Raw genomic sequence first — 55,587 nt, forward strand, 5'->3', positions numbered from 1 at the left:
CCAGTTTCGTCGCGCGCAGTTCCTCCGCCGTGATCGGCGGCACCGGCTCCTCGTGAACGCCCAGCGTCCCCTCGATCCGGACGATCAGCGCGTCGACCTCACTGGCGAAGTAACCGCGCAGCGCGCGGGGGAACCTGGCCACCGGGGCACTCCTTCTGACGTCTGCGCCGACCGGCCTGCCGGTCAGCCCTTCGTCGCCGCGGCGAGCTGGCCGCAGGCGCCGTCGATCTCCCGGCCCCGGGTGTCGCGGACGGTGACGGCGACGCCGTGCGCCTCCAGGCGGCGGACGAACTCGCGCTCGTCCTCCGGCCGGGAAGCCGTCCACTTCGACCCCGGTGTCGGGTTCAACGGGATCAGATTGACGTGAACGAGCTTGCCTTTCAAGAGCTTGCCGAGGAGATCGGCCCGCCACGCGTGGTCGTTGATGTCCTTGATCAGAGCGTATTCGATCGACACCCTGCGGCCGGACTTGCGGGCGTATCCGAACGCCGCGTCCAGGACCTCGCGCACCTTGAACCGGGTGTTGATCGGCACGAGGGTGTCGCGCAGCTCGTCGTCGGGGGCGTGCAGCGAGACCGCCAGCCGCACGGACAGACCCTCTTCGGTCAGCTTGTGGATCGCGGGCACCAGGCCGACCGTCGAGACCGTCACGCCGCGCTGGGAGATCCCCAGGCCCGACGGGGACGGCTCGGTGATCCGCCGGACCGCGCCCAGCACCGCCTTGTAGTTCGCCAGCGGCTCGCCCATGCCCATGAACACGATGTTGCTCACGCGTCCGGGACCGCCCGCGATCTCCCCGCGGTTCAGCGCGCGCTGGCCCGCCGCGACCTGCTCGACGATCTCGCCGGTCGACAGGTTGCGGGTCAGCCCGGCCTGGCCGGTGGCGCAGAACGGGCAGTTCATGCCGCACCCGGCCTGTGAGGAGACGCACATGGTGACCCGCTCGGGGTAGCGCATGAGCACCGACTCGAACAGCACCCCGTCGAAGGCCTTCCAGACCGTCTTGTGGGTCTTGCCGCCGTCGCAGGCGAGCGCCCGCACCGAGGTGAGGAGCTGCGGCAGCAGCTCGGGACCGAGCTTGTCGCGCAGCTTCTGCGACAGGTCGGGCATGTCGGCCGGGTCGCTGATCAGCCTGTCGAAGTAGTGCCGGGACAGCTGATCGGCCCGGAAGGGCTTCTCGCCCAGCGCGGCGACGGCCTCGCGCCGCTCGGCCACCGTGAGGTCGGCCAGGTGGCGCGGCGGCTTGGCCCGGCGCGGCCCGGCGAAGATCAGCTGGCCCGGCCGGCGCGGCGCCACGGCCTGGCGCTGCGCCTCCGGGTCGAGGTTCTCCGGCTGCTCGGGCTGCTGCTCGGCCTGCTGTTCGGGCGCTACCTGGGACGACATGCTTCCAGTGTCGCTCATTTCAGGAACGACTCGAACAGGATCCAGGCGACCGGGACGGTGACCAGCAGCGAGTCCAGCCGGTCCATCACCCCGCCGTGGCCCGGCAGCAGCGTGCCGAGGTCCTTGATCCCGAGATCGCGCTTGATCATGGACTCGACGAGATCGCCCAGCGTCGCGGTGAACACCACGCACGCGCCGAGGATCACGCCCTGCCACCACTGGCCGTCGAGCCGCCAGGTCAGCAGCCACGCGCCCACGGCCATGCAGGTGAGGGCCGAGCCCGCGAAGCCCTCCCAGGTCTTCTTCGGGCTGATCTTCGGCGCGATCTTGTGCTTGCCGAGATAGGCGCCCACGAAGAAGCCGCCGATGTCACTGGCCACGGTCACCGCGATGAAGACGGTGATCCGGTCGGCGCCGTCGGGATGGGCCAGCATGAGCATGGCGAACCCGACGAGGAACGGCAGGTACACGACGGTGAACACCGCGGCCGTGACGTCGCGCACGTACCCGTCCGCGCCGTCCTTCATCCGCCAGATCAGCGTGACGAGCACGGTCATCGCCAGGGTGACGGCCATGCCGCCGGAACCCCAGTAGAACGCGACGGGCAGCATGGCCGCGCTGCCGAGGGCCACGGGGAACATCGGCACGGCGATGTCGCGCACGCGGAAGGCGCCCGTGAGCTCGCGCAGCGCGACCGCGCCGAACACGAGCAGGACGACGATGAAGGATTCACGCACGGTGTAGAGCGAGACCAGCACGAGCGCGCCGAGCCCCGCCCCCACACCTACGGCCACCGGGACGTTGCGCCCGGGGTTGCGCTTGGTCGAGGGCTCCACTGCCTGCGTCATCAGACTTCGAGGAGTTCGGCCTTCTTGTGCTCGAGCAGAGCGTCGATCGAGGCCACGTACCGCTTCGTCGCCTCGTCCAGCTCCTTCTCCGCACGCCGGACCTCGTCCTCACCCGCCTCGCCGTCCTTGACGAGCTTGTTGAGCGAGTCGTTCGCCTTGCGCCGGATGTTGCGAATCGCGATCTTGGCGTCCTCGGCCTTGTTCCCGGCGACCTTGATGAACTCCCGGCGGCGCTCCTCCGACAGCTCGGGGAAGACCACGCGGATGATCGAGCCGTCGTTGCCCGGGTTCACCCCGAGATCGCTGTTGCGGATCGCCTTCTCGATCGCCGACATCGAGCCCTTGTCGAACGGCTGGATGACGACCATGCGGGGCTCCGGCAGGTGGAACGAGGCGAGCTGGTTCACCGGGGTGAGCGCGCCGTAGTACTCCACGAGGATCTTGTTGAACATCGCGGGGGTGACCCGGCCCGTGCGGATGCCGGCGAAGTCGTCCTTGGCGACCGACACCGCCTTCTCCATCTTCTCCTCGGCTTCGAAGAGGATCTCGTCGATCACTGCGTTGGCTCCCGTCTTAGTTCTGTGCCGGGCTGACGAGGGTGCCGATCTTCTCGCCCCGGACCGCCCGCACGATGTTGCCCTTGCCCATCAGGTCGAAGACCACGATGGGAAGGCCATTGTCCATGCACAGGCTGATCGCCGTCGCGTCCATCACCTTCAGACCTCGCTGGAGGACCTCACCGTAGTCGAGGCTGTCGAAGCGGACGGCGTCCGGGTTGGTCCTGGGGTCGTCATCGTAGACGCCGTCCACCTGGGTGCCCTTGAGCACGGCGTCGGCGCCGATCTCCAGCGCGCGCTGGGCGGCGGTGGTGTCGGTGGAGAAGAAGGGCTGGCCGAGCCCCGCACCGAAGATGACCACGCGGCCCTTCTCCAGGTGGCGGACGGCCCGGCGGGGGATGTAGGCCTCGGCGACCTGCGCCATGGTGATCGCCGTCTGGACCCGGGTCTCGACCTCGAGCCGCTCCAGGAAGTCCTGAAGGGCCAGGCAGTTGATCACCGTGGAGAGCATGCCCATGTAGTCGCCGCGGTTGCGGTCCATCCCGCGCGCGGACAGCTCCGCGCCGCGGAACATGTTGCCGCCGCCGCAGACGACGGCGACCTCGATGCCCTCGTCGACGGTGGTCTTGATCGACTCGGCGATCGTCTGCACGACCGTGGCGTCGATGCCGAGCGGCTGACCGCCGGCGAACGCCTCGCCGGACAGCTTCAGCAGCACCCTGCGGGTGCGGACATGCGGAGAGGCCGTCGCTGCGTCGGTCTCAGGGTTCTCGGGCACGGCGACGGCCTCCTAGGTGTTGCTCACGTACTGTGTTCAGTTTCTCCCCTTGACGGCCCGCACCCACCGTCGGGGGGGGGTGCGGACCGTCATGGGGGCGGTACCGCGGGTGGCGGCGAAGGTCAGGCCTGGCCGACCTTGAACCGCACGAAACGCTCGACCGTCACGCCGGCCTCGTCGAGAAGCTTGGCGATGGTCTTCTTGTTGTCCTTGACGAACGCCTGCTTGAGCAGGACGAAGTCCGCCAGGTACGAGTTGACGCGGCCCTCGACGATCTTGGCGATCGCGGCTTCGGGCTTGCCCTCCTCGCGGGTCTTGGTCTCGGCCAGGGCCCGCTCCTTCTCGATCACGTCGGCCGGGATCTCGTCGAAGGTGAGGTACTTCGGCGCCATGGCGGCGATCTGCTGCGCGATGTCCTTGGCCAGGTCGGCGTTGGGGGCCGAGAGCTGGACCAGCACGCCGGTGGTCGGCGGGAGCTGCGGGTCGGACTTGTGCAGGTAGCTCGCCACGTAGGTGCCGGTGAAGTGCGCGAAGCGGCGCAGCTCGAGCTTCTCCCCGATGGTGGCGGAGTTCTCCTCGATCAGGGCCTGGACGGTCTTGCCCGGCTCGATCTCCGCACCCAGCAGCGCCGGGACGTCGGTGGCGCCGGACTCGGCCGCGAACTTCGTGATCTTGTTGGCCAGGGCCACGAAGGACTCCAGCTTGGCCACGAAGTCGGTCTCGCAGTTGAGCTCCAGGAGGGTGCCGTCGCCGTCGCCCTTGAAGTACTCGGCCACGAGGCCGTTGCCCGCGGTGCGCTCGGCACGCTTGCCCACGTCCTTGGCGCCCTTGAGGCGCAGGATCTCGACGGCCTTCTCGAAGTCGCCTTCGGCATCCGCGAGCGCGTTCTTGCAGTCCATCATGCCGGAGCCGGTGAGCTCACGAAGCCGCTTGACGTCGGCGGTGGTGAAGTTCGCCATTGTGTGCGTTCTTTCTGCGTCGTCGGGGAAGAAGGACTTACTCGGCGGCCGGAGCCTCGGGGGCGGCCTCGGCCTCGGCGGCGGGGGCCTCGACGACCTCGGCGGCGGGAGCCTCAGCGGCCTCGGCGGCGGGGGTCTCGGGGGCCTCAGCGGCCTCCGGAGCGGCCTCGGCGGCCGGAGCGGCGGCGGCGGACTCGTCGTCCTTCTTGCCCTCGAGGAGCTCGCGCTCCCACTCGGCCAGCGGCTCGACGGCCTCGACGGCCTTGTCCGAGCCACCGCCGGAGCGGGCCAGCAGACCGTCGGCGGCGGCGTCGGCGACGACGCGGGTCAGAATGCTGACGGCGCGGATGGCGTCGTCGTTACCCGGGATCGGGTAGTCGACCTCGTCCGGGTCGCAGTTGGTGTCGAGGATCGCGACGACGGGGATGTTGAGCTTCTTCGCCTCGTTGATCGCGATGTGCTCCTTCTTGGTGTCCACGATCCACACGGCGGAGGGGACCTTCGCCATGTCGCGGATACCGCCAAGGGTCTTCTCGAGCTTCTCCTTCTCGCGCTTGAGGCCGAGCAGCTCCTTCTTCGTCATGCCGGAGCCGGCGACGTCGTCGAAGTCGAGGAGCTCGAGCTCCTTGAGGCGCTGCAGGCGCTTGTGCACGGTGGAGAAGTTGGTGAGCATGCCGCCCAGCCAGCGCTGGTTCACGTAGGGCATGCCGACGCGGGTGGCCTGCTCGGCGATGGCCTCCTGGGCCTGCTTCTTGGTGCCGACGAACAGGATGGTGCCGCCGTGCGCGACCGTGGCCTTGATGAACTCGTAGGCGCGGTCGATGTGGGCCAGCGACTGCTGGAGGTCGATGATGTAGATGCCGTTGCGCTCGGTGAGGATGAAGCGCTTCATCTTCGGGTTCCAGCGGCGAGTCTGGTGACCGAAGTGGACGCCGCTCTCCAGCAGCTGTCGCATCGTGACGACGGGAGCCATAGCCCGTACTCCTTCTTCGTTTCGGTTGCCTGTCACGCCCGGACGCGTCCCACTACGACCCGATGCCGGGCTGTAGACCTGGGAGACGCGCCCCGCCATAGGCGGCGAGCGGACGCTGAGAATTCGGCCGGGATCACACATGCGCAGGGCAGAGTTCACCCGTCCGTTCCCCCAGTTTAGGGGAACCCGCGCCCCTACTCGAATCGGAACCCGGGAAGGCCCCCGGATCCGTTGTCCACAGAACGCCGTTCGGGACCCCTGACGGGGGCGGATCGGGCGCAGAGTGGTGCCATGATCACGCCGCCCGCCGTCCTCGCCGCGCTCCTCGGCGCCGCACCGCCGCTGCCCGCCCCGGCCGTCTGGCCGCTGGAGCCGCCCTTCGGCGTCGCACGGGGCTTCGCGCCCCCTTCGGAGGACTGGCTGCCGGGGCACCGGGGGGTGGATCTGCGGGCCTCGGCGGCCGGAGTCCCCGTCCTCGCGGCCGCCGACGGGGTCGTCACCCATGCGGGGCCCGTCTTCACCCGCACTGTGATGACCATCACCCACGGCGCCTACCGGACCACCTACGAACCCGTCCTCCCCCTCGTGCCCTCGGGTTCCCGGGTCGTCACCGGGCAGACGCTGGGCACCTTGGCCGCCTCCCCGTCGCACTGCGCCCCCGCGTCCTGCCTCCACTGGGGTCTCAAACTCGGCCCCTCCTACGAAGACCCCCGCACCCTCCCGACCCCGCCCCCGATCGTCCTGCTGCCCCCCTCCCCCTGACCGCCTCGCCTCTGGACCCCTCTGTGGAAACCGCTCGCCAAGGTGCCTGACGACCCCGCCGAAAAGATCTCGAAAAATCCTCGGGAGAACTGTCTGTCCGGCCCGCGGTCCTTCGTAGCACTGGTGAACGGCCGGAGAGGTCGGCCGGGAATCGGAGGAACAGCCATGGACATCACCCTCGACAGGGCCTGCACCGCCGAGAGCCGCGTCACCCGGTCCCTCCTGGGATACGGGATCGTCGCCGGTCCCTTCTACGTCGCGGTCTCGGTGGCGCAGGGGCTGACGAAGGAGGGCTTCGACTTCGGACGGCACGCGTGGAGCATGCTCGCGAACGGGCCGTTCGGCTGGATCCAGTCGGCCAACCTGGTCGTCACCGGGCTCATGGCGGCGGCCTTCGCCGTCGGGCTCGCGCGCGGCGGCGCGGGCCGGAACGCCGCGGTGCTCGTCGGCCTGTTCGGGGCGGGCATGGTCGGCGCCGGCCTGTTCCCCGCCGACCCCGGCTTCGGCTTCCCCGACGGCGCCCCCGACGGCGCGGGCGCCGCGACCGTGAGCGGCGCCCTGCACCTGGCGCTGTCCGGCGTCGGGCTCCTGTGCCTCGCGGGAGCCGCGGCGTTCCCGCTCGCCCGGCGCTTCTCGCCCCTCGTGAGCCGCGTCGCCGGCGGCGCCATGGCGGCCGGATTCGGCTGCGTCGCGGCGGGCGGCGGGGCCGTCTGGGCGAACCTCGCCTTCACCGCGGCGGTGATCGGCATCATGGGGTGGATGAGCGCGCTGGCCCTCCACGAGTACCGGCGCTGACCCCCTTCAAGACAGGAGATCCCGATGCGTTATCTCGTCACCCTGAAGAGCGCGCCCATGGACGCGCCCCCGCCGGAGGCCCTGCTGGACGCCATCCTCGCGCTCGGCGCGGAAGCGACGGCCTCCGGCGCCCTCCTCGACACCGCGGGCCTCGCCCCCAGCGCGATGGGCGGCGCCCGGGTCGCCCTCGCCGACGGCGAGATCACCGTCACCGACGGCCCGTTCGCCGAGTCCAAGGAGATGGTCAGCTACGCCCTCTACCAGGTGCGCGACCGCGCCGAGGCGGTCGAGTGGGCGGCCCGCTTCCTCCGCCTGCACCGCGACCTGTGGCCCGAGTGGCAAGGCGAGGCCGACGTCCTGCGCGTCTTCACCGCCCCGTGACCCCAGAACCCGGCGAGCCCGCCCCGGCGACTCCCACACAGCCTGCGGACATCATGAAGAGCCGAGGAGCCGGAGAGGCCGGGCAGACCGCACAGGCTGCACAGGTTGTGGAGGCCGTGTGGCGGCTTGAGGCGGGCCGGATCATCGCCGGGCTCGTCCGGCTGACCGGCGACGTCGGACTCGCCGAGGACCTCGGCCAGGAGGCCCTGATCGCCGCGCTGGAGCGCTGGCCCCGCGACGGGATCCCGCCCAACCCCGGGGCCTGGCTCGCGCTCACCGCGCGGAACCGGGCCCTGGACGTCCTGCGGCGCCGAGGCGTCCACGACCGCAAGATCGCCGAACTCGGCAGGGGCCTGCCGGGCTCCGCGGAGCCCGACCTCGACGCAGCACTCGACGACCCCGTCGGCGACGACCTCCTGCGCCTGATCTTCATCTCCTGCCACCCCGCCCTGCGGCCCGAAGGCAGGGCCGCGCTCACGCTCCGGCTCCTCGGCGGGCTCACCACCGAGGAGATCGCGCGGGCGTTCCTCATCACCGAGGCCGCCGCGTCCCAGCGGATCGTCCGGGCCAAGCGGACCCTCGCCGAACGCAAGGTGCCCTACGAACTCCCGACCGCCGCGGACCTCCCCGCACGTCTCGGCTCCGTCCTCGGCGTGGTGTACCTGATCTTCAACGAGGGCTACGCGGCGACGTCCGGCGACGACTGGATCCGCCCGTCGCTGTGCGAGGAGGCGATGCGCCTGGCGCGCCTGCTGTCCGCGCTGCTGCCCGACGAGCCCGAGACGCACGGCCTGCAGGCCCTCACCGAACTGCACGGCTCCCGCCTGCCCGCCCGCACCGCCCCGGACGGCTCCCCGATCCTGCTCGCCGACCAGGACCGCCGCCGCTGGGACCACCTCCTCGTCCGCCGCGGCCTGGCCGCCCTGGAGCGCGCCGCCGCCTCCGGGCCGCCCGGCCACTACACCCTCCAGGCCGCCATCGCCGCCTGCCACGCCACGGCCCCTTTCTTCCCCGGAACCGACTGGCCCCGCATCACCGCCCTCTACGCCCTCCTCTCCGCCCGCTGGCCCTCCCCCATGGTCACCCTCAACCACGCCCTGGCCGTGGCCATGTCCGGCTCCCCCGAAGAAGCCCTGGCCATGCTCACCCCCCTGACCGCCTCCCTCCCCCGCACCCCCCTCCTCCCCGCCACCCGCGCCCACATCCTCGCCCTCCTGAACCGCCCCGCCGAGTCCCGATCCGCCTACCTCCAAGCCGCCTCCCTGACCCCCAACCCCCACCAGAAATCCCTCTACCTCCAAAAAGCCCATTCCCCCCAGACCAGCCCACCCACCAACAGCACCCCCTAACGCCCCCACGCCCTTACCCACCGGACTCGGTCTACGGACTACTCACCGGGCTCGGTCTACGTGGCCGGGAGACCGGGTGGGGCGGGTCAGGAGGTGCGTAGCGGCGGGCGCGTCAGGGGGTGCCTAGGGGCGGCGCGCCAGAGGGCGGGTAGGGGCGGGCGGGTAAAGGGGTGGGGTGGTCGGGGCGGGTGGTGGGGGTGGGGTGGGCAGGAGGTCAGTGGGGGTGGGGGCGGTGGGGGGATTGGAGGCGCCAGCCCGAGGGGGTGCGTTCTATGAAGCCGGTGGCGGCCAGGAGGGCCAGGCGGCTGCGGGTGGTGGCGAGGTCGAGGGACGCGGCGGCGGCCACGGCGTGGGACGGGGCGCCTCGGGGGCCTGCCGGGACGGCCTCCAGGACCGCGCGGGAGTCGGGGTCCAGGTGGTCGCGGGGCAGGACGGGGCGACGGTCCGGACGGTCCAGGCCCTCACCGATCGGACCGACCTCCTCCAGCACGTCGTCCACGCAGGTGACGAGCCGCGTGTGCGGCGGAGACGCCCGCAGCAGCTCGTGGCAGCCCCGCGACATCAGCGACGTCACCGGCCCCGGATACGCCATCAGGTGCCGACGCAGAGCGCGGGCGTGATGGGCGGTGTTGAGCGCACCGCTGCGCAGGTCCGCCTCGACGACCACGGTGCCTTTGGTGAGCGCGGCGATGACCCGGTTGCGGACGAGGAACCTCGGCCGCGTCGGATGGGCCGCCGGCGGCCACTCGCTGACCAGCAGCCCCGTCGCGGCGATCTCGCCGAACATCGCCTCGTGCCGCGGCGGGTAGGCGACGTCGACCCCGCTGGCGAGGACCGCGACCGTGGTGCCGTCGGCCGCGAGGACGCCCCGGTGCGCGGCGCCGTCGACGCCGAGGGCGCCCCCGCTGACGACGGTCCAGCCTCGGTCGGCGAGTTCCGCCCCGAGGTCGGTGGCGACCCGGAGCCCGTAGGGCGTGGCCGCCCGCGCCCCGACGACCGCGACGGACCTCAGGCACACCGCCCGCAGGTCGACGCCGCCGCGCACCCACAGCAACAGCGGCGCGGACTCGCCGAGTTGGTCGAGGGTCGTGGGCCACTCCGCGTCCCCCGGGCACACGACCCGCCCGCCGAACTGGGCGCAGATGAACAGCGCCCCTTCCAGGTCGAACGCCCCCGCCCGCATCCCCCACCCGACGAGTCTCTTCTCCGTGACCCCTGTCCCGTCCGGCACCCGCCCCCGCTGGATCGCCGCCACGGCCTCCACCGCCCCGACGTCCCGCACCAACCGCCACACACTCGCGTCCCCCGGCTCGCACACCCCACTGAGCCACACCCGGGCAACCCTCTCGTCCTCCATCACCTTTCTCCCTCCCAATCCAGCCCAGAACTCACCAAACTCCCCCACCACGCACCTCTCCCCTCCCCACCGCCCCGCCTTCCCCGCACCCCACGAAGCACCCACCCATGCCGCAGTACCTCGCGCAGGGCACCTGCCAGACCATCGAGGCCCCTTCTCGCTGCCCGAACACCTCCCCGAGGCAGAGCCGCCCAAGGCGCTGGAGGCCCAAAACCGCCCGCGCGCCCCCCGACACCACTCACGTGGCACCACCACCCACCCCCGAGATCACCCCCACGCGCCGAAACCACCCGCGCAACGCACCCGAACCACCCCGCCGACACACCCGACACCGCGCGCGACAGCCCCCAGACCACCCGCGCCCCACCCGGGAGAGCACCGCACACGGCGCCCTCTTCCCGCGCCCCAGCCCGCCACGGGCTGGAGCGCGCCCCGCCGCGCCCCACCTGCCGGAGCCCGCACCCCAGCCCCCTTTCCCGGGCGGGCGTGGCGGGGCCCGGCGGCACCGCTGGGCCTCGCCGTCTACAGCCGCTCTCCCGGGGCCGCGCCCTCTGCTGCGCGGGCGACCCACCTGCCCCAGCGCACCGGCACCAGCACCCTTGCCTGGGCGGGCGCGCCAGCCCGGCAGTGCGCCGCGCCCGCGCCGAGCAGGTCTGCCGTGTCGCCCGCTGGGGCGTGGCGGGGCCCTGCAGGGCCGGTCGGCCTCGCCGCGCTGCCGCCGCTCTCCTCGGGTCACCTGTCCTCTGGCTGAGGCCGTGATGCGGGGCGGGCGGGTCGCCCGGAGGGCGGGGAGGGTCGGGGTGGGATCTTCTGTGTCCTCCTCGAAGTGGTGGGCCCGGGTGGGGGGCGGGGGTGGGGGTGGGTCAGGCGGCGTGGCCTTGCCAGAAGGAGAGGGCTTCGGCGGTGTCCCAGGGGGCCGGGGTGTCCCGGCCCGCCAGGTCGGCTATGGTCCAGGCCGCGCGTAGGGCTCGGTCCATGCCTCGGGCGCTGAGGGAGCCGTCCTGGAGGGCGAGTTCGAGGGGGATCAGGGATTCGGGGGGCGGGGCGAAGCGCTTGCGCAGTTCGGGGCCCGGGACCTCGCTGTTGGTGCGCCATGGGAGGCCCGCCATGCGTTTCAGGGCGCGTTCGCGGGCCTCCAGGACGCGTGCGGAGACCGTGGTGCTGGACTCGGCGGCCTCCAGGTCGTAGCGGAGTTCGGCACGCGTGGCGGGGCTGAGCTCCAGCTTGAGGTCGACGCGGTCGAGGAGCGGACCGGAGATGCGGGACAGATACCGGGAGCGGACGGCGGGCGTGCAGCGGCATTGCAGGACCTTCGCAGCGGCGCAGGGACAGGGGTTGGCGGCCATCACCAGGGTGAACAGGGCCGGAAAGCGGACGGTGAACGCGGTGCGGTCGATGCGGACCTCGCCCTGCTCCATCGGCTGCCGCATCGAATCGAGCACGCCGCCCTGGAACTCCGGGGCCTCGTCGATGAACAGGACGCCGGCGTGGGCGAGGCTGATCGCGCCCGGGCGGACGCGCCTGCCGGAGCCGCCGCCGATCATCGCGGTGCGCGACGCGGTGTGGTGCGGCGCCTGGAAGGGCGGCTGGTCGACGAGCGGCTGTCCCGGTGGGAGCGCGCCCGCCACGGAGTGGATCGCCGTGACCTCCAGGGCGGTGCGGCGTTCCAGGGGCGGGAGCAGACTGGGCAGCCGTTCGGCGAGCATGGTCTTGCCGCAGCCAGGCGGCCCGAGCAGGAACAGGTGGTGCCCGCCGGCCGCGCTGATCTCCAGGGCGCGCCGGCCTGCGGCCTGGCCCCTGACGTCGGCGAGGTCGAGCATCCCGCGCCGCGGCGGGAACGCCTCCAGCCCGGTGTAGGCGGCCGGATCGGGGGACGGGTCGGGCTCTTCTGGCGGTGGATCGCCGCGCAGTTCGCACAGCAGCGCCCGCAGCGACCCGACGGCGTGGACGCGCAGCCCGGGGACGAGTTCGGCCTCCTCCCGGTTGGCCCGCGGCACCACGACGCTGCGGAATCCCGCCTCGGCCGCGGCCATGACGGAGGGGAGCGCGCCTTGGACGGCCCGGACCCGGCCGTCGAGGCCCAGTTCGCCGATCATGGCGGGTTCCGCGCACGGCGCGAGCGGAAGCACCCCGGCCGCGGCGAGGATCGCCACCGCGATGGCGAGGTCGAAGCCCGCGCCGCCTTTGGGGAGGTCGGCGGGGCCGAGTGCGACCGTGACGTGCCGGGCGGGCCAGTCCTCTCCCGAGTGCAGGATCGCCGCGCGGACCCGCCCCCGGGCCTCGCTCAGCGCGGTGTCGGGCAGCCCGACCAGGTGCAGGCCCGGTGTCCCGTTGGTGATCGCGGCCTCCACGTCGACGAGGTGACCGCGGACGCCGACGAGTCCGACGGAGCGGGTGCGGGCGAGCGCCATCACGCCACCTCCCGCAGGTGCTCGACGACGAAGCCCGCGGGCCCTCCGCCGATGAGGCCGATCAGGTCGATCCTGATCCCGCCGGCGCGGACTCCGTGCTCGCGGGACCATCGCAGCGCGAGCCCTCTTAAACGGCGGGCCTTCACCGGTGTGATCGCCTCGGCGGGGTGGCCGAAGGCCAGGGTCCGGCGGGTCTTGACCTCGCAGAAGACGTGGGTGCGCCCTTCCAGGGCGACTATGTCGAGTTCGCCTTCGGGGCAGCGCCAGTTGCGGTCGAGGACCCTCCAGCCGAGCCGCCGCAGGTAGACGGCAGCGGCTTCCTCACCGCGCCGGCCGAGTTCGTGGTTGGCGTTCATCGCCGATCACCTCCACCCCCGACCCTGCATCCACCCGCCCGGACGAACCGGACCCGAATCAAATTCTGTGGATAACTTCCGCGGAGATGGCACCCGAATCGACCGACAAAGCCCCAGAGAGCAGGCGAAAACCGAAGAAGAAAAAAGTGATCTAGTTCGGCAGTTGAAGATCCGGCTTGGCGAGCTCCTCCACGTTCACATCATGGAACGTGACGACTCGGACATTCTTCACAAACCTCGCAGGACGGTACATGTCCCAGACCCAGGCGTCCTGCATGGTGACCTCGAAGTACACCTCGCCGCCTTCGAGCGCCCGCACCTGGAGATCGACCGTGTTGGTCAGGTAGAACCTGCGCTCGGTCTCCACCACGTAGGTGAACAGGCCCACGACGTCACGGTATTCACGATAGAGCTGGAGCTCCATCTCCGTCTCGTACTTCTCCAGGTCCTCAGCGCTCATCTGCTCCTCCCCATCTGCTCATTGTTCACCATGCCCGGGAGCGCGACCACTCCAGAGCCGCCCGCGACCCGTGCGCGGACGTTGACGAAGGAGAAACGGTGCTCCGGGCAGGGTCCGTGGCCGGAGAGGGCGGCCATGTGCTCCGGGGTGCTGTAACCCTTGTGCTCGGCGAAACCGTACTGCGGATAGGTCCCGTGCAGGTCCGCCATGATCCGGTCCCTGGTGACCTTGGCCACCACGGAGGCCGCCGCGATGCACGCCACCGCCTGGTCGCCCTTGATCACCCGCAGGCTCGGCACCTCGAGGCCGGGCACGCCGAACCCGTCGCTGAGCACGTAGGACGGCTCGACGGGCAGCGCCCGCAGGACCCGCCGCATGCCCGTGACGTTGCTGGCGTGCAGCCCCACCCGGTCGAGTTCCGCGCTCGGCACGACGAGGACCGACCAGATCGCCCGTGCGGTGATGTGCGCGTACACCTCCTCGCGGCGGGCCGCCGTCAGCAGCTTGGAGTCCGCGAGGCCGGGCACCTTCAGGCCGTCGAGGATCACCGCGGCCACCACGAGCGGCCCCGCGCAGGCGCCGCGTCCCGCCTCGTCCACGCCCGCGACGCGGGTGAAGCCGCCGTGCGCCAGAGCGCGCTCATAGCCGTACATCCCGGCGTCGCGCCGCGGGGTGAACCGCACCGGACGCCGTGTTCCGGCGATCACGGGAGGTGCCGGACGAGACGCCTGTACATACCCGAAACTTTACGCCCACCGGGGGACGACCGCCCAACGCCCGTCGAGATCCCCCGTCACGGCAGGGTGTGGATCCGGTCACCGTCCATCGCGGCGCGCCAGCGCCAGGGGCCTCTCGGGCTCCGCGGGCGTGTCGCCCGCGCCGCCCGCCCCGAGACCCGGCTGCGAGAACGTCGCGGGGATCTCCAGGATCTGCCAGTTCCGGACCGGCCACACCACCACGAACGCCCTGCCGATCACGCTGCTGACGGGGATGGTGCCGCTGCCCGGGTCCGCCTGGTGCCCGCGCGAGTCCCATGACACCTCGCGGTGGTCGCCCATGACCCACAGCCTTCCGGGCGGCACGACGACGTCGAACTTCTGGGTGGACGGCACGTTCTGCTTGCCGGTGATCGGGTCGGTGTACAGGTACGCGGTCTCGTCCAGCGGGACGTCGTTGACGGTGATCCGCCCGGTCCCCGCCTCGCAGCAGACCACGTGGTCGCCGGGCACGCCCACGACCCGCTTGATGTAGTCCTTCTCCCCCGGGACGACCCCGAACGCCGTCCCCACGGCCCTCAGGACGCGCTGGACGGGATTGGTGGGCTCGGCGACGTCCACCTCCGGGTCCCAGCTGTCCAGGCCGCTGAAGACGACGATGTCGCCGCGCTCGATGTCCCTGACCTTGTAGACCAGCTTGTTGACCAGGACGCGGTCGCCGATCTGGAGGGTCTCCTCCATCGAGGAGGACGGGATGTAGAACGCCTGCACGACGAAGGTCTTGATCAGCAGAGCCAGTCCCAGGGCCACCGCGATCAGCAGGGGCAGCTCCTTCCAGAACGAGCCCTGCTTCTTTCCCTCGGAGGCCTCCGCGGCGTCTTCGGGACCCCCGGTCCCCTCGCCTTCGTCGGCGCTGACGCCGTCGATGTCGGAACGCACCGGTCTTCCGTCCTCCCCGGACGCGCTCGGCCCTGGATCTTCGTCGCTCATCAGGGCCAGAGCCTAGCGCCGCCCGGTAGAAGCAAGCTTCGGGAGGGGTTCATGGGGCGGCCAAGAACGCCGAACGCCCGGCCCCCGAAGAGGCCAGGCGTTCGGAAAGTCCCGTTCGGGAGCGGCGACTAGAAGTCGCGCTTCTCCTTGATGCGGGCGGCCTTGCCGCGCAGGTTGCGCAGGTAGTACAGCTTGGCGCGCCGCACGTCACCGCGGATGGTGACCTCGAGCTTCTCGATGGCGGGCAGGTTGAGCGGGAAGGTCCGCTCGACGCCGTAGCCGCCCTTGCTGACCTTGCGGACGGTGAAGGTCTCGCGCGCGCCGCCGCCCTGACGGCGGATCACGACGCCCTCGAAGACCTGGATACGGCTGACCTTGCCCTCGGTGATGCGCACGTGCACCTTGACGGTGTCGCCGGGGCGGAAGCTCGGGAGGTCCGACCGCAGCGCGGCCTTCTCGATCTCCTGGATCAGGGTGTGCATGGAGTGTCCTTGCTTGCTGGCCCGGACCCGAGAGGCCCCAGAGGTGAAGATGGGGGCGTCAGGTGCGGGGACGTAGAGATGCGCGCGCGGAAGGCACGCGACGCTCTAGTTTGCCACAGGTACGGCGTGCTCCTCCAAATCGGAGCGCGCCCGCCCGGTCACCGAAGGCTGATCAAGGGTGATCAGCCGTCCAGCGCGTGCTTTCCGGGCACCGCGAGGTCGCCGAAGCCCAGTTCGGTCAGGAGCCTCCGGTCGTGCTTGTCCAGCGCCTTGGGATCGAGGCGGGCCAGGAGGTCGGGCCGCAGGGCCGCGGTGCGGCGGAAGGCCTCGTCGCGCCGCCACCGGGCGATCCTGCCGTGGTGGCCGGACTTCAGGACCTCCGGCACCTCCAGGTCGCGCCAGACGGGCGGCTTGGTGTAGACGGGCCCTTCGACGAGGGTCTCCATGCGGCCGGGCGCGAAGGAGTCGTCGGAGACCGACTCGGCGTTGCCGAGGACGCCGGGCACGAGCCGGGAGACCGCCTCGATCATCACCAGGACCGCGACCTCTCCCCCGGCGAGCACGTAGTCGCCGATGCTCACCTCGTGGACCTCGACGACGTCGCGGTAGTGCGCCATGACGCGGGAGTCGATGCCCTCGTAGCGTCCGCAGGCGAAGACGAGATGGGGCGCGGAGGCGAGTTCACCGGCGACGGCCTGAGTGAACGGCCTGCCTGACGGGGTGGGGACGACGAGTCGGCTCTGCGGCGTCAGTACGTCGTCCAGGGCCTCGCCCCAAGGGGCGGGCTTCATGACCATGCCGGGGCCGCCGCCGTAAGGCGTGTCGTCCACGGTGCGGTGCCTGTCGTAGGTCCAGTCGCGCAGGTCGTGCACGCCGAAGGACAGGAGCCCCTTGTCGGCGGCCTTGCCCAGGAGGGAGGCCGACAGGGGCGAGAAGTACTCGGGGAAGATCGTGATGACGTCGAAGCGCACGTTGGGGATCCGGAGGTGCTAGTCGAAGAGCCCGTCGGGCGGGTCGACGACCAGGCGGCCGCCTTCGAGGTCGACCTCCGGGACGAGCGCCGCGACGAAGGGCACATAACGGTCGCCGGCGGGGGTGTCCACCACCACGAGTTCCTGCGCGTGGTGCAGGATCTCCGAGACCGTGCCGATCTCCTCGCCGGAGGTGGTGACGACCTTCAGCCCGACGAGCTGCTGGTCGTGGAAGTCGTCCGGGTCGGACGAGGTGAGGATCTCCGAGGAATCGATCACCAGCCAGGTGCCGCGCAGTTCCTCCGCGCGGTTGCGGTCGGCGACGCCCTCGAAGCGCACCACGAGCCGCCCGCTGTGCCAGCGCGCCGAAGCGACCGTCAGCGGGCCGGCCGACACGGGATCCGTGGCGAGCACCGCGCCCGGGGCGAACCGGGCGTCGGCGTCGTCAGTGCGCACGTCGACGGTGATGTCGCCGCGGATCCCGTGCGGTTTGCCGATGCGGCCTACTACCAGTTGCACTGGTCAGCGGACCTCGTTGACGTCGAGCAGGTCCACACGGACGTACCGGCCGCCCGAGAGGGCGCCCATGACCGTGCGGAGGGCCTTCGCGGTACGACCGCTCCGGCCGATGACCTTGCCGAGGTCCTCGGGGTGCACGCGCACCTCGAGAACCCGGCCACCGCGGATCCGCTTGGCGCCCACCTGCACCTCGTCGGGGTGATCGACGATGCCGCGGACCAGGTGCTCGAGCGCTTCTTCGAGCACTTAGGCCTCGCTCGGGGCTTCGGTCTCGGCGGACTCGGTCTTGGCCTCGGTCTTGGCCTCGGCCTTCTTCTTGGCCTTCGGCGTGGTGGCGGCGCCACCGTCGAGGCTCGCGGCCTCCTTGGCGGCGGCGGCGTACAGTTCGCCCTTGTCGGCCTTGGGCTCAGCGGTCTTCAGCGTGCCCTCGGCGCCGGGGAGGCCCTTGAACTTCTGCCAGTCGCCGGTGATCTTGAGCAGCTTCTCGACGGACTCGGTCGGCTGCGCGCCGACGCCCAGCCAGTACTGGACCCGCTCGGACTCGACCTCGATCAGCGAGGGCTCCTCCTTCGGGTGGTACTTGCCGATCTCCTCGATCGCGCGACCGTCCCGCTTGGTGCGGGCGTCGGCGATGACGATGCGGTACTGGGCGCTACGGATCTTGCCGAGACGCTTGAGCTTGATCTTGACAGCCACGGGTGTGGTAACTCCGGTTTCAGTGAAAGGTGAACGACGGACCGCAAGGGTGGGGACCAGAGCGGGGCCGTTCAGATGGACTCCGGGCGCTAGGGCGATGAGAGGGCGCCTCACGCACCGGGTTTCCAGCAACCCATTCTGCCAGACGCCGATGACTGCTCGCCCACGCCACTCCGAAACCGCCCCTGCACCCTGCGTTCGCGCAGGGTGCAGGGGCGGGCGGGGTCAGTCCTTCTTGCCGAAGTCGCCCAGATCGGGCATCTGGAAGCCCGGGGGGAGCTGGGAGGGCAGGCCGGCGCCGCCGCCGAAGGCCGGGGGGAGGCCTCCCTGCTGCTGCTGTTCCTCGGGCTTGGCGGCAGGGCCCAGGGCGCGCTTGCGGGGGTCGCCGGACTGGCGCTTGCCCTTCTTGGGCTTGATCTGCTTGGCGGGCTTGCCGCGGCGGGCGCCCGGCATGCCGGGGATGCCCATGCCGCCGGCCATGGCCTTCATCATCTTCTGGGCCTGGAAGAAGCGGGTGACGAGGGAGCTGACCTCGCCGACGGTGGTGCCGGAGCCCTTGGCGATGCGGGCGCGGCGCGAACCGTTGATGATCTTCGGTTCGGAGCGCTCGCCCGGGGTCATGGAGCGGATGATCGCGGCGACGCGGTCGAGGTCGCGGTCGTCGATCTGATCGATCTGCTGCCGCATCTGGCCCATGCCGGGCAGCATGCCGAGCAGGTTCCCGATCGGCCCCATCTTGCGGATCATCATCATCTGCGAGAGGAAGTCGTCGAGCGTGAAGTCCTCGCCCGAGGCGAGCTTCCCGGCCATCTTGGCGGCCTCGTCCTCGTCGAACTGGCGCTGGGCCTGCTCGATGAGGGTGAGGATGTCGCCCATGTCCAGGATCCGGCCGGCCATGCGGTCGGGGTGGAAGACGTCGAAGTCCTCGAGCTTCTCGCCCGTGGAGGCGAACATGATCGGCCGGCCGGTGACCTGCCGGATCGACAGCGCGGCGCCGCCTCGGGCGTCGCCGTCGAGCTTGGTCAGGACGACGCCGTCGAAGCCGACGCCGTCCATGAACGCCTGCGCGGTGTTGACCGCGTCCTGGCCGACCATGGCGTCGACGACGAACAGGACCTCGTCCGGCTCGGTGCTCCGCCGGATGTCGATCGCCTGCTGCATCATCTCGGAGTCGATGCCGAGGCGGCCCGCGGTGTCGATGATCACCACGTCGTGCTGGGCGCGCTTGGCCTCGGCGATCGAGGCCTGGGCGACCCGGACGGGGTCGCCGACGCCGTTGCCGGGCTCGGGCGCGAAGACCGGGACCCCGGCCCGCTCGCCCATCACCTGGAGCTGCTGGACGGCGTTGGGCCGCTGGAGGTCGCAGGCGACGAGGAGGGGCGTGTGGCCCTCGCCCTTCAGCCAGTGCGCCAGCTTGCCCGCCAGGGTGGTCTTACCGGCGCCCTGGAGGCCGGCGAGCATGATGACGGTCGGGGCGGTCTTGGCGAACCGGACGCGCCGGGTCTCACCGCCCAGGATGCCGACCAGCTCGTCGTTGACGATCTTGACGACCTGCTGTGCCGGGTTCAGCGCCTTGGAGACCTCGGCGCCGCGCGCCCGCTCCTTGACGTTCTCGACGAACTCCTTGACCACGGGCAGCGCGACGTCGGCCTCGAGGAGCGCGACCCGGATCTCCCGCGCGGTGGCATTGATGTCGGACTCCGACAACCTGCCCTTGCCGCGCAGGTTGGTGAAGACCGAAGTCAGCCGATCGGAGAGATTCTCGAACACGGTCCGTCCTAGCGTGACGCGGAAAAGGAACGTCGAACAGCCTACCTATCCGAAGCGCCCGTTGACGTAGTCGGCGGTGCGGGGGTCTGCCGGATTGTCGAAGATCTCGGATGTGGGGCCTGATTCCACGATACGTCCGGGGGTGTCGTGTTCGGCGAGGAAGAACGCGCACGTGTCGGAGACGCGGTGCGCCTGCTGCATGTTGTGGGTGACGATGACGATCGTGACCTCCGAGGCGAGTTCGCCGATGGTCTCCTCGATCCGCCGGGTCGAGGTGGGGTCGAGGGCCGAGCACGGCTCGTCCATGAGCAGGACCTCGGGCGAGACGGCCAGCGACCTGGCGATGCACAGGCGCTGCTGCTGCCCGCCCGACAGGGCGCCGCCGGGGGCGCGCAGCCGCTTCTCGACCTCCTTCCACAAGCCGGCGCGGCGCAGGCACTGCTCGACGAGCGCGTCCTTGTCGGCGACCTTGAGGCCGGAGAGCTTCAGCCCGGACGTCACGTTGTCGTAGATCGACATCGTGGGGAACGGGTTCGGCTTCTGGAAGACCATGCCGATGCGGCGGCGCACCTCGGTGATCCGGCGGCCCGGCGCGTAGATGTCCTCGCCGTCCAGGGCCACCTCGCCCGCCAGGGACGCCGACGGGATCATCTCGTGCATCCGGTTGAGTATCCGCAGGAAGGTGGACTTCCCGCAGCCTGAGGGGCCGATCAGCGCGGTCACCTTGCCGGGCTCCATGGCCAGGCCGACCCTGTCGAGCACCTTGCGCTCGTCGAACCAGGCCGACACGTCGGTGGCGACGAGCCCGCCGCCGGCGCGGGGCGCGGGGGCGTCCGGGGTGAGGGTCCCGTCGATGAGCGTGTCGTCGGGGAGCGTGCCCTCAGGGATGATGCTGCCGGAAAGCGTCTTGTCGGTCATGTCATGCCCGTCCTGATTCACAGCGTGTTGGGGAGGAGCCGGGCGAGGCTCTCGTAGATGTTCCAGAGCACCGCCAGCAGGACGGGCGAGGAAACGACGTAGGTGGGCCACTTCGACCAGCGCAGGTAGGAGAAGGTCGTGAGCCCGACGCCCAGGAGGAGCGCCTCGGCCCACAGGAGCAGCGGGATCAGCGCGCCGGGGTCGCCGCTGAGGCCTACCTCGGACCTGCTGATCCGCGGCGCCTCCGCGGTGTTCCCGGCCACCGGCGCGGTGGTGAGCCGGGCCGTCACCAGGGCCTCGCCGCGCGGCGCGACGGGGCTGTCCGCGGTCACCAGGACGAGCGTCGAGGAGCCGGAGTCGGGCGGCAGGATCGACGGCCCGGAGCCGCTGACGGTGTAGGAGGCCAGGCCCTGGCCGGTGATCACCGTGATGACGTCGCCGGTGTGCAGTTTGTCCAGCGCGCCGAACGGGCCCCCGTAGACGCCCGCGCGGCCGAGGATCACGCTGATGCCGGGCTGCCCGGGCAGCGGGGTGTCGCGGCGGTGGCCGGGCCCGTGGGCCAGGTCGCCGGACGTCGTCCCCTCCACGACGACCTCGCGCAGCCCGAGGCGCGGGATCTCCAGGATCGCCACCGACGCGCCGGCCGCCATCGGCGGGGCGACGGGCGCGGTGCCTTCGGCGAGTTCCTTGCGGAAGTCCGCGTAGCGGGTCACCTGGTCGCGGTCGTGCTGGAGCGGCGAGAGCACCGCGAGGTAGGCGAGGAACCCGAGCAGGAAGGCGCCCAGGAGGCCGAGGCTCACGCCCGCGACGACCAGGTACGGGTTGCCCCGGCGCGGCGGCAGCGCGGGTCCGGGACGGGGCGCCGGGGCCTCCTCCGCGGCTTCGACGTGCTGTTCGAGGGGCTGATCTTCGACGGCGGTCACGGCTTGCGCCTCCTTCCGGCGTTCCGGAGCGCCTTCACGCGCGGGATCTTGGGCAGGGACCAGCGCGCGGGCGGCGGCACGACCACGCCGAACCGGCCCGCCCCGTAGAGCATGGGTCCGAGCAGCGCGGCGGCGAGGCCGGCGCCGAGCAGGGTGGGCAGCAGCCAGCCGAGCAGCGGCGAGGCGTCGGCCGAGAGCCTTCCGCCCATGGGGGCGGGCGCGCCCGCCTGGAGCGCGGGCAGCGCGACGGGCTGCGGGGCGTCCTCGGCGGCCGGGGCCTCGGGGGCCGAGCCCCCCGGCGGCTCGGGGATCTTGCCCTTCTGCGCGATGACGGCCTTGGCCGCCTTCTTCGTCTGCGCCTTCATCGCCGCCGTCAGGGGCACGTACCCGACGGGCCGGGTGCCGGGCTTGACGCCGGGCTTCTGGCCGGGTCCGGCCGCGTGTTCGAGGAAGGAGGCGATCTTGCCGGCCTTGCCGGCGGCGACCCCGTTCGTGGGCACCTCGGCGTACTGGACGTGCGTCAGCGGGTAGGCCTTGGCGTCCTTGGCCTTGTAGTCGGGCAGCGCGGTGACCCCGTCGGTGTTCTTCTCGAAGTGCTTCAGCATCGCCGCCATCGACTCGTCCGTCGGCGCGACGTACTTGCCCGCCGCGTTGCGCAGCTTCGCGGAGGAGAACCGCAGCGCCTGCGCGTCGGAGGTCGCGACGATCGCGAACAGGCCGCGGTTGCCGACGGCGTAGGGCGGGGTCTTCACGTAGTTCCCGTACTGGTCCTTGACGTAGTTCTCGCTGTTGTCCCGGTTCGTCACCAGGTAGCGGGCGACCTCGTGCAGCCCGAGCACGGGGATGAACCCGTGGACGAACCGCTTGTCCGGGTCGCGGGAGACGAACGCGCTCGTGGGGAACTCCGCGCCCTTGAAGTTCTTGTTGACCGTCATCCCGCCGGGGGCCTTGGCGCCGCCCAGGAAGGCCGCGGCGTCGGGGTCGGCGGCCAGCCAGCGCGTCAGCTCGTAGGTGAGGTCGTTGTCTCCGGAGACGACGGTCGGCCAGCCCATGCTCGGCCAGGAGTGCTCGTCGCCGTTGAGCTTGAGGAACTCGGGGTCCTGGAAGATGTCCTGCGGGTTGTCCTTGGTGGCCTTGTTGCAGTCCTTCACCCCGGGACCGCAGGCGGCGCTCATCGAGTAGGACTCGGTGAGCATCTTGGCGACGAGGCGCGGCGTCAGCTTGATGCCGGTGATGGGCTTGCCGGTGTCGGCGTCGTCGACGCGGTAGGCGATGGCGACGCCGGAGATCCCGACGGGCGCGTAGTCGAACGCGCGGGACGGCGCGGTGTCCTCGGGCCGGGTCGTCAGGGCGACGTCGGTGCCGTTCGTCTGGAAGCTGGAGCGGGCCAGGGGCTCGCCGAGCGAGGTGTAGTCGACGTCCACGTCGGCCTTGGAGGTGCACAGGCCGGGCTGCCACCGCTCGATGAGCCGCTTGGACTGCGGGGAGCCGGTGATGCGGAAGTCTGCGTCCTCCAGCTCGCAGGTGGCCGCGGAGACGGCGAAGCCGATGGGCGCGACGATCCGGTTGGCCCAGGCCCAGTCGGAGTCGAGGTAGGCCTGGGTGGCGAGCTGGCCTTCCAGGGTCGGACGGGTCGGGTCGCCGTCGTTGGGGATCACCACGATCGAGCAGTCGTCGGCGGCGTCGCACGCGAGGCTCGCCGACTCGGCGATGGTGCGCACCTCGACGTCGGCGTAGCCGCGGCCGTTCGGCGCGGTCAGCGCGGTGACGGCGTTGGTGGGCCCGTCGGGCAGCACGCCGCCGCCCTTGGGCTTGTCGGGGTAGGTGAACGAGCCCGAGCCGTAGCAGTCGGCGACGGACTCGGGGGCCTTGCCCCGGCACTGGTAGACGCGGACGACGTGCGTGGTGCTGTCGCTGAGGAACGCGTCGGAGCTGGGCGTGAATCCTCGCCAGCTCACCCGGATGACCTGGTTGACCAGGTCGGCGGCCTGGTCGACCGTCACCTTGCCCGTGGTGTTGGCCGGGTATTCGGGCTCTGCGGGGTCTTCGGGATCTTCAGGGGCTGCGGGCTCCTCCGGGTCCTCGGTCGTGTCCGGGTCCGCCGACGGGCTCGCGGTGGCCGTGGCCGAGGGGGTCGCCGAAGGCGTCTGGGTGGCCTCCGGGTCGGCCGCGGCGGTGGTGCAGAACGCGAGGGCCACGGCGGCCAGGGCGGCCCCGACCCGGCGCGTCATCGCGCACCACCGGAACGGCGGCGGCGGGCGAGGGCGGTGAGGACCGGCGGCAGGACGAGCGCGCCCAGCAGCACGCCCGCGGCGACCGTTCCGGCGACCAGCGCCGTCCCGCTCTGCGCCGACACCTCGACCGGCTCGGCGAAGGCGGTGCTGCCCGCGGCGACCACGGGGGCGTCGCCGCCGAGGGCGACCGGCGTGGAGGCGCCCGCGGACGGCTTCGCGGTCGCCGCCGGGTCCGTGGCGGCGCTGGTGCCCGCACCCGGCTCACCGCAGGGGATCTTGCCCTCCTGGTCGCAGGCCTCGGGCTGCGCCGCGGTCTCCAGCAGCACGTTCTTGCCGCCCTCGAAGGTGGGGTTGTGGCACGTCGACAGGTCCGCGCCGGCCGAGATGTGGCCGGGGATCCGGTTCATCTGCTGGTAGGCGGCCTCGACCAGGTTCTTGGGCAGCGGCGAGTACCCCAGCTCCGGCGCCTTCTGCTGGCCCGCGCACAGGAAGTAGTCGATGAACGTCGAGAGCGTCTTGCCCTTCTCCGCGGTGAAGGGCGCCTGCGTGGACGTCGGGATGATCATGTAGGAGTAGCTCGACAGCGGGTAGGCGCGCTTGTCGGCGCTGTCGTAGACCCCTTCGAGCTTCTGCGTCAGGTCGGAGTTGATGTCGGCCTTGGTGAGCGCGACGGCGACGTTGGAGGCCGTCGGCAGCGTGTAGTAGCCGGACTTGTTCTTCACCTTGATGACGGGGTAGCCCGCGTTCCGCGCGTAGGCGTACTCCACGTACGTGATGGCGCCTTCGCCGTAGCTGGCGGACACGTAGGCGGCCACGCCGTTGGAGCCGTTCTGCTGCTTGCCGCCGGGCAGCGTCGGATAGTACGACGTCAGCCCCTTCTTCTTGAAGAACGGGCGCCAGAGGTCGGGGTACTGCGTGTCCATCCACAGGGAGAACTGCGCGGTGGTGCCGGAGCCGTCCGAGCGCGTCACCGGGGTGATCTTCCGGTTCGGCATCGCGACGCCGTTCATGTCCTTGGTGATCGCCGGGTCGCTCCAGTTGGTGATCTTCCCGGTGAAGATCTTGGTGATCGTCTCGCCCGACAGCCGCAGGTTCTCCACCCGCTTGCCGTTCCTGGTGAGGTGGTACATGAACGAGGTGCCGCCCGCGACGATCGGCATGTAGGCGTAGGAGCGCTTGCTCACCTCGGCCGGGCTGCCGTCCTCGGGGTGCAGCTGGAACGGGATCTCCGAGACGGCGAAGTCGACCTGGGAGCTGCGGAAGTCGGTGCGGCCCGCGGTCGAGCCCGAGCCGGTGTAGTTGACCGTGATGCCGTTCTTCTTCACGGCCGCCGCCCACTGGTCCAGCGCGACCTGGCTCCAGGTCGAGCCGCTGCCGGTCACCGGCACGAAGTCCGCGGCGGCGGCCGGCCGGGCGGAGGTGAGGGCGAGCAGGGACGCCAGGATGAGCGCCCCCAGACGTCGAGCGCTCATGCGGACGTCTCCTTGTCGGATGCGATGGGGAAGCCCCCGGGCAGCGCGGAGGCGGAGGCGGGGGCCGCGGCGCGTTCGGCCTTCGCGAGCCTGCGGCGGGCCCGGCGCGTCATCTGCCCGGGCGCCGCACCCCCCAGCAGCCGCGCGACGGTGAAGAGCACCAGCACGACGAGCGCGAGGACCAGCGCCGCCCCGAACGCCCGCGAGACCATGTCCGGCTGCGGGAACTTCACGTAGGTGTAGATGTAGAGGGGAAGGTTGGTCATGTTCCCCGAGAACGGGTCGACGTTCATGCCGCGCGCGAACCCTGCCGTCAGCAGGACCGGCGCGGTCTCCCCCACGCCGCGCGCCATCGCGAGGACGATGCCGGTGGCGAGGCCGGAGCGCGCGGTCGGCAGGACCACGCGCCACACGACCTGCCACTGCCCGGCGCCCAGCGCGTAGGCCGCCTCGCGCAGACCGCCCGGCACCAGCCGCAGCACGACCTCGGACGCCCGGGTGACGATCGGCACCATCATGATCGCGATCGCGAGGGCGGCGGCCAGCCCTGACTTCTGGAACCCGAACGTCAGGATGAACGCGGCGAGCACGAACAGTCCGGCGAGGACGGACGGGAGCGCGCTCATGGTGTCGACGATGAGCCGCACCGGACGCGTCAGCCTCCCGCCGACCTCGACCAGGAACAGCGCGGTGGCGATCCCCAGCGGCATGGCGATGGCGACGCCGATGCCGAGCTGGATGAGCGAGCCGACGACGGCGTGGATCACGCCGCCGCTGGTCAGCGGGTCCAGCGCGCCCGTGTCGGACATCGTCTGGGTGAAGAAGTTGGCGTGCGCGAACGCCTGGGCGCCGCGCAGCACGGTGAACCCGAGGATCGCCGCGATCACGGTGACGGTCAGCAGCCCCGCGCTGTGCACGAGCACGCTCACCAGGCGGTCGGTCGCCGCGAGCCGCCCGTGCTCGTGCGTCACGATGATCGCGTACAGGACGAGGAAGGCCGCGTACCAGCACACGGCGAAGCCGAGCGCGCCGGAGAACGGCAGCAGTCTGGTGTAGAGGAGCCACACCAGGGAGAGGCTCGCCGCGGCGGCCCCGGCGAGGGCGTAGCGGTCCTCGCGGACGATGCCGCCGGGGCGGAAGCGGCCGCGAACGGGCCGCCGCCCGGGGGCGGCGGAGGGGTCGGTGCGCGGTTCGGCGATGGTCATGGTCAGGCCTCGGTCGACGCGCCGGAGCGGCTGCGGTTGATGATCATGGCGGCGAAGAAGTTGATGACGAGCGTCAGCGCGAACAGCACGAGGCCCGCGGCCATGAGGGCCGACAGGCCGAACTCGCTGGAGTCGGAGTAGCGCAGCGCGATGAGCGCGGAGATGGAGTTCCCGGCTCCTTCCAGGACGTGCAGGGTGGCGCGGAAGTCCGGGGAGATGATGAGGACGACGGCGATGGTCTCCCCCAGCGCGCGGCCGAGCGAGAGCATCGCCGCGCCGATGACGCCGCCGCGCCCGAAGGGCAGCACCACCGTGCGGATCATGCCCCAGCGGGTCGAGCCGAGCGCGTAGGCCGCCTCCCGTTCGGCCTGCGGGGCCTGGGAGAACACCTCGCGCGAGAGCGAGCAGCAGATGGGGATCACCATCATCGCGACGACGAGGCCGGCGATGAAGTGGGAGGAGGTGTAGGAGCCCGGGTCGGCGTGGTCGGTGTCGACCCGGAAGAACGGCAGGAAGGAGGCGTGGTCCGACAGCCAGCGCGAGACTCCGATCAGGCGCGGCTGGAGGAACGTCACCCCCCACAGGCCGTAGAGGATCGACGGGATCGCCGCCATGAGGTCGACGACCGCGATGAGCGCCCGGCGCATGCCCGGGGAGGCGTACTCGCTGATGTACAGCGCGGCCAGCACCGCGATCGGCACGCCCACGGCCAGCGCCGTCAGCGCGATCTCGACCGTGCCGAGCAGCACCGCGGCGACGCCGAAGTCGTGCAGCTCCGGGTCCCAGGTCTGCGTGGTGAAGAAGTGGTACCCGGCCGTGTTGAGCGCCGAGAAGCCGCGCAGGGCGAGGAAGAGGCCGATGAAGCCGAGGATGACCAGGAGGGTCACGCCCGAGCCGCGTACGGCCGCCCTGAAGGCGGCGTCCACCGGCGCGAACCGCGCGGTGATCCGCCGCCGCTGCTCCGCCGGGGCGGGCGCGGCGCCGGGGGGCGCCGAGGGGGCGATGCTCATCGTGGTCACCGTTTCTTGGGAGCCCGTTCTTGAGAGAACAAGGGCCGAAGGCGACCGGACGCCGCCGGTCGCCTTCGGATGCTTCAGCTCAGGGAGCGAAGGGCCGTGGCGTCAGGAGACGGCGCCGCAGCCGCCGCCGATGGGCTCGAAGCCGAAGGAGCGGATGAGCGCGGGCTGGTCGCACACGAAGCCGGTGGCGCCGAAGATGGCGTCGAACTTCACCGCCTCGTCGGTGCGGACGACGTTGTAGACCAGGCGCAGGTACTGGTGCGGGAAGTCGGAGGCGTTCAGGCGGATGTTCTTGCCCTTCACGCTGCCCTTCTTGCCGATGGTGATCTTGCCGGTGGTCGGCGAGACGCCCGCGATCTTGCCGAGGACGAGCTTGCCGTGGCGGTCGCTCTTGTGGTTGATCGCCTGGGCGATCCACTGGCCGATGGAGAACGGCGCGATGGAGGCGCGGTTCGTGCCGACCTTGGTGCCGTCGTTCTCGATGTTGGTGGCCTTCTGGTTGACGCAGGAGCCCACCTGGGCGTCGGTCAGGCCGATCGCGCCGAGGAAGAACGAGCGGGTGCCGGAACCGGCCTGCGGCAGCCACGGCTTGATGGCGACGCGCTTCTTGCCGTTCTTCTTGCCGCCGACCTGGTCCCAGTAACGGGCCGAGGAGGCGCACTTGTAGATGCTCGCGAGCTGCGACTTCTTCAGGCTCTTGGGCGCGAAGCTGTTGTAGTTCACGGCCCAGGTGACGCCGTCCTGGGCGAAGGCGTAGAAGCTCAGGGTGGCCTCGGTGCCGTCGGTCTTCTTGGCGCGCGAGGAGCGGGCGAAGTCGTAGGCGCCTTCGTTGTCGGCCAGCAGTGCCTTGATGCCGTTGCTGGAGCCGACCACGCGGGCGCGCTTGGGCAGGCCGGCCTTGGGCGTGAAGGTGGCCGAGCCGGTCGCGTTGAAGCTGGCGAGCCTGGCGGCGGGCTTCGTCTTGTTGTACGCGGCGGCGAGCGCGTTGACGACGTCCTGGGTGGTGTCGGAACCAACACCGACGAGGTCGGTCTTGGCCGGGGTGAAGCCCGGGTCGGCGCTCGCCGGAACCTGGACGGCGCAGACGGCCAGGGCGGCGGCCGCCGCACTGAGGACCATCTTCTTGAGCATTCTTCCTCCGCGAAGATGCTTCGGCGGCACTGCGACCGCCGGCAAGCCACTCAGCTCGCGGAGGAAACCTTGGAGCCGCGAAACGAACACGCGAGTCCTTTTCACATGTCCGGCCGTCGCTCACTTGGCGAATTACTCGCGAACAAGATGAACGGGGACGAACATCACCTGCGGCGGCCGCGTCACAGGGCGCCGCGGGAGCCCCGGCCGAGGCTCCCCGCGGGCCCTTCGAGGCCTCAGCCGAGGGCGCTGAGGATGTCCTCCTCGATCTCGCCCAGCAGCACCGGGTCGGTCACCGGGCCGCCGTCGTGCCCGACCACGTAGAACACGTCGACCGCCTCGGAGCCGAGCGTGTCGATCTTCGCGGCGCGGATGTGCAGGCCGCAGTCGCCGAGCACGCGGCCGATCCGCCACAGCAGGCCGGGCTGGTCGTGCGCGCGGACCTCCACGACGGTCGCCGTGCTCGACGCCTCCTCCACGAAGGTGACCTTCGGCGGCGCGACCGCGACGCCCCTGCGGTGCCGGACCGCCCTGGCCCGCTTCTCCAGCCGGTCGGCCACGTCGAGCCGCCCGGCGAGCGCACGGCGCAGATCCGCCTCGATCGACGCGGGCTCCGGCGGGCTGCCGAACTCCGGCTGGGCGGTGAACTCGATGACGGCGTTGCCGGCCCCCACGTCGCCGTGCGAGAACGTCCGCGCGGTGCGCAGGACCAGCCGGTGCAGGGCGAGCACGCCCGCCGCCTGCCAGAGCAGCCCGGGACGGTCCCAGGCGACGATGGTGACGCTCAGCGCGCCGCCCGTGTGCCGGGCCCACGTGCCCCGGACCGCGCTGCTGCTCACCCGGACCGCGACGCCGTCGTGCCGGGCGAGCGCGAGCTGCGCGGAGGTCGGCGCGGGCGTGCGCGGCGGCTCGTCGCCGCGCAGGGCCGCGCCGGTGCGGCGGACCAGCTCGTCGATGAGCCGCGACTTCCACGAGCCCCACGCGGCGGGGCCCGTCGCGCCCGCGTCGGCGGCGGCGAGCGCGTGCAGCAGCTCAAGGACCAGAGGCGTCTTGACGGCCTTGGCGACGGTCTCGATGGTGAGCGGGTCGTCGAGGTCGCGGCGGGTGGCGGTGTCGGGCAGCAGCAGGTGGTGCAGGACGACGGCCACCAGGACCTCGACGTCCTCCTCCGGGAAGCCGAGGTAGGCGGCGATCTCCCGGGTGTACTCGGCGCCGACGACCGAGTGGTCGCGGCCCGAGCCGTCCTTGCCGATGTCGTGCAGGAACGCGCCGACGAGCAGGAGGTCGGGGCGGGAGGACTCGCGGATGCGGCCCGCGACGCCCGCGGCGGCCTCCATGAGGTGCCTGTCGACGGTCCACTTGTGGACGGCGTTGCGCTGCGGCCGGTTCCGGACCCTCGTCCAGTCCGGGATCATCCGGACCACCAGGCCCACCTGGTCCAGGCCCTCCCACACCGGGATCGCCGCCGCGCCCGCGCCCAGCAGCGAGACCAGGGCGGTGCGCGCGGCCTCCGGCCACGGCACGGGCAGCCCCGGGAACGACTTGGCGAGCTGGTCGAGCGTCGCCGGGGCCAGCGGCAGCCCGGCGCCCGCCGAGGCGGCGGCGGCGCGCAGCGGCATCGACGGGTCAGTGAGGTTCGCGCCGCGGGCGAGGACCACCTCGCCCTGGTACTCCACAAGGCCGTCGGCGATGGGCGTGCGCTCGGAGCGCGCGGGCGGGGCGCAGAAGCGCTCGACGTTCCGCCAGACGGTGTCGCCGGCGTAGGAGATCGTCCTGGCGGCCTCCGCGACGCTCCCGAGCAGCGCGATCCCGTCGTCCAGCCCGAGTTCCTCGGCGACGCCGTCCTGCTCCTGGAGCAGGAGGCGGTCGGCGGAGCGGCCCGTGCGCTTGTGCAGCGCGTGCCGGATCTCCAGGAGCGAGTCATAGGCCGCCCTGACCTTCGGAGACGGCTCAGGGACCGCCCAGGTGGCCACGACGGCCTGCATCACGTGCACGTCCCGCAGGCCGCCTTTGGCGTCCTTGACGTCGCCCTCCAGCAGGAAGGCCAGCTCGCCGAGTCTGTCCCACCGCTCGACCGTCATCTCGCGCAGCTCCGGCAGCCGGGTGCGGGCCGAGGCGCGCCAGTCGGCCAGCACCTTGGAGCGCACGTCGTCGGCGAGTCTGCGGTCCCCGGCGAGGCACCTGCCGTAGAGCAGCCCCATCAGCGCCTTGAGGTCCTCCCCCGCCACCGCGCGGGCCTCGGCGACCGTCCGCACCGAATGGTCGAGCTGGAGGCCGCGGTCCCAGACGGGGTACCAGATCTTCTCGGCCAGCTCGGCGATGTCCGGCCGGCCGTCGTGCAGCAGGACGAGGTCGAGGTCACCGCCCGGGGTCAGGTCTCTTCGGCCGAGGCTGCCGACCGCGACGAGGGCGACCCCCTCGGCGTCGGCTACCAGCTCGGCGAGCCAGTGGTCGAGCTCGGCCACCCGGGCGGCCCGTTCCGTCGCGAAACTCAGCACCTCGTTCACCTCTCCGCACAGAGTAAGGGGCGTCCCGGATGTTCTCCGGAACGCCCCTCGCGCTCTCCCCCGAATCCGACGGCCCCGGCTTAGAGGGCCTCGGCTCCGGTCTCGCCGGTCCGCACGCGGACCACGGTGTCGACCGGGGTCGACCAGACCTTGCCGTCGCCGATCTTGCCGGTCTGCGCGGCCTTCACGACCACGTCGATGACCTCTTCGGCGTCCTCGTCCTCGACGAGGATCTCCAGGCGGATCTTCGGCACGACGTCGACCTTGTACTCGGCGCCGCGGTAGACCTCGGTGTGGCCCTTCTGCCGGCCGAAGCCGGAGGCCTCACTGACGGTCATGCCCTTGACTCCGAAGGTCTCCAGGGCGGCCTTCACGTCGTCCAGCTTGAACGGCTTGATGATGGCGGTGATGAGCTTCATGCGTCAGCCTCAACCTTCTTGTCGGAGGCGACCGGTGCCGAGAAGGACGAGGTACCCGCGTGCGAGGGGGCCAGGTCGTAGGCGCTCTCCGCGTGGACCGCGATGTCGATGCCGTTGGCCTCGTCTTCTTCGGAGATCCGGAACCCGATGGTCTTGTCGATGATCTTGCCCAGGATGAAGGCGATCACGAAAGAGTAGACGCCCACGGCGATCGGGCCGATGCACTGCCACAGGAGCTGCTCGACGCCGCCACCGTAGAACAGGCCCTTGCCCTGCGCACGGGACAGGCCGTTGTCCTCGGTGAGGAACGGGTAGGCGGCGAAGAAGCCGAGGGAGACGGCGCCGATGACACCGCCGACCAGGTGGACGCCGACGACGTCGAGCGAGTCGTCGTAGCCGAGCTTGTACTTCAGGCCCACCGCGAAGGCGCAGACGGCACCGGCGATGAGGCCGATGACCACGGCGGCCCAGGGGTCGACGAAGCCACAGGCCGGGGTGATGGCGACCAGACCGGCGACCGCGCCGGAGGCGACGCCCAGCGTGGTGGCGTGGCCGTCGCGGAGCTTCTCGACGAGGATCCAGGCGCCGGCCGCGGCGGCGGTGGCGACCTGGGTGTTCATGAAGGCCAGGCCGGTGGTCTGGTCGACCGCCAGCTCGGAGCCGGCGTTGAAGCCGAACCAGCCGAACCACAGGAGGCCGGTGCCGAGGAGCACGAAGCCCAGGTTGTGGGGACGCATCGGCTCACGCGGCCAGCCCTTGCGCTTGCCGAGGACGATGGCCAGGGCCAGCGCCGCGGCACCGGCGTTGATGTGGACGACCGTACCGCCGGCGAAGTCCTCGATGCCCTTGCTCCACAGCCAGCCGCCGCCCCAGACCCAGTGCGCGACCGGGAAGTAGACGATGGTGACCCACAGGCCCGCGAACAGCGTCCAGGCCGCGAACTTGGCGCGGTCGGCGATGGCGCCGGAGATGAGGGCGACGGTGATGATGGCGAAGGTCAGCTGGAAGGCCGAGAAGACCATCTCCGGCATGTTGTCGGAGGTGCCGCCGTCGACGTCGTCGGGGATCAGGCCGGAAAGGACGGAGTTGAAGACGCCGTCCAGGCCGAGCTTGTCGAAGCCGCCGATGAAGTTGTTGAGCCCGGTCGCCGGGTTGGCGGTGAAACCGACCGTGTAACCGAACAGCACCCAAAGGATGGAGACGACGATGATGCTGACAAAGGACATCATCATCATGTTGAGGACGCTCTTGGCCCGGGTCATGCCTCCGTAGAAGAAGGCCAGGCCTGGCGTCATGAGCAGGACCATGGCGGTGGCCGCCAGCATCCATGCGGTCGTACCTGTGTCGATCATGAGGAAGAGCGCCCCTCCTATGTGGGTTTTCCGTTCGCCCAGAAGACTCTTCCTTGGCCGTTTCGCCCTCGCGGCACAGATGTTTCCGACGTGTGAAACATCCATAACCGATGTTTCACAAGTGTTTCCCCTCTCGCACCGTTCCAATACCCGCCGAACGATCGCCGACGGGCGCCCCGGAACGTGACTTCTTCGAAATCTGACCGCGTCCCGGGGGCGTGATCACCGAAAAGGAGGACCGGTCCGCACGGACCGGTCCTCCTTCGTGCGCGGTGGATCAGGGCTGCCGGTGGGTGCCCGTGTGCTGCGCGCCGGTGCCGCCGGGCGCGCCCGGGTCGACCCATTCCATGCCGGGGACCTGCTGGCCGGCCCCCGTCTGCTTGTGCGCCATCGCGCCCCACAGGGCGAAGGCCGTGAGCGCGATGCTCGCCGCGATCGACAGGTACCAGCCGGCGTCAAGGCCGATGCCCGCGTCGGCAAGCGCCACCGCCTCGCTGCCGCCCAGGACGGGCGGGATGTCGAGCGCGTTGCCGAAGCGGAACGCGAAGACCACGCAGGCGATGAAGGCCAGCGCGCCGCAGATGGCCGAGCCCATGAGCATGCCGCGGCGGTTGCCGTCGGTCACCATCGCGGCCAGGGCCATCGCACCGGCGAGGAAGGCGAGGATCAAGGCGATCTTGCCCTCCCACAAGCGGACGCCGCTCATCGTCGCGGCGCTGAAGAAGGTCACGCTGATCCACGGCAACAGGGTGCCGAGGATGAGCACCGCCGCCGATATCGCCGACGCCTTGGACGCCGTTGACGTGATGCGATGCTCGGCGGAGAGCATCGGGGACATGCCATGACCCATGGCGGTCTCCCCTTGCGTTCCACCTGCCATCTGGGTGGACGAGCCGCTCGGCCCCCCAGGGGCGGCCTCTCCCCCCGCGGATGTCGCGCCGTGCGGGCGCCTGGTCGGTGTTGACACTTCGATCCCCCCGATCTGTACGGGTTCGTGCCTATCTCCTCACGTAAGCACAGATCGAGGGGGAACGTTCCAAGCCCGGTTATGGCCGGTGGCCGGATTCCCTCAAACCGATCTTTCTTCCTGATCTCCGGACCCGATTCGCGGGGATCCGCCGCGATGCCCTCCCGAGCACCGCGGCACCGCCCGCGCGGCCCCGAAGAGGGGATCAGCCGAGGATCGCGTCGACGAAGGCGCCCGGTTCGAACGGCGCCAGGTCGTCGGGGCCCTCACCGAGGCCGACGAGCTTCACCGGCACACCCAGCTCGCGCTGGACGGAGATGACGATGCCGCCCTTGGCGGTGCCGTCCATCTTGGTCAGCGCGATCCCGGTGATGTTGACCGCCTCGGCGAACACCCGGGCCTGGGTGAGGCCGTTCTGGCCGGTCGTGGCGTCGAGGACCAGCAGGACCTCGTCGACCGAGGCCTGCTTCTCGATCACCCGCTTGACCTTGCCGAGCTCGTCCATGAGGCCGACCTTGGTGTGCAGCCGGCCCGCGGTGTCGATGATGACGGTGTCGACGCCCTCGGCGATGCCCTCCTTGACGGCCTCGAACGCGACGCTCGCCGGGTCGCCGGCCTCCGGGCCCCGGACGGTCCGGGCGCCCACCCGCTCGCCCCAGGTGGCGAGCTGGTCGGCGGCGGCGGCGCGGAAGGTGTCGGCGGCGCCCAGCACGACGGTCTTGCCGTCGCCGACCAGGACACGGGCGAGCTTGCCCGTCGTCGTGGTCTTGCCGGTGCCGTTCACGCCGACGACCATGAGGACGGCAGGGTTGCCCCCGTGCTTGTCGACCTTGAGGCCGCGCGGCAGGTCAGGGCCGATCTGGGCGATGAGCTGCTCGCGCAGCATCGCCTTGACGTCGTCGGGCGACCGCCTGCCGTCGACCCGCACGCGGGTGCGCAGCTCGTCGACGATCATCCGGGACGGGGTCACGCCGACGTCGGCCTGGATGAGGAGGTCCTCGATCTCGTCCCAGTCGTCGTCGGACAGCGAGTCGCGGGAGAGCAGGGCGAGCAGGCCCTGGCCGAGGGTGCTCTGGGAGCGGGCGAGGCGCGCGCGCAGCCGCTGGAGCCGGCCCGCGCTCGGCGGCGGCACCTCGATCTCCGGCGCGGGCGGCGCCTGGGCGGCCGGGGGCGCCGGGGCCGTCGCGACCCCTGCCTCCCCGAGGTCCGCGCCGGTGCCCGCCGGCTCCTTGATCTGCGGTGGTTCGGGCGGCGCCTCGATGGTCGGGGCGCCCGAGCGGGACCGCAGCAGCGCGACAGTCCCGCCGACCGCGATGATCACGAGCAGCGCGATACCGAGAATCAGATATTCCATAGCGCGTCCAGTCTCGCAGACTCCCCGGCGTCAGACCGGTTCGGCCTCGCGGAGGCGCTGACTGATCACCTGGGAGACGCCGTCGCCGCGCATGCTGACGCCGTAGAGCGCGTCCGCGCCCTCCATCGTCCGCTTCTGGTGCGTGATGATGATGAGCTGGGACGTGTCCCGCAGCTCCTCGAAGACGCCGATGAGCCGCTGGGTGTTGGTGTCGTCCAGCGCGGCCTCGACCTCGTCGAGCACGTAGAACGGGCTCGGCCGTGCCTTGAACACCGCGACGAGGAAGGCGATCGCCACCAGGGAGCGCTCGCCGCCCGACAGCAGCGACAGCCGCTTGACCTTCTTGCCCGGGGGCCGGGCCGAGACCTCGATGCCCGTGGTGAGCATGTCGTCGGGGTCGGTGAGGGACAGCGAGCCCTCGCCGCCGGGGAACAGCCTGCCGAAGATCCCGGCGAAGTGCTCGGCGGTCTCGGCGTAGGCCGCGGCGAAGACCTCCTGTACCCGTTGATCGACGTCCTTCACGATGTCGAAAAGATCCTTGCGGGTCTTCTTCAGGTCCTCCAGCTGCGAGGTGAGGAAAGCGTGCCGCTCCTCCAGCGCCGCGAACTCCTCCAGCGCGAGCGGGTTGACCTTGCCGAGCTGGGCCATCTGCCGCTCGGCGGCCTTCGCCCGCTTCTCCTGGACGGCCCGGTCGTACGGCTCGGGCGAGGCCTCGGGGTCCTGTGGCGGGACGGGCTGGTCGGGGCCGTATTCGGCCACCAGCCCTTCCACCTCCATGCCGTACTCCTCCAGCGCGCGCTCGGACATCTGCTCCAGGCGCAGCCGCTGCTCGGCCCGCGTGACCTCGCTGCCGTGCACCACGTTGACCAGGCGCTCCAGCTGGGTGGCGTACTCACGGACCTGCCCGCGGACGATCTTCAGCTCCTCCTCGCGGGCGGCGCGGCGGCGTTCGGCGTCCTCCCGCTCGGCGACCGCGATCTCCAGGGACCTGCCGATCCGCAGCAGCGCCGTCTGCGCGCCGTCCTGCACGGCCCGGGCTATCCGCGCCTGCTCCTCGCGGCGGCGCCTGCGCTCCACCGCGAGCGCCCGGTCGCGGCGCTCCTTCTCGGCCTGGCGGTCCAGCGCGTCGGCGCGCCCGGCGAGGGCGCCCGCGCGCTCCTCGGCGGTGCGGACGGCGAGGCGCGCCTCCATCTCCGCGCCGCGCAGTTCGCCGACGCGCTCGGCGAGCTCCTCGCGGATCTCGGTGTCGGGCTCCTCTTCGGGCTCGGCCTCCGCGTCCGCCGCGTAGCGCTCTTCCATCTCGGCGAGGCGCTCGGCCGTGGCGTCCCGGTTGTCCTCGGCGTCCCGGACGTTGCCGGCGAGGCGCTCGGCCTCCTGCCTGGCCGCCTGGGCCGCGGCCTGGAGGCGGGCCTCCTGCCTGGCCTCCTGGGCCGCGGCGGCGTCCGCCTCGCGCAGGCGGGCGCGCACCCCGTCGAGCTCCGACTGGGCCTGTCCCACGGCGGCCTGCACGGCGGCCGCGAGCGCCTGGGCCTCCTCGACCGCGAGCTGCGCCTCCGCCTCTGCCTCGGCCGCCTCCTCCAGGCCCGCGGCGCTCAGCTCGGCGGACTCGCGGGCCCTTCCCAGCGCCGCGAGCGCCTCGTCCAGGGAGGCGCGCATCTGGAGCGGTCCCTGGCCGCTGGAGGAGCCGACGCGCGCCCAGTGCGCGCCGAGCAGCCTGCCGTCGCGGGTGACCGCGCGCAGCCCGGGCTCCTCGGCGACGATCCGGCGCGCCGCCCGCGGGTCGTCCACGACGACGACGCCTTCGAGCAGCCGGTCCAGCGCCGGACGCAGCTCCTCGGGCACGTCCACGAGTTCCGCCGCCCAGGTGCCGCCCGCCGGGCAGGGGCCGCCCGTCCCCGCCGTCTGCGGGGCCCCGCCGATCACCAGCCCTGCGGCGGCGCCGCCTTCGGCCAGGAACTCCAGCGCCTCGGCGGCGGTGTCCAGCGAGGCGACGGCGACGGCCTCGGTGAGCGCGCCGAGCACGGCGGCGACGGCGGCCTCGGCTCCCGGACGGACGGCGAGCACCGACGCGAGAGTGCCCTCCACCCCGGCGATGCCGGAGGACAGCAGCGCCTCCCCGCCGTCGGCGGCCGATCCGAGGCCGAGTTCCAGCGCCTCGATCCTGGCCTGGAGCGCGGTGACCTCCTTCTGCGCCCGCTGGTCGGCGGTGCGCGCGGCGGAGATCTGCTCGCGGGCCGCCTTCAGCGCCCGCTGCGGCTCCTCGACCGCCGTGCGCGCGAGCGCGACGCTCTCCTTGGCCTCGGCGAGCGCCGCCTCGGCCACGTCGAGGTCGGCGGCGATCCGCGGATCGACCTCGATCTCCAGCTGGAACGACGCGGCCTCGGCCAGCGCGGCCTCCGCGCGGTCCTCGGCGGCCAGGCGGGCCTCGGTGAGCCTGCCGATCTCGGCCCCGGCCGCCTGGAGGCGGGAGCGCAGCGCGTCCAGCGCCGACCGCTGGCGGGCGAGGGACTCGCGGCGCTCGGCCGCGGCCCGGGTGAGCTGCTGGATGCGCCGGTCCTCGGCGGCCAGCGCGGACTCGGCCCCCGCGCGCTCGGCGACGGCCTCCTCCAGCCCGCCCTGCGCCTCCTCCAGCCGCTCGGCCAGGACCTCCTCCTGCGCGCGGATCTCCTCGGCCTCGCGCTCCAGCTCCTCGGGGTCGCGGCCGAACCGCTCCTCGCCCTCGAAGCCCGTCGCGCCCCGGTGCCGCTCGGCGGCGAGGTCGGCGACGCCGCGCAGCCGCTCCTTGAGCGACGACAGCCGGAACCAGGTCTCCTGCACGGCGGCCAGAACGGGCGCGGCCTCGGCCGCCTCGGCGTCCAGGTGCTCCTCGCGGGCCTGGGCGGTGGCCAGGGCCGCCTCGACCTCGGCCCGGCGCCTGCGGACTGCGTCCTCGTCGGCGGCCTCCCGCTCGATCCTGGCGGCGAGGGTGACGAGGTCGTCGGCGAGCAGGCGCAGCCGCGCGTCGCGCAGCTCGGCCTGGATCACCGCGGCCCGGCGCGCGATCTCGGCCTGCTTGCCGAGCGGCTTGAGCTGGCGGCGCAGCTCGCTGGTGAGGTCCTGCACGCGGGTGAGGTTGGCCTGCATCGCGTCGAGCTTGCGGAGGGCCTTCTCCTTGCGCTTGCGGTGCTTCAGGACGCCCGCGGCCTCCTCGACGATCGCGCGCCGGCCCTCGGGACCCGCGTTGAGCACCTGGTCGAGCTGGCCCTGGCCGATGATCACGTGCATCTCGCGGCCGATGCCGGAGTCCGAGAGCAGTTCCTGGACGTCGAGCAGGCGGCAGCCGTCGCCGTTGATCGAGTACTCGCTGGAGCCCGACCGGAACATCAGCCGGCTGATCGTGACCTCGGAGTAGTCGATCGGCAGGGCGCCGTCGGTGTTGTCGATGGTCAGCACGACCTCGGCGCGGCCCAGCGGCGCCCGGTTGGCCGTGCCGGCGAAGATGACGTCCTCCATCTTGCCGCCGCGCAGCGACTTGGCGCCCTGCTCGCCCATGACCCAGGCCAGGGCGTCGACGACGTTGGACTTGCCCGAGCCGTTGGGGCCGACGACGCAGGTGATGCCGGGTTCGAACCGCAGGGTGGTGGAGGAGGCGAAGGACTTGAACCCGCGCAGGGTCAGGCTCTTGAGGTACACGCGCGGAAAGTCCCCCTCACGGATGCGGCCCGGCGATGGAGTGACCTGTGATGGCCGGGAGTGAAGGAAGCAGCTTATCCCCGGTGCCGGGCCACCTCATCGTCCCATTGCCGGGGGGCGCGCACCGAGGTTTTCCACAGCCGTGACGAAAACCTGGGGAATGACAAAAGGGACGCGATTGTCATCGACGTCCCTGTCTGTCGGTACCCGGAAAGTGACCGTATGTGGACTGGAATCTGGATTCTGTCCTGTTATGCCCGGGTACAGCCCGCTTTCAGGTGAGTGCGGGCTCGCGGTCGACGGAGTGCACGACCTCAGACGAACTGAGGGCGTCGTTCTCCTCCTGGAGCCGAATCAGTTCGGCTTCCAGATCCCGTACCCGCCGCTGGAGACGTCGCATCTCCGCGACCATCCGGGGGTCGGGACCGCCGACGTGGCCGAGTAGAGCCTTCGCCATGATTGAGGGTCCTCCACGCTGAGTAACCAGCAGAGATCACACTGCACTCATGATAGGGCAGCGGTTATCGATTCAACTAGAGTCGCACTGGCCGGGACGCCGGTCAAGACGCACGTCACAGACCCGTAACAACCCTGTCGTAAAGAGTTTAGCAGGTCTGCCGCGGATTGCCAGTCGGTCATCTTTCCACGAAACCCACTACATTACCGCGGGCCCCATCCCACCGCTCGGTAACTCCCTCAACACGCCCCGGCGTGTCGCCCGATCTCAGCAGTTCCAGCAGCCTTTCACAGGCCGTCCTCGGACCTTCGGCGACGACCTCGACCCTGCCGTCGCGCAGGTTGTTCGCCGAGCCGACCAGGCCGAGTTCCAGCGCTCGCGCCCGGGTCCACCAGCGGAAGCCCACACCCTGGACGTGCCCGCGGACCCACGCGGTCATGCGGACCGGCTCGCCGGCGCTCTCCCCCGCACTCATGTGGCCGCCTTCACACCGCGCGGACGCGGCTGGCACTTGGGGCAGCTGTAGGACGAGCGGTTCATGAAGACCTCCCGGCGGATCGGCGCGCCGCAGCGCGGGCACGGCTCGTCGCGGCGGCCGTAGGCGTTCAGGGAGCGCGCGAAGTACCCGCTCTCCCCGTTCACGTCGACGTACAGGCTGTCGAAGGACGTCCCGCCCGCCTCCAGCGCGGCCGCCATGACCTCCCTGACGGACGCCAGCAGCTCGGTCGCCTTGGGCCTGGTCAGCGTGGAGGTGAGCCGCTCCCCGTGCAGCCTGGCCAGCCAGAGGGCCTCGTCGGCGTAGATGTTGCCGACCCCGCTGATCAGGGACTGGTCGAGCAGCGCCCGTTTCACCCCGGTCTGCTTGCGTCTCAGGGCCTTGAAGAACGCCTCGTCGTCGAAGGCGTCCTCGAACGGGTCGGGCGCGATGTGCGCGATCACGTCCGGGACGGGGTCCGCGCCGCCGGCCGGGTCCGGCACGAGCGGGCAGACCATGAGATGCCCGAACGTCCGCTGGTCCACGAACCGCAGATCGGTCCCGTCGGGCGTCCCGGTGTCGGTGAAGGTGAAGCGGACCCTCAGGTGCTTCTGCGGGGCGGCCGAGGCCCTCCCGACGAGGAGCTGCCCGCTCATCCCGAGATGGGCGAGCACGGCGCCCTCACCGTAGGGCAGCCACAGGTACTTGCCGCGCCTCCTCGGCGCGCCGAGGGTGACCCCGGCAAGGCGGGCGGAGAACTCCGTCTCCCCCGGCAGGAACCTGCGGATCGCCCGCGGATGCAGCACCTCGACGGTCGAGACCGTCCGGCCCGCGACCCAGCTGCCCAGACCGCGCCGGACGACCTCGACCTCGGGCAGCTCAGGCATCGCCGCCCTTGCCGGCGGCGGCGTCCAGCCCGGCGCGGATCTCCGTCCAGGCGGCCTCGGCGGCCTTCTGCTCGGCGTCCTTCTTGCTGCGGCCCTCACCCATGCCGTAGGCCCTGCCGCCGACCCGCACCGAGGCGCGGAACGTCTTCTGGTGGTCGGGGCCGCTCTCGTCCACGTGGTACTCCGGGACGCCCAGGCCCTCGTCGGCGGTGAGCTCCTGCAGCGAGGTCTTCCAGTCCAGGCCCGCGCCGAGCTTCGACGAGCTGGCGATCAGGCCGTCGAACAGCCGGTGGACGAGCGCGGACGCCTCGTCCAGCCCCTGGTCGAGGTAGACGCAGCCGATCAGCGCCTCAAGGGTGTCGGCGAGGATCGAGGACTTGTCACGGCCTCCCGTGCCCTCCTCGCCCCTGCCGAGCCGGATGTGCGCGCCGAGGTCCAGGCCCCGGGCGACGCCCGCGAGCGCCTTCATGTTGACCACCGCGGCGCGCAGCTTGGCGAGCTGCCCCTCGGGCAGGTCCGGGTGGCCCCGGTACAGGGTGTCGGTGACGACGAGGCCGAGCACGGAGTCCCCGAGGAACTCCAGCCGCTCGTTGGTGGGCAGGCCGCCGTTCTCGTAGGCGTACGACCGGTGGGTCAGCGCCCGCTCCAGCAGGGCCGGATCGAGGCTGAGGGCGATCCGCTCCTCCAGCGCTGCGGTGGGGACGGTCATTCCAGCTTCCTCACATGACGAGGCCCGCGGGCCTGGCTGAGGGCGGAACCGTCGCATCGGAGGGCATCCAGGGGACGAGGTGCGCGCCGGCAGCATCCGGCGTGCACCACGGCCTCGGGTGGACTCGCGGTGACGTGGTGGCGCCCCTTATGACGAAAAACCGGGGGACGGAGCGCACGCGACAGCGTGCGGCACCGGCCCCCGGGGATAGGTCTCGCGGCAGCGACTAGGCCGTCTCGATGACCTGCCGCTTGTTGTAGGTGCCGCAGTTCGAGCAGGCCACGTGGGGCAGCTTCTGGTCACGGCACTGCGGGCACTCGACGAGCGCGATCCGCGGGGCCTTCCACTGCGAACGGCGGTGGCGGGTCGTGCTGCGGGACTTCTTCCGCTTCGGGACGGCCATTTGTCAGCCCTCCTGGCTTTCTTCTCGTGTTTCGGCAAGGCCCTGCAATGCCGCCCACCGGGGGTCGGCGACGTCGTGCGAGTGCTCGGGGCCGACATCGGCCAACCGCTCACCGCATTCCGCGCAGAGGCCGGGACAGTCGTCCTGGCACAGGGGGGACAGCGGAAGTGCGAGCACCACCGCGTCCCGGAGCACCGGCTCCAGATCGAGGAGATCCCCGTCCAGACGGAGTTCGTCTTCGTCGGCACCCGTTCCAGAGCGGGTGTCGTCGTAGACGAACAGTTCCTGGAAATCCACCTCCAGGGTGAAGGAGATGTCGTCCAGGCAGCGCGCGCACTCACCCTCGATGGGCAAGTACGCCGTGCCCGAGACGAGCACGCCCTCCATCACCGATTCGAGCCGAAGGTCGACCTCGATCTCGGCGTCCGTGGGAACGCCGACCATTTCGACGCCCAGACCCTCCGGTGCGGCAGGGGTGATCCGCTGTTCCTTCATCGATCCCGGGCGGCGGCCGAGCGTCCTCGTGTCGACGACGAGCGGCGCCTTGGGATCGAGGCTGGACAGGGCTCCCCCTTCAGGGCTCATCGAACGGCAGGGGCCGCTCGACGAACACGTGTGCACGGTTGGATCGCCACGTCAGGCATGGCCGAGAGAAAATACTACCGGGGTCCGGACCCTCACCCCAACTCGACCAGGGAGATCGGCCTCAGGAAGCGTCCTTGAGGCGCTCGATCAGCCTCTGGTGCACCAGCTCCGGAACGAGCCCTGAGGCGTCCCCGCCCCACCGCACGACCTCTTTCATGAGGCTGGACGACAGGAAGGCGTACTCGGGGCTGGTCGCCATGAACAGGGTCTCCACGCCGGACATCCTGTTGTTCATCTGGGCGATCTGGAGCTCGTAGTCGTAGTCGGTGACCGCGCGCAGGCCACGGACGATCACGGGGATGTCGTGCTGCTTGCAGTAGTCGACGGTCAGCCCCCGGAACGAGTCGACCTTGACGTTGCCGAGGTCGCGGGTGACCTCGCGGATCATGTCGAGCCGTTCCTCGACGGTGAAGAGGTTCTTCTTGGCCAGGTTGATCGAGACCATGACCACGACCTCGTCGTAGAGCCGGGAGGCACGGCTGACGATGTCCAGATGACCATTGGTCACCGGGTCGAAGGAGCCCGGACAGACGACTCGGCGCACGACCATCAAATCCTTTCGGTGCGGACGGCGCGAAGGTACCAAACGCCGGTTCGCCCGACTTGAGGCGGGGCGAGTGTCGGCCTGGGGGCGGGGCCGGTGTCAGCCCAGCGCGGCGGCGATGGCGGCCATGATCGGCCCCGCCGCGGTGGCCCCGTAGCCGGTCCCCTGGGTCATCACCGCGATCGCGTGCGGGCCGGAGACCTTGTATCCGACGAACCAGCGGTCGTTGTAGGCCGCGCCGTCGACGTCGGCGGTGCCGGTCTTGCCCGCGACGCCCTCGCCCTGGAGGTTCGTGGCCGTCCCTTCGCTCACCACCGCCGCCATCATCTGGCGCAGCTCCGCGGCCTGCGCGACGGTGACCGCCCTGCCGAGGACGACCGGGTCCGTCGTCTCCAGGGTCGAGTCCCGCAGCGTGATCCGGTCGACGAGGCGGGGCTCCATGACCACGCCGCCGTTCACCACGCCGGCCGCCACCAAAGCCATCTGGAGCACCGTGGCGACGTTCGCGCCCTGCCCGTACGACGCCAGGGCGGTCTGCGCGGCGTCGGTGTCGGGGAAGTCGCTGGCCACCGCGGTGAGTCCGGGCGCGTACTCGAAGCGCGTCCCGTAGCCGAAGGCCTCCGACTGCTCCCGCATCCCCGCGTTCCCGACCTCCTCGGCGCCGATCTCGGCGAAGGTGGTGTTGCAGGACTGGGCGAAGGCGTCGATGAGGGTCGTCCTCGCCTCGCCGCACGTTCCCGCGTCGTGGCTGTTGCCGATGGTCGTCGCCGTCCCGGGCAGCGTGTAGGACGAGCCCGCGGGGACGGTGCCGTCCTCGGCGATGCCGTGCGCGAGGGCCGCCGCGGCCGTCACGATCTTGAACGAGGAGCCGGGCGGGTACAGCTCGCGGGTCGCCTTGTTGAGCAGGGGGTTACCGGCCGCGCCTTCCAGCCGCTTGAGCGCGCTGGAGGCCGCGGACACGTCGCGGACGGAGACCGCCTCGGGATCGTAGGACGGGTACGACGCCATGACCTCGATCGCGCCCGTCTCGGCGTTGACGGCCACAGCGGCGGCCTGAAGGGAAGTGCTCGCCTCCAGCTGCCGGTAGGCGACGCGCTGCGCGCGGGGCACGATCGTGGTGTGCACGTCGGCGCCCTTGGGGAGCTTCCCGGTGATCCAGTCCACGAGGCCGCGCACGGAGACCCGGGTGTCGGTCCCGTCGAGGACGGAGTTCATGCCCTGCTCCAGGCCGGTCTGGCTGAAGGCGCCGAAGTAGCCGGTCACCGGGGAGAAGATCTCGCCGTCCTCGTAGTGGCGGTCGAACGTCTTGCCGTCCTCGTTGGGCGTCGAGTACGCGACCCGCACGTCCCCGGCGAGGATCGCGCCGCGGTTTCGCTCGTACTGGCGGTTGAACTGCCGGGCGTTGCGGCTGTCCTGGCGCAGCCCCTCGGACTGGAACGCCATGATCAGGGTGACGTTGACCATGATGGCGAAGATCATGGCGAGCGCGAGGACCGCGGTACGCCTGAGCTGGACGTTCACACCCGCCGACGCTAACCGGCACCGGGGAAAGCGAGGGGAAAGCGTGCCTACGCGGAGTCCTCGGAGTGATCCTCTGGTTGCTCGTCCCGCCCCGCCTGCTCGGCCTGCTCGGGGAGCTCGAACGACGCGTAGTGGAAGACGGCCTCCCCGTACTTCCTGTCCCGCTCGGGGAAGTACCCCTCGGGCCACTTCAGCGCCGGCCCCCTGCTCGCTCTCTCTACGGCGATGAGGGCCCCGTCGGCGAGCCACCCGTTGTCCCGCAGCGCTTCCAGGATCGCCAGTACGGTCTCGTCGGGGACGGCGTAGGGCGGGTCGGCGAACACGAAGTCGTAGGGCTCCTCCGGCGCGCTCTGCACCAGCCGCTCGACCTTGTCGGCGACGAGCCGCGCCCCGGGCAGCCCGAGCGTCTTGATGTTCTCCCGGATCACCTTCGCGGCCTTGGGATGCGCTTCCACGAGCAGCGCGTGCGAGGCGCCGCGGGACAGCGCCTCCAGCCCCACCGCCCCCGACCCCGCGAACAGATCCACCGCCCGGATTCCTTCGAGGGAGCCCAGCAGCGCCTGCACCGTGGAGAACAGCCCCTCCCGAGCCCGGTCACTCGTGGGCCGCGTGTCCCTGCCCTCGGGCGTCGCCAACCTCCGCCCACCGGCCACCCCGGCGATCACCCTGCTCATCCCCGAATCCTATGGCTCCGGGGCCGCCGCCCCTGGCGGGGCGGCGACGTCGAAGCGCCTCAGGCGAGGGCCCATCTCGCCTGGGTGCGGACTCCCGGGTCGGGGTCGCGGAGGGATTCGGTGAGGGCGGCGAGGACCTCGGGGTGGCGGGTGGCCCACTGTTCGAGGGAGCGGACGGCTTCGCGGCGGACGTCGACGACGGGGTCGCGCAGGGCCGTGGTGAGGGGGGCGGCGGCCGCCGCGGCGGGGGCCGCGGCGAGGGCGCGGGCGGTGCGCTTGCGGACCTGCCAGCCGGGATGGGTGAGGGAGCGGAGCACGGGCGGGACGAGGGGGCCGGGCAGGCCGAGGGTCTCGGCGGCGTCGAGGGCGGCCAGGCGGACCACGGGGTCGTGGTCGCCGAGGAGCTGGTCGACGCCGTCGGGGCTGCCGAGCCGGGCCAGCCCGTCGGCGACGGCGACACGGACGTCGCGGGAGGGGTCGTCGGCGGCTTCGCGGACCGCGGCGGCGTCGCGCAGCCAGGTGAGGACGAGGACGGCCTGGGCGCGGATCTGGGGTTCGCCGTCGGCCAGGCCCTGGGCGTACAGCGCGCGGTGGGCTTCGGCGAGGAGCCGCAGGTGGGCGCGGGCGGTGGCGCGGACGAGCGGGTCTCCTCCGCCGGAGGAGGCGAGCCGGAGCGCGGCGATGCCGTCCTCGCCGACGGGCGGGCGGAGGGTCGCGAGGGCGAGCGCCGCCGCGGCGCGGACCGTGGCGTCAGGGTCGGCGAGGGCCCAGGCGAGGGCGTCGCCGGCGCCGCTGGGCGCGATCTCACCGAGGAGTTCGACGGCGGCGCGGCGGACGCGCGGGTCGGGGTCGCGGAGGTGTTCTTCGAAGAGGGTCAGGTCGGACATGGGTGGCTCCTTCCGGGTCGTGCCGTGGACATGGGTCAGCGGCGGCGACACAGGCAGCTCGCCTGACGTCGCAGATCGACGTGCGGGCGGCCGACCAGAAGCGGTGAGCTCATGGGGCGATCGTCGCCCATAAAACCTTTAATGTCAACCTGTTTAGTAGGCAATTGCTCGTAGAGGCAGGATCCTCAGGCCCTTGACCAGGAGTTCAGGCCTTGTCGAGGTAGTCCGCGCGCTCGTCCGTCAGCAGCTCCGCGAGCGCCTCGGACAGCTCCGGATGCGCCGCGAGCCCGGGGTCGTCGGCCACCATCCGGGACGCCTCCTTGCGCGCGGCGGCGATCACCGGCTCGTCGTACTGGAGGGTGAGCAGCCGCAGCGCCGACCGGTTGCCGGACTGGGCGGCGCCGAGGATGTCGCCCTCCTTGCGCTGCTCCAGGTCGAGCCGGGACAGCTCGAACCCGTCGGTCGTCGAGGCGACGGCCTCCAGGCGGCGGCGCGCGGGGGCGTCCGCGGGCGCGTCGGTGACGAGCAGGCAGAGCCCCGGCAGCCCGCCTCGCCCCACCCGGCCGCGCAGCTGGTGCAGCTGGGAGACGCCGAAGCGGTCCGCGTCCATGATCATCATCAGGGTGGCGTTCGGCACGTCGACGCCGACCTCGACGACGGTCGTGGCCAGCAGCACGTCGGTCTCCCCGGTGGAGAACCGCCGCATGGCCGCCTCCTTGTCGTCCGGGTGCATCCGCCCGTGCAGGACGTCCACGCGCAGCCCCCTCAGCAGCTCGCCTTCCAGCATCGGCAGCAGCTCCATGACGGCCAGCGGAGGCCGCTCGCCGCCTTCCTGCTCGTCTCGCGGGGGCGCGTCGTCCTCGCCGATCCGGGGGCACACGATGTACGCCTGCCTGCCCTGCCCGGCCTCCTCGCGGATCCGCTCCCAGGCCCGGGCGAGGAAGGCGGGCTTCTCCGGGGGGACCACATGGGTGGCGATCGGAGAGCGCCCCGCCGGGAGCTGGGCGAGGACCGAGGTGTCGAGGTCGCCGAAGACCGTCATCGCGACGGTGCGCGGGATCGGGGTCGCCGTCATGACCAGGACGTGCGGCCTGCCTCCGGCCACCTTCTCGCGCAGCGCGTCGCGCTGCTCCACGCCGAACCTGTGCTGCTCGTCCACCACGATGAGGCCGAGGTCGGCGAACTGGACGTGCTCCTGGATGAGCGCGTGCGTGCCGACGACGATCCCCGCGCCTCCCGAGGCCGCTTCCAGGAGCGCCGCGCGCTTGACCTTGGCGCCTTGGGAGCCCGTCAGGAGCGCCACCCTTGTGGCGCCCTCCTCCCCGTCGAGCTGCCCTGCCCGTCCGAGTGGGCCGAGCAGCGCCTGGATCGAGCGGAAGTGCTGCTGGGCGAGGACCTCCGTGGGCGCGAGCAGCGCGGCCTGGCCGCCGCCGTCGACCACCTGGAGCATCGCGCGGAGCGCCACGACGGTCTTGCCCGCGCCGACGTCGCCCTGGAGCAGCCGGTGCATGGGGTGCTCGCGGGCGAGGTCCGCCGCGATCTCCGCGCCGACCTGGACCTGGCCCTCGGTCAGCGCGAACGGCAGCCGCGCGTCGAAGGCGGCGCGCAGGCCGTCGGCGCGGTCGGGGCGCGGGGTGGCGGGCAGGTCCGCGGCGGCGGCGCGGCGCTGCGCCAGCGCGAGCTGGACGTAGAACGCCTCGTCCCATTTGAGCCGCTTGCGCGCGGCCTTCAGCTCGTCGTCGTCCTTGGGCCGGTGGATGCCCTCCAGCGCGGCGCTCAGCGGCACGAGGCCGCGCCGGGCCAGCAGCTCGGGAGGCATCGGGTCGGGGAGGTCGAGGCCGGGCCCCAGGGCGTACTCGACGGCCTTCTTGACCTTCCAGGACGGCAGGTCCTTGGTGGCCGGGTAGAGCGGGATCGGCTTCGCCGCGTACTCCTCGACGGTCTCGGCCGTCGCCCTTCCCGGGATCACCTCGTAGTCGGGGTGGTTGAGCTGGACCTTGTTGCGGAACAGCCCGACCCTTCCGGCGATCATGGCCAGGACGCCCGGTTGGAGGTCGGCGCCCGCCTTGTGCACCCCGGTGCCGAAGAAGGTGAGCCCGATCCTGCGGCCCGTGGCGTCCTCGACGGTGACCTCGAGGAGCTGGAACGGGCGTTTGGTGATCTTGCGCTGGTGGGCGTCGACGACCCGCCCGACGACGGTCACGTCCTCCCCCTCGGTCAGGGAGGCGAGGTCGGTGAGCTCCCCGTGGCGCACGTACCTGCGCGGATAGTGCCGCAGCAGGTCGCCGACCGTCTCCATGTCCCACTTGCTCTTGAGGACCTTGGCCGTCTTGTCGCCGACGGTCTTCCTCAGGTCGTCTGCGAGAGTCACGCGGTCCATTACAGCCGATGGGGGTGACAGCCGCCGACACGCCGATCACAGGTCGGCTCCGCGCGGGCGGCGAGAAGGTAAAGATCAGTGGTAACGGCTTGCCCGAAAAGGTAAAACCGGACACGCTGGTAAGGTGTCTTAGATCACCCACAATGAAGTGGAGCATCACCATCATGGTCGCTTTGACCACCACCCCCACCATTCACCAGAGGCACCTCAGCCTACTGGACTCCCTCGCGGACAGGCTCTCCCCGCACGGCCTCCGGGCCCGGCTCGAGCAGCCCATCGGACGCCCGCCCGCCCTCCACGTCAGCAACCCCGCGGCCCCCGGCGTCGCCGAAGAGATCGTGCTCGAAGACGAGTCGCTCTGGTGGCCCTGGGGAGACCGGATCGCCGCGGCCGGCGACCTCGACGCCGCCGCCGCCAGCGTCTGCCGGGTGCTCGGCGTGGCGTCCTATTCGACCCCGAAGAGCACCGGATACAGGACCTGGCCGCCTTCGTAGGCCGTCATCTCCACATCGGGCCGTTGCGCCCGCAGCCTCACCTCGATCCCGGCGGCGAAACCCGCCGGGATCTTCGCGCCGGTGACCACCGTGACCAGTTCGCCGCCGCCCGACAGCATGCGGGCCAGCACCTGCCCCGCCACCTCGTCCATCGACGACCCGATCATCACCACGTCGCCCTCGATCAGGCCGAGCACGTCGCCCGCCCGGCAGACCCCGACGGACGTCATGGCCTCGCCGGACGCGATCTGGAGGCCGCCGAAGCGGGTCGCCAGCGCCGTTCCCGCCATCGCGATGACGTCGTCGCGGAAGTGCCGGAGCGGATCGTGCACGGCCAGCGCGGCGAGCCCCTGGACCGACGCCTTCGTCGGGATCACCGAGACGCGCACACCGCTCTCGCGGGCCCGCACCGCCGCGGCCTCCGCGAGCGCCAGGACCTCGGGCTCGTTGGGCAGGACCGCGACTTCGTCTCCCGCGCCGAGGACCGCCTGCACCAGCACGTCCAAGGGCGGCATCCCGCCTGAGGGGCGACGTACGACGACGGCCCCCGCCTCCTCGAAGAGCGCGGCCAGTCCGTCCGCGGCGGTCACCGCCACCACTCCCCGGCCCGTGCAGGGCGCCTTCGGACGGCTCGAACCGCCCAGATAGGTGACGCGGATCCTTCGGGTGCGTCCCGCCGTCAGGCCCGCCTCGATGGCGGCGCCCGCGTCGTCGGCGTGGACGTGGACGTTCCACAGGCCGTCGCCCCCGACGACGACCAGGGAGTCGCCCAGGTCGTCGAGGGCCTTGCGCAGCGCGGGGATGCGGGAGTCCTCCGCGTCGAGGAGGTACATCACCTCGTATCCGGCGCCTTCGGCGGGTCGGTGACCCTGCTCGGGGACCGCCACGGCGGGCTCCCTGCGCGCGGGCACCTCGTACCGCTCGGGGTACTCCTCGGTGACGACCGCGGCCAGGGCGTCCAGGACGACGCACAGGCCCGCCGCCCCCGCGTCCACGACGCCCTGCTCGGCGAGGACGGGCAGCGCGTCGGGGGTCGCGCTCAAGGCCGCGCGGGCGCCCCGCACCGCCGCCGCCAGCGTCTCGGCGAGCCCGGTGCCGGTCGGGAGGGGCGGCGGGTGGCCGCGCGCGGCAGCGGCGGCGGCGTCGAGCACGGTGAGGATGGTGCCTTCGGCGGGCCGCGACACCGAGGCGCGGGCCAGCCGCGAGGCGTGCGCGAGGCCGTCGGCGAGGTCGGGGCCGGTCGCCGGGGGGCGCGGGCCGAGCGTGTCGGCGAGGCCGCACAGCACCTGGCTCACGATCACCCCGGAGTTGCCCCGCGCTCCGACGAGCGCGCCCCTGCCGAGCGTCCGCCAGACCTCCTCCAGCGGCGCGCCGGGCGGCAGCGCCTCGACGGCCTCGGCGCCGGCGAGCAGGGTCAGGTGGAGATTCGTCCCGGTGTCCCGGTCGGGGACGGGGAAGACATTGAGCGCGTCGATCCCGGTGCGCGCGCCGCCGAGCGCGTCGGCCGCCAGGCGCGCCCAGCGGCGGACCGCGGACCCGTCGAGGGCGTCGGGCACGAGACCCCTTTCCCGAGCAGGCACAGGGCGCCGCCGACGCAGCGCATCTCCGGAAAAGCCTATGCTGAAGGGAGTATCGGGGCATTCCGGACGCGCGAGGGTGCGAAGATCCGGCGTCGATTCGCCTACCACCTGGGGTTCGGCTACCCTGGTCCGAGCGTCCCCCTGCGCGGGGACCTTTTCCATGTAGCGCCCCGGCCGCAGATCGCCCGGGGTGCCCGAATTTCTCGACTGTTTGGAGTTACCGTGGCTGCCAACTGCGAAGTGTGCGGCAAGGGCCCCGGCTTCGGTATGAGCGTGTCCCACTCGCACCGTCGCACCCCGCGCCGCTGGAACCCCAACATCCAGCGCATCCGCGCCGTGGTCGCGGGCACGACCAAGCGCCTGAACGTCTGCACCTCCTGCCTCAAGGCCGGCAAGGTCCAGCGTCCGCTGGCCCGCTAGTACGCGAAGCCTTCCGAAAGACCCGGTGAGCTCCACACCCACCGGGTCTTTTCGCGTTCCCACCGCACGCGCGAGAGCCGGAACCGACCGCCCCGGCCACCCTGAAGATCGGACATCCCACCACGACGGCGTCCCCCGCCGCGTCGGCGGCCGCGAAGCGTGACCGCGTGGGGGCCACCCGAGCATCACGGGGCTTTCCGCCGCGCCGAGGCACGCCGACCGGGACTCGGCGGACGGCGGGTCAGGGGTGGCGGAGGTTCCAGGCGTGGTCCACGGGGCCTATGCCCGCGCCGAGGGGGAAGCCGGCGCGGATGGCGCCGGAGATGTAGGTCTTGCTCGCGGCGACGGCTTCGGGGACCGAGCGGCCGAGGGCCAGGTACGAGGCGATCGCGGAAGCGAGGGTGCAGCCTGTGCCGTGGGTGTGGCGGTTGTCGTAGCGCTCGTCGGAGAACAGGTGCGTCTCCTCCCCGTTGTACAGCAGGTCCACCGGACGGGTAGGCAGGTGGCCGCCCTTGATGAGCACCCACTCCGGCCCGAACTCCTTGACGGCTTCGGCGGCCCGCGCGAGGTCGTCCTCGGACTCGACCTTGACGCCCGTGAGCAGCTCGACCTCCCACAGGTTGGGCGTGACGACCGTCGCGATCGGCAGCAGGACCGAGCGCACCGCGTCGACGGCGTCCGCGGCGAGAAGGGCGTCGCCATGCTTGCTGACGCCGACGGGATCGACCACGAGCGGGGCGTCGTACCCGCCGAGGCGCTCGGCGACGGTCTCCACCAGGACGGTCGAGGCGAGCATCCCCGTCTTCACCGCCTGGGTCCCGATGTCGGACAGCACCGATTCGAGCTGGGCCGCGACCGCCTCCGGGGGCAGCTCCCAGTAGCCCTGGACGCCCAGGGAGTTCTGGGCGGTCACCGCGCAGATCACGCTCATGCCGTGGACGCCGAGGGCGAGCATCGTCTTCAGGTCGGCCTGGATGCCGGCGCCGCCTCCCGAGTCGGAGCCGGCGACGGTCAGGACACGGGGCGGAGCGGTAACCATGCGAGCAGCCTAGTAGAGGGCGCCCGAATCGCCGGAGCTCAGCGGCATTTGAGGTTGTTGATCCGGCAGCTCGTGGGGTTCGACCAGGCGCCCTCGCCGGTCACCTTGACCCGCAGGGTGCCGCCCGCAGGGATAGGCGACGTGCCGACCAGGACGGTGGTGCCGCCGTTCGCGGCGACCGTCTGCACGGTGGCGCCTTCGGCTCCCCGCACGACCGCGTTGGCGATGCGGAACCTCAGCTTCCATCCGCCGACCGCCTTGTCGCCGGTGTTGCGGAGGGTCACCACGGCGGTGAAGCCGCTGCCGGGGGCCTTCTGCAGCCGGAAGTTCGCGCTCAGGGCCGGCGGGACCGTCGAGCGCTCGGTCTCGGTCTCGGGGCTCGCGGTCGGGACCGCGGTGCCCACGGCGGGCATTTCCGCCTTCTGGGGCTCGCAGCCCGCGCACGCGGCCGATTCGTTGCGTTCGGAGCCGGGGCTCGCGAAATCCAGGGGGATCTCCTGTGTGAGGAACGCTGCCGTGATGACGCCGAGGGCAGCGACCCCGGCGAGCGTCGGCATCAGGGGGGTCCGTCCGATCCAGGCCATCCGTACCTTCTTGGCAGGGGAGGGCACCGGGGGCTCGTCCGTGGTCACCGGCCGGTCCCAGAACTTGGTGTGTCGTCCCATCCCATCCTCTTCGTTCTTGGGATGTATACCAAAAGCCCACCAAGCGCGCCTACCGGATGGGCAACGCGACCTCGACCAAGCGTCTTCTTTTTACAGAACTCTCAGATTCGCGAAATACCGCTCACGCACCGAAATGGTCCCAGCCGCCCCGGGTGTACTCCCGGCCGTCGACGCCGACCTCGCCCGGCCGCCCTTCCGCGACCTCCCCGATCACCCGCCATTCCGCAGGTAGTTCGACCCCAGGTGGGAACGTTCCCGCGAAGGCGTGGTCGTCGCCGCCGGTGAGGGCCGCCTCCAGGGAGACGCCGGGGTCGAGCGGCATCCGCGCCGAGTCGAGCGCGATCCGGACGGCGCCGGCCCGCGCGATGTGCCCGAGGTCCTGGACGAGGCCGTCCGAGATGTCGACGAGCGAGGTCGCGCCGAGCACGCGTGCCTCCCCGCCGGCGGTGTACGGCGGCTCCGGCCGGCGATGGGCTTCCACGAACGGCCCTGAGGCCGCCGAGGAGGCCTCCAATGCCGCGAGCCCCATCGCGGCCCACCCGATGCGTCCGCGAACCGCCACGACGTCTCCAGGGCGCGCGCCGGACCGGGTCAGCGGCGCCGCGCCGCCCAGATCGCCGAGCGCGGTCACCGCAATGGTGATCGCGGGGGTGCGCACGGTGTCGCCGCCGATGATCGAGGCGCCGAGGAGCGCGCACTCGTCGCGCAGGCCCTCGCTGAGGCCGTCGGCCCAGGCCACGTCGAGCCCGGAGGGGGCGCCGAACCCGACGAGCAGCGCCGTCGGAAGCGCGCCCATGGCGACGACGTCGGCGAGGTTCTGCGCCGCGGCCTTGCGCCCCACGTCGTAGGCCGACGACCAGTCCAGCCGGAAGTGCCTGTCCTGGACGAGCATGTCGGCGGTCGCCACCACCCGGCCGTCCGGGACGCGCAGCACCGCGGCGTCGTCTCCCGGGCCGAGTTCCACCAGGGGTCCCTGCGGATAACGCGCGGTCACCCTGCGGATCAAGCCGAACTCGCCCATCTCACCGATCTCTATGACGACCCTCCCTCACAGCTTCTGGCCATGACCAAGGTACGGTGAACCCCCGGACGCTCTTTCTCCCACCCCACAGCCGGGGAGACGCGATGGTGCAGGCGTACATCCTCATCCAGACCGAGGTCGGCAGGGCCGCCGAGGTGGCCCGGAAGATCTCGGTGCTCGAAGGCGCCGTCGAAGCAGACGACGTGACCGGCCCCTATGACGTGATCGTCAAGGCGGAGGCGCCGAACATGGACGACCTGGGCAAGCTCGTGGTCGCACGCATCCAGGGGGTACCCGGGATAACCCGGACGCTCACCTGTCCTATCGTGCACCTATGACCCCGCCCAGAACCCCGGCCCTGCTCTGCTGCGCCCTCGGAACGGCGCTGCTCGTCTCGGGGTGCTCCGGCGGCCCCGTGCAGGTCCCGGTCCCGACGCCCGACGCGGGCGCCGCGGCGGCCTGCGAGAAGCTGTCCTACCCGGAGAAGGTGGACGGCAAGGAGCGCAGGGACACCGATCCCGCGTCCCCGTACGTCGCGGCGTGGGGCAGCCCGGCGATCGCGGTGCGCTGCGGGGTGGCCCGCCCGGCGGACCCGGACTCCGGGCTCATCGAGCGGGTGGTGACCGTCGACGGGCTCGACTGGCTGCCCGCCGAAGGCGACAGGCCGTCCACGTGGACGCTGGTCGCCCGCACCGCTTACATCGAGGTCACGATCCCGCAGGAGTACACGCCCGCCGGAAGCCCCCCGGGCGAGCTGCTCACCGAGTTCACGTCCACGCTGAGCGCCCTGCCCAAGAAGCCAGAAGGCGAGTACTAGCCTGCGCGAGCCCGCCTCAGGCGGGCATCAACAGCGGGCCTGTCACGTGGAACCGCTCGACGCCGCGTTTGGTGAGGTTGACGCGCAGGTCTATCCAGCCGTCCAGGGCGGTACAGCCGTCGCCGAAGTGCAGGTCGCCCGCCGAGAGCTTCGCGCCGCGCACGTGCACCGGCAGGACGATGCGGGAGCCTGCGGTGAGGCGGGCGTCGGCGCAGGAGCCGACGATCTGGCCCGCGAGCGCCGCCGAGCGCAGCGCCCTGGCGGCGACGGGCTGGTAGTCGGCCAGGCCGGGCCGCACCCGGCCCAGGAGCGGCCCGTCCGGCTCGACCTCGACGGGCAGGGCGTCGTCTCCGGGGGCGCAGCCGAGCACCCCGGGATGGGCGCCGAGGGCGGGGCCGCCGTCGGCCCTGCCGATGCCGAGGACGTCCACCACGATGACGTCGCCGGGCTCCGCGCCGACGACGGCGATCGGCCCGCACAGCAGGGCCTCGCGGGCGCCCCAGAAGCCGCGGCACTCCATCCGCACCGACCCGCCCGAGATCACCTCGGCCACGGCGGGGATCTCGGGGTGCCAGCGGGTGTGCCCGGGGACGGTCTGGGCGCCGTACGACAGGAGCGGCACGAAGCCCCCTTCACACTGAACGAAGAAACATCTAGCCAAGGTGATAGTGCACCGTTGCGCTGTTTCGGACCCGTTTCCCTACTTTTACAGCACGGTAAGGGTCGTCTCACTCTCCGTGTCCAGCCGGGCACCCGCCCTAGGAGGGCTCCGAGCAACGCGGAAGACACCGCGGTCCGTCTGGACGGGCATGCGACGCACCCTCCCCCTGGCCGCTCTCCTCCTCGTGCCGGGCCTCGCCCTCGCCGCCTCCGCGGTAACCGCCCCTCCCCCGCCCGACGCCCCCGTGGAGATGCCCGAGATCGCCCTCGTCTCCTACTCGGGGTGCGACGACCTCCTCACCTCCCTCCGCAAGACCGCGGTCACCCGGGTCGACGCCTACGGCGGCCTGTCTGACGACTTCTATCGGCTCGACAGCTCCATGATCAGGCGGGGCGGCCTACCCACGCTCATGTCCGGCGGGGTCATCGTGGAGGAGGACGCCCTCTCGGCCGAGGTCGGCGCCGCGAAAGCCTCCGCCCCGACGCCTTCGGCGTACTCCACGACCAACGTGCACGTCGCCGGGGTGGACGAGCCGGACGAGGTCAAGACCGACGGATCCCGAGTCCTCCTCGTCGCCGGCGGCGCACTGCGCGTCCTCGACGCCGGGACGGGGGCGACCGCC

The 55,587-nt window shown here is 71.6% G+C and carries 58 protein-coding genes (2 of these 58 cut by a window edge); 9 read left to right on the forward strand and 49 right to left on the reverse strand.

The window, feature by feature from the left end:
• From ACYVOM_RS01240 to rpsB, 7 genes are all read right to left on the reverse strand, one after another.
• Nucleotides 1–142 carry the start of a DivIVA domain-containing protein gene (locus ACYVOM_RS01240; RefSeq protein ID WP_460301303.1) on the reverse strand. Its footprint begins 554 nt before the window's first position, so only the first 142 of its 696 coding nucleotides appear in the window; the start codon lies at nt 140–142; its stop codon lies beyond the left edge, outside the window.
• A 41-nt stretch (nt 143–183) separates the two neighbouring features.
• Entirely contained in the window at nt 184–1,383 is a 1,200-nt protein-coding gene (gene rlmN / locus ACYVOM_RS01245) for a dual-specificity RNA methyltransferase RlmN (protein ID WP_460301304.1), read from the reverse strand.
• A 14-nt stretch (nt 1,384–1,397) separates the two neighbouring features.
• Complete coding sequence (locus tag ACYVOM_RS01250) at nt 1,398–2,231, reverse strand: phosphatidate cytidylyltransferase (protein WP_460301305.1); 834 nt, start codon at nt 2,229–2,231, stop codon at nt 1,398–1,400.
• Nucleotides 2,231–2,788, reverse strand: coding sequence for a ribosome recycling factor (gene frr / locus ACYVOM_RS01255; RefSeq protein ID WP_460301306.1), 558 nt, complete (start codon nt 2,786–2,788; stop codon nt 2,231–2,233). The genes ACYVOM_RS01250 and frr overlap by 1 nt, the downstream gene beginning before the upstream one ends.
• Nucleotides 2,789–2,804: 16 nt before the next feature.
• On the reverse strand, nt 2,805–3,566 hold the full coding sequence (gene pyrH, locus ACYVOM_RS01260) for a UMP kinase (RefSeq protein WP_460301307.1): 762 nt from the start codon (nt 3,564–3,566) through the stop codon (nt 2,805–2,807).
• A 122-nt stretch (nt 3,567–3,688) separates the two neighbouring features.
• Entirely contained in the window at nt 3,689–4,525 is an 837-nt protein-coding gene (gene tsf / locus ACYVOM_RS01265) for a translation elongation factor Ts (RefSeq protein ID WP_460301308.1), read from the reverse strand.
• 37 nt (nt 4,526–4,562) lie between these two features.
• Complete coding sequence (gene rpsB / locus ACYVOM_RS01270) at nt 4,563–5,498, reverse strand: 30S ribosomal protein S2 (RefSeq protein WP_460301309.1); 936 nt, start codon at nt 5,496–5,498, stop codon at nt 4,563–4,565.
• 291 nt (nt 5,499–5,789) lie between these two features.
• On the opposite strand from rpsB, the gene ACYVOM_RS01275 reads away from it, so the two are divergent.
• The 4 genes from ACYVOM_RS01275 to ACYVOM_RS01290 all read left to right on the forward strand — a co-directional run bounded on the left by ACYVOM_RS01275 (nt 5,790) and on the right by ACYVOM_RS01290 (nt 8,785).
• Nucleotides 5,790–6,260, forward strand: coding sequence for a M23 family metallopeptidase (locus tag ACYVOM_RS01275; RefSeq protein ID WP_460301310.1), 471 nt, complete (start codon nt 5,790–5,792; stop codon nt 6,258–6,260).
• A 165-nt stretch (nt 6,261–6,425) separates the two neighbouring features.
• On the forward strand, nt 6,426–7,055 hold the full coding sequence (locus tag ACYVOM_RS01280) for a DUF998 domain-containing protein (protein ID WP_460301311.1): 630 nt from the start codon (nt 6,426–6,428) through the stop codon (nt 7,053–7,055).
• A 24-nt stretch (nt 7,056–7,079) separates the two neighbouring features.
• Entirely contained in the window at nt 7,080–7,436 is a 357-nt protein-coding gene (locus ACYVOM_RS01285; protein WP_460301312.1) for a YciI family protein, read from the forward strand.
• A gap of 53 nt (nt 7,437–7,489) precedes the next feature.
• Nucleotides 7,490–8,785: an RNA polymerase sigma factor gene (locus tag ACYVOM_RS01290; protein WP_460301313.1), complete on the forward strand. Its 1,296-nt coding sequence runs from the start codon at nt 7,490–7,492 to the stop codon at nt 8,783–8,785.
• 214 nt (nt 8,786–8,999) lie between these two features.
• On the opposite strand, the gene dprA is transcribed toward ACYVOM_RS01290, so the two are convergent.
• From dprA to recG, 37 genes are all read right to left on the reverse strand, one after another.
• On the reverse strand, nt 9,000–10,142 hold the full coding sequence (dprA, locus tag ACYVOM_RS01295; protein WP_460301314.1) for a DNA-processing protein DprA: 1,143 nt from the start codon (nt 10,140–10,142) through the stop codon (nt 9,000–9,002).
• Nucleotides 10,143–11,005: 863 nt separating this feature from the next.
• A complete protein-coding gene (locus ACYVOM_RS01300) occupies nt 11,006–12,553 on the reverse strand; it encodes a YifB family Mg chelatase-like AAA ATPase (protein ID WP_460301315.1) in 1,548 nt (515 codons plus the stop codon).
• Nucleotides 12,553–12,909 carry a YraN family protein gene (locus tag ACYVOM_RS01305; protein WP_460301316.1) on the reverse strand — a complete coding sequence of 119 codons (357 nt, stop codon included), beginning with the start codon at nt 12,907–12,909 and terminating at the stop codon, nt 12,553–12,555. The genes ACYVOM_RS01300 and ACYVOM_RS01305 overlap by 1 nt, the downstream gene beginning before the upstream one ends.
• Before the next feature lie 151 nt (nt 12,910–13,060).
• On the reverse strand, nt 13,061–13,369 hold the full coding sequence (locus tag ACYVOM_RS01310) for a DUF2469 domain-containing protein (protein WP_123662559.1): 309 nt from the start codon (nt 13,367–13,369) through the stop codon (nt 13,061–13,063).
• A complete protein-coding gene (locus ACYVOM_RS01315; RefSeq protein ID WP_460301317.1) occupies nt 13,366–14,052 on the reverse strand; it encodes a ribonuclease HII in 687 nt (228 codons plus the stop codon). The genes ACYVOM_RS01310 and ACYVOM_RS01315 overlap by 4 nt, the downstream gene beginning before the upstream one ends.
• Before the next feature lie 132 nt (nt 14,053–14,184).
• A complete protein-coding gene (gene lepB / locus ACYVOM_RS01320; protein WP_460301318.1) occupies nt 14,185–15,075 on the reverse strand; it encodes a signal peptidase I in 891 nt (296 codons plus the stop codon).
• Nucleotides 15,076–15,203: 128 nt separating this feature from the next.
• Nucleotides 15,204–15,557: a 50S ribosomal protein L19 gene (gene rplS, locus ACYVOM_RS01325; protein ID WP_319812759.1), complete on the reverse strand. Its 354-nt coding sequence runs from the start codon at nt 15,555–15,557 to the stop codon at nt 15,204–15,206.
• A 182-nt stretch (nt 15,558–15,739) separates the two neighbouring features.
• Nucleotides 15,740–16,528: a tRNA (guanosine(37)-N1)-methyltransferase TrmD gene (trmD, locus tag ACYVOM_RS01330; RefSeq protein WP_460301319.1), complete on the reverse strand. Its 789-nt coding sequence runs from the start codon at nt 16,526–16,528 to the stop codon at nt 15,740–15,742.
• A gap of 18 nt (nt 16,529–16,546) precedes the next feature.
• The gene (gene rimM / locus ACYVOM_RS01335; protein WP_460301320.1) at nt 16,547–17,047 is read right to left on the reverse strand and encodes a ribosome maturation factor RimM; all 501 of its coding nucleotides are present in this window, start codon (nt 17,045–17,047) and stop codon (nt 16,547–16,549) included.
• Between the two features lie 3 nt (nt 17,048–17,050).
• Nucleotides 17,051–17,293: an RNA-binding protein gene (locus tag ACYVOM_RS01340; RefSeq protein WP_230612575.1), complete on the reverse strand. Its 243-nt coding sequence runs from the start codon at nt 17,291–17,293 to the stop codon at nt 17,051–17,053.
• A complete protein-coding gene (gene rpsP, locus ACYVOM_RS01345) occupies nt 17,294–17,743 on the reverse strand; it encodes a 30S ribosomal protein S16 (RefSeq protein WP_460301321.1) in 450 nt (149 codons plus the stop codon).
• Nucleotides 17,744–17,968: 225 nt separating this feature from the next.
• Nucleotides 17,969–19,513: a signal recognition particle protein gene (gene ffh, locus ACYVOM_RS01350; RefSeq protein ID WP_460301322.1), complete on the reverse strand. Its 1,545-nt coding sequence runs from the start codon at nt 19,511–19,513 to the stop codon at nt 17,969–17,971.
• 45 nt (nt 19,514–19,558) lie between these two features.
• A complete protein-coding gene (locus ACYVOM_RS01355) occupies nt 19,559–20,431 on the reverse strand; it encodes a phosphate ABC transporter ATP-binding protein (protein ID WP_460301323.1) in 873 nt (290 codons plus the stop codon).
• A gap of 17 nt (nt 20,432–20,448) precedes the next feature.
• A complete protein-coding gene (locus ACYVOM_RS01360) occupies nt 20,449–21,354 on the reverse strand; it encodes a sortase (protein WP_460301324.1) in 906 nt (301 codons plus the stop codon).
• Entirely contained in the window at nt 21,351–23,585 is a 2,235-nt protein-coding gene (locus tag ACYVOM_RS01365) for a hypothetical protein (protein ID WP_460301325.1), read from the reverse strand. The genes ACYVOM_RS01360 and ACYVOM_RS01365 overlap by 4 nt, the downstream gene beginning before the upstream one ends.
• The gene (gene pstS / locus ACYVOM_RS01370; RefSeq protein WP_460301326.1) at nt 23,582–25,060 is read right to left on the reverse strand and encodes a phosphate ABC transporter substrate-binding protein PstS; all 1,479 of its coding nucleotides are present in this window, start codon (nt 25,058–25,060) and stop codon (nt 23,582–23,584) included. Before pstS ends, ACYVOM_RS01365 begins: the two co-directional genes overlap by 4 nt.
• Nucleotides 25,057–26,265: a phosphate ABC transporter permease PstA gene (gene pstA, locus ACYVOM_RS01375; protein WP_460301327.1), complete on the reverse strand. Its 1,209-nt coding sequence runs from the start codon at nt 26,263–26,265 to the stop codon at nt 25,057–25,059. Before pstA ends, pstS begins: the two co-directional genes overlap by 4 nt.
• 2 nt (nt 26,266–26,267) lie before the next feature.
• A complete protein-coding gene (gene pstC / locus ACYVOM_RS01380) occupies nt 26,268–27,275 on the reverse strand; it encodes a phosphate ABC transporter permease subunit PstC (RefSeq protein ID WP_460301328.1) in 1,008 nt (335 codons plus the stop codon).
• 111 nt (nt 27,276–27,386) lie between these two features.
• On the reverse strand, nt 27,387–28,415 hold the full coding sequence (locus tag ACYVOM_RS01385) for a PstS family phosphate ABC transporter substrate-binding protein (protein WP_460301329.1): 1,029 nt from the start codon (nt 28,413–28,415) through the stop codon (nt 27,387–27,389).
• A 236-nt stretch (nt 28,416–28,651) separates the two neighbouring features.
• Entirely contained in the window at nt 28,652–30,922 is a 2,271-nt protein-coding gene (locus tag ACYVOM_RS01390; protein WP_460301330.1) for a [protein-PII] uridylyltransferase, read from the reverse strand.
• A gap of 80 nt (nt 30,923–31,002) precedes the next feature.
• A complete protein-coding gene (locus ACYVOM_RS01395; protein ID WP_460301331.1) occupies nt 31,003–31,341 on the reverse strand; it encodes a P-II family nitrogen regulator in 339 nt (112 codons plus the stop codon).
• Complete coding sequence (locus tag ACYVOM_RS01400) at nt 31,338–32,693, reverse strand: ammonium transporter (protein ID WP_460301332.1); 1,356 nt, start codon at nt 32,691–32,693, stop codon at nt 31,338–31,340. The genes ACYVOM_RS01395 and ACYVOM_RS01400 overlap by 4 nt, the downstream gene beginning before the upstream one ends.
• A 277-nt stretch (nt 32,694–32,970) precedes the next feature.
• On the reverse strand, nt 32,971–33,543 hold the full coding sequence (locus ACYVOM_RS01405) for a hypothetical protein (protein WP_460301333.1): 573 nt from the start codon (nt 33,541–33,543) through the stop codon (nt 32,971–32,973).
• 322 nt (nt 33,544–33,865) lie between these two features.
• The gene (gene ftsY / locus ACYVOM_RS01410) at nt 33,866–35,014 is read right to left on the reverse strand and encodes a signal recognition particle-docking protein FtsY (RefSeq protein WP_460301334.1); all 1,149 of its coding nucleotides are present in this window, start codon (nt 35,012–35,014) and stop codon (nt 33,866–33,868) included.
• A 30-nt stretch (nt 35,015–35,044) separates the two neighbouring features.
• Complete coding sequence (gene smc / locus ACYVOM_RS01415; RefSeq protein ID WP_460301335.1) at nt 35,045–38,686, reverse strand: chromosome segregation protein SMC; 3,642 nt, start codon at nt 38,684–38,686, stop codon at nt 35,045–35,047.
• Between the two features lie 274 nt (nt 38,687–38,960).
• Nucleotides 38,961–39,143, reverse strand: a complete 183-nt coding sequence (locus tag ACYVOM_RS01420; protein WP_460301336.1) for a hypothetical protein — start codon at nt 39,141–39,143, stop codon at nt 38,961–38,963.
• Between the two features lie 178 nt (nt 39,144–39,321).
• A complete protein-coding gene (locus ACYVOM_RS01425) occupies nt 39,322–39,618 on the reverse strand; it encodes an acylphosphatase (protein ID WP_460301337.1) in 297 nt (98 codons plus the stop codon).
• Nucleotides 39,615–40,505, reverse strand: a complete 891-nt coding sequence (gene mutM, locus ACYVOM_RS01430) for a bifunctional DNA-formamidopyrimidine glycosylase/DNA-(apurinic or apyrimidinic site) lyase (protein WP_460301338.1) — start codon at nt 40,503–40,505, stop codon at nt 39,615–39,617. Before mutM ends, ACYVOM_RS01425 begins: the two co-directional genes overlap by 4 nt.
• On the reverse strand, nt 40,498–41,214 hold the full coding sequence (gene rnc / locus ACYVOM_RS01435) for a ribonuclease III (RefSeq protein ID WP_460301339.1): 717 nt from the start codon (nt 41,212–41,214) through the stop codon (nt 40,498–40,500). Before rnc ends, mutM begins: the two co-directional genes overlap by 8 nt.
• Before the next feature lie 226 nt (nt 41,215–41,440).
• Nucleotides 41,441–41,617: a 50S ribosomal protein L32 gene (rpmF, locus tag ACYVOM_RS01440; protein ID WP_460301340.1), complete on the reverse strand. Its 177-nt coding sequence runs from the start codon at nt 41,615–41,617 to the stop codon at nt 41,441–41,443.
• Nucleotides 41,618–41,620: 3 nt separating this feature from the next.
• Nucleotides 41,621–42,202, reverse strand: a complete 582-nt coding sequence (locus tag ACYVOM_RS01445; RefSeq protein WP_460301341.1) for a YceD family protein — start codon at nt 42,200–42,202, stop codon at nt 41,621–41,623.
• Between the two features lie 121 nt (nt 42,203–42,323).
• Nucleotides 42,324–42,806: a pantetheine-phosphate adenylyltransferase gene (gene coaD, locus ACYVOM_RS01450; RefSeq protein ID WP_460301342.1), complete on the reverse strand. Its 483-nt coding sequence runs from the start codon at nt 42,804–42,806 to the stop codon at nt 42,324–42,326.
• A gap of 99 nt (nt 42,807–42,905) precedes the next feature.
• The gene (locus ACYVOM_RS01455) at nt 42,906–44,327 is read right to left on the reverse strand and encodes a penicillin-binding transpeptidase domain-containing protein (protein ID WP_460301343.1); all 1,422 of its coding nucleotides are present in this window, start codon (nt 44,325–44,327) and stop codon (nt 42,906–42,908) included.
• A 47-nt stretch (nt 44,328–44,374) separates the two neighbouring features.
• Entirely contained in the window at nt 44,375–45,001 is a 627-nt protein-coding gene (rsmD, locus tag ACYVOM_RS01460) for a 16S rRNA (guanine(966)-N(2))-methyltransferase RsmD (RefSeq protein WP_460301344.1), read from the reverse strand.
• Between the two features lie 59 nt (nt 45,002–45,060).
• A complete protein-coding gene (locus tag ACYVOM_RS01465) occupies nt 45,061–45,888 on the reverse strand; it encodes a HEAT repeat domain-containing protein (RefSeq protein ID WP_460301345.1) in 828 nt (275 codons plus the stop codon).
• Nucleotides 45,889–45,923: 35 nt separating this feature from the next.
• Nucleotides 45,924–46,019, reverse strand: a complete 96-nt coding sequence (locus ACYVOM_RS01470) for a putative leader peptide (protein WP_460301346.1) — start codon at nt 46,017–46,019, stop codon at nt 45,924–45,926.
• A 74-nt stretch (nt 46,020–46,093) separates the two neighbouring features.
• Nucleotides 46,094–48,268 (reverse strand): ATP-dependent DNA helicase RecG, encoded by a 2,175-nt coding sequence (gene recG, locus ACYVOM_RS01475; protein ID WP_460301347.1) that lies wholly within the window; start codon nt 48,266–48,268, stop codon nt 46,094–46,096.
• Nucleotides 48,269–48,432: 164 nt separating this feature from the next.
• On the opposite strand from recG, the gene ACYVOM_RS01480 reads away from it, so the two are divergent.
• Nucleotides 48,433–48,762, forward strand: coding sequence for a hypothetical protein (locus ACYVOM_RS01480; protein WP_460301348.1), 330 nt, complete (start codon nt 48,433–48,435; stop codon nt 48,760–48,762).
• Here ACYVOM_RS01480 and ACYVOM_RS01485 read toward each other — a convergent pair.
• A complete protein-coding gene (locus ACYVOM_RS01485) occupies nt 48,714–50,318 on the reverse strand; it encodes a DAK2 domain-containing protein (RefSeq protein WP_460301349.1) in 1,605 nt (534 codons plus the stop codon). The genes ACYVOM_RS01480 and ACYVOM_RS01485 overlap by 49 nt on opposite strands.
• A 246-nt stretch (nt 50,319–50,564) precedes the next feature.
• Here ACYVOM_RS01485 and rpmB point away from each other — a divergent pair, with 246 nt between their 5' ends.
• Nucleotides 50,565–50,762, forward strand: coding sequence for a 50S ribosomal protein L28 (gene rpmB / locus ACYVOM_RS01490; RefSeq protein ID WP_460301350.1), 198 nt, complete (start codon nt 50,565–50,567; stop codon nt 50,760–50,762).
• Nucleotides 50,763–51,003: 241 nt separating this feature from the next.
• On the opposite strand, the gene thiD is transcribed toward rpmB, so the two are convergent.
• From thiD to ACYVOM_RS01505, 3 genes are all read right to left on the reverse strand, one after another.
• Complete coding sequence (gene thiD, locus ACYVOM_RS01495) at nt 51,004–51,801, reverse strand: bifunctional hydroxymethylpyrimidine kinase/phosphomethylpyrimidine kinase (protein ID WP_460301351.1); 798 nt, start codon at nt 51,799–51,801, stop codon at nt 51,004–51,006.
• Between the two features lie 38 nt (nt 51,802–51,839).
• Complete coding sequence (locus tag ACYVOM_RS01500) at nt 51,840–52,466, reverse strand: cellulose binding domain-containing protein (protein WP_460301352.1); 627 nt, start codon at nt 52,464–52,466, stop codon at nt 51,840–51,842.
• A 121-nt stretch (nt 52,467–52,587) separates the two neighbouring features.
• A complete protein-coding gene (locus tag ACYVOM_RS01505; protein WP_460301353.1) occupies nt 52,588–53,487 on the reverse strand; it encodes a thiamine-phosphate kinase in 900 nt (299 codons plus the stop codon).
• A gap of 104 nt (nt 53,488–53,591) precedes the next feature.
• Between ACYVOM_RS01505 and ACYVOM_RS01510 the strand changes: the two genes are divergently transcribed.
• Together ACYVOM_RS01510 and ACYVOM_RS01515 are read left to right on the forward strand one after the other, a co-directional pair.
• Nucleotides 53,592–53,825: an Lrp/AsnC family transcriptional regulator gene (locus ACYVOM_RS01510; RefSeq protein ID WP_460301354.1), complete on the forward strand. Its 234-nt coding sequence runs from the start codon at nt 53,592–53,594 to the stop codon at nt 53,823–53,825.
• Nucleotides 53,822–54,304 carry a DUF3515 domain-containing protein gene (locus ACYVOM_RS01515; protein WP_460301355.1) on the forward strand — a complete coding sequence of 161 codons (483 nt, stop codon included), beginning with the start codon at nt 53,822–53,824 and terminating at the stop codon, nt 54,302–54,304. The genes ACYVOM_RS01510 and ACYVOM_RS01515 overlap by 4 nt, the downstream gene beginning before the upstream one ends.
• A gap of 16 nt (nt 54,305–54,320) precedes the next feature.
• Here the strand turns inward: ACYVOM_RS01515 and ACYVOM_RS01520 are convergent, their stop codons facing one another.
• Nucleotides 54,321–54,926 carry an acetamidase/formamidase family protein gene (locus ACYVOM_RS01520; RefSeq protein ID WP_319812724.1) on the reverse strand — a complete coding sequence of 202 codons (606 nt, stop codon included), beginning with the start codon at nt 54,924–54,926 and terminating at the stop codon, nt 54,321–54,323.
• 187 nt (nt 54,927–55,113) lie between these two features.
• Here ACYVOM_RS01520 and ACYVOM_RS01525 point away from each other — a divergent pair, with 187 nt between their 5' ends.
• Nucleotides 55,114–55,587, forward strand: the start of a protein-coding gene (locus ACYVOM_RS01525) for a beta-propeller domain-containing protein (RefSeq protein WP_460301356.1). Its footprint extends 1,452 nt past the window's final position; only the first 474 of its 1,926 coding nucleotides appear in the window; it begins with the start codon at nt 55,114–55,116; its stop codon lies off the right edge, out of view.

It is taken from the genome of Actinocorallia aurea, from assembly GCF_054783995.1.

Coding starts and splice junctions, on each gene's coding strand:
- rlmN (WP_460301304.1), bottom strand. CDS start 1,383: ATGTCGTCCCAGGTAGCGCCCGAACAGCAGGCCGAGCAGCAGCCCGAG.
- ACYVOM_RS01250 (WP_460301305.1), bottom strand. CDS start 2,231: ATGACGCAGGCAGTGGAGCCCTCGACCAAGCGCAACCCCGGGCGCAAC.
- tsf (WP_460301308.1), bottom strand. CDS start 4,525: ATGGCGAACTTCACCACCGCCGACGTCAAGCGGCTTCGTGAGCTCACC.
- rpsB (WP_460301309.1), bottom strand. CDS start 5,498: ATGGCTCCCGTCGTCACGATGCGACAGCTGCTGGAGAGCGGCGTCCAC.
- ACYVOM_RS01275 (WP_460301310.1), top strand. CDS start 5,790: ATGATCACGCCGCCCGCCGTCCTCGCCGCGCTCCTCGGCGCCGCACCG.
- ACYVOM_RS01280 (WP_460301311.1), top strand. CDS start 6,426: ATGGACATCACCCTCGACAGGGCCTGCACCGCCGAGAGCCGCGTCACC.
- ACYVOM_RS01285 (WP_460301312.1), top strand. CDS start 7,080: ATGCGTTATCTCGTCACCCTGAAGAGCGCGCCCATGGACGCGCCCCCG.
- ACYVOM_RS01290 (WP_460301313.1), top strand. CDS start 7,490: ATGAAGAGCCGAGGAGCCGGAGAGGCCGGGCAGACCGCACAGGCTGCA.
- dprA (WP_460301314.1), bottom strand. CDS start 10,142: ATGGAGGACGAGAGGGTTGCCCGGGTGTGGCTCAGTGGGGTGTGCGAG.
- ACYVOM_RS01300 (WP_460301315.1), bottom strand. CDS start 12,553: ATGGCGCTCGCCCGCACCCGCTCCGTCGGACTCGTCGGCGTCCGCGGT.
- ACYVOM_RS01305 (WP_460301316.1), bottom strand. CDS start 12,909: ATGAACGCCAACCACGAACTCGGCCGGCGCGGTGAGGAAGCCGCTGCC.
- ACYVOM_RS01310 (WP_123662559.1), bottom strand. CDS start 13,369: ATGAGCGCTGAGGACCTGGAGAAGTACGAGACGGAGATGGAGCTCCAG.
- lepB (WP_460301318.1), bottom strand. CDS start 15,075: ATGAGCGACGAAGATCCAGGGCCGAGCGCGTCCGGGGAGGACGGAAGA.
- rplS (WP_319812759.1), bottom strand. CDS start 15,557: ATGCACACCCTGATCCAGGAGATCGAGAAGGCCGCGCTGCGGTCGGAC.
- ACYVOM_RS01355 (WP_460301323.1), bottom strand. CDS start 20,431: ATGACCGACAAGACGCTTTCCGGCAGCATCATCCCTGAGGGCACGCTC.
- ACYVOM_RS01365 (WP_460301325.1), bottom strand. CDS start 23,585: ATGACGCGCCGGGTCGGGGCCGCCCTGGCCGCCGTGGCCCTCGCGTTC.
- pstS (WP_460301326.1), bottom strand. CDS start 25,060: ATGAGCGCTCGACGTCTGGGGGCGCTCATCCTGGCGTCCCTGCTCGCC.
- pstA (WP_460301327.1), bottom strand. CDS start 26,265: ATGACCATCGCCGAACCGCGCACCGACCCCTCCGCCGCCCCCGGGCGG.
- pstC (WP_460301328.1), bottom strand. CDS start 27,275: ATGAGCATCGCCCCCTCGGCGCCCCCCGGCGCCGCGCCCGCCCCGGCG.
- ACYVOM_RS01385 (WP_460301329.1), bottom strand. CDS start 28,415: ATGCTCAAGAAGATGGTCCTCAGTGCGGCGGCCGCCGCCCTGGCCGTC.
- ACYVOM_RS01395 (WP_460301331.1), bottom strand. CDS start 31,341: ATGAAGCTCATCACCGCCATCATCAAGCCGTTCAAGCTGGACGACGTG.
- ACYVOM_RS01400 (WP_460301332.1), bottom strand. CDS start 32,693: ATGATCGACACAGGTACGACCGCATGGATGCTGGCGGCCACCGCCATG.
- ACYVOM_RS01405 (WP_460301333.1), bottom strand. CDS start 33,543: ATGGGTCATGGCATGTCCCCGATGCTCTCCGCCGAGCATCGCATCACG.
- ftsY (WP_460301334.1), bottom strand. CDS start 35,014: ATGGAATATCTGATTCTCGGTATCGCGCTGCTCGTGATCATCGCGGTC.
- ACYVOM_RS01420 (WP_460301336.1), bottom strand. CDS start 39,143: ATGGCGAAGGCTCTACTCGGCCACGTCGGCGGTCCCGACCCCCGGATG.
- ACYVOM_RS01425 (WP_460301337.1), bottom strand. CDS start 39,618: ATGAGTGCGGGGGAGAGCGCCGGCGAGCCGGTCCGCATGACCGCGTGG.
- mutM (WP_460301338.1), bottom strand. CDS start 40,505: ATGCCTGAGCTGCCCGAGGTCGAGGTCGTCCGGCGCGGTCTGGGCAGC.
- rnc (WP_460301339.1), bottom strand. CDS start 41,214: ATGACCGTCCCCACCGCAGCGCTGGAGGAGCGGATCGCCCTCAGCCTC.
- rpmF (WP_460301340.1), bottom strand. CDS start 41,617: ATGGCCGTCCCGAAGCGGAAGAAGTCCCGCAGCACGACCCGCCACCGC.
- ACYVOM_RS01445 (WP_460301341.1), bottom strand. CDS start 42,202: ATGAGCCCTGAAGGGGGAGCCCTGTCCAGCCTCGATCCCAAGGCGCCG.
- rsmD (WP_460301344.1), bottom strand. CDS start 45,001: ATGAGCAGGGTGATCGCCGGGGTGGCCGGTGGGCGGAGGTTGGCGACG.
- ACYVOM_RS01465 (WP_460301345.1), bottom strand. CDS start 45,888: ATGTCCGACCTGACCCTCTTCGAAGAACACCTCCGCGACCCCGACCCG.
- ACYVOM_RS01470 (WP_460301346.1), bottom strand. CDS start 46,019: ATGGGCGACGATCGCCCCATGAGCTCACCGCTTCTGGTCGGCCGCCCG.
- recG (WP_460301347.1), bottom strand. CDS start 48,268: ATGGACCGCGTGACTCTCGCAGACGACCTGAGGAAGACCGTCGGCGAC.
- ACYVOM_RS01480 (WP_460301348.1), top strand. CDS start 48,433: ATGGTCGCTTTGACCACCACCCCCACCATTCACCAGAGGCACCTCAGC.
- thiD (WP_460301351.1), bottom strand. CDS start 51,801: ATGGTTACCGCTCCGCCCCGTGTCCTGACCGTCGCCGGCTCCGACTCG.
- ACYVOM_RS01500 (WP_460301352.1), bottom strand. CDS start 52,466: ATGGGACGACACACCAAGTTCTGGGACCGGCCGGTGACCACGGACGAG.
- ACYVOM_RS01505 (WP_460301353.1), bottom strand. CDS start 53,487: ATGGGCGAGTTCGGCTTGATCCGCAGGGTGACCGCGCGTTATCCGCAG.
- ACYVOM_RS01510 (WP_460301354.1), top strand. CDS start 53,592: ATGGTGCAGGCGTACATCCTCATCCAGACCGAGGTCGGCAGGGCCGCC.
- ACYVOM_RS01515 (WP_460301355.1), top strand. CDS start 53,822: ATGACCCCGCCCAGAACCCCGGCCCTGCTCTGCTGCGCCCTCGGAACG.